46 protein-coding genes and 1 pseudogene (2 of these 47 cut by a window edge) are annotated in these 57671 nt (G+C 71.8%); 14 read left to right on the top strand and 33 right to left on the bottom strand.

Annotated elements, in window-relative coordinates; genetic code table 11:
- From WMF27_RS15795 to WMF27_RS15710, 18 genes and pseudogenes are all read right to left on the bottom strand, one after another.
- Nucleotides 1-1513: the 5' portion of a type VI secretion system Vgr family protein gene (locus WMF27_RS15795; RefSeq protein ID WP_437944239.1), read on the bottom strand. It extends 761 nt beyond the left edge of the window; 1513 of the gene's 2274 nt are visible here — the first part of the coding sequence; it begins with the start codon at nt 1511-1513; the stop codon falls past the left edge of the window.
- 40 nt (nt 1514-1553) lie between these two features.
- Nucleotides 1554-3779, bottom strand: a complete 2226-nt coding sequence (locus WMF27_RS15790; protein WP_437944238.1) for a type VI secretion system Vgr family protein — start codon at nt 3777-3779, stop codon at nt 1554-1556.
- 327 nt (nt 3780-4106) lie between these two features.
- The gene (locus WMF27_RS15785; protein ID WP_437768056.1) at nt 4107-5321 is read right to left on the bottom strand and encodes a cytochrome P450; all 1215 of its coding nucleotides are present in this window, start codon (nt 5319-5321) and stop codon (nt 4107-4109) included.
- Nucleotides 5322-5479: 158 nt separating this feature from the next.
- A complete protein-coding gene (locus WMF27_RS15780; protein ID WP_437944237.1) occupies nt 5480-5602 on the bottom strand; it encodes a hypothetical protein in 123 nt (40 codons plus the stop codon).
- A 144-nt stretch (nt 5603-5746) separates the two neighbouring features.
- Nucleotides 5747-10654, bottom strand: coding sequence for an alpha-2-macroglobulin family protein (locus WMF27_RS15775; protein ID WP_437769844.1), 4908 nt, complete (start codon nt 10652-10654; stop codon nt 5747-5749).
- A gap of 33 nt (nt 10655-10687) precedes the next feature.
- Nucleotides 10688-11545, bottom strand: a complete 858-nt coding sequence (locus WMF27_RS15770) for a VOC family protein (protein WP_437768058.1) — start codon at nt 11543-11545, stop codon at nt 10688-10690.
- Nucleotides 11546-11550: 5 nt separating this feature from the next.
- A complete protein-coding gene (arsB, locus tag WMF27_RS15765; protein WP_437768059.1) occupies nt 11551-12666 on the bottom strand; it encodes an ACR3 family arsenite efflux transporter in 1116 nt (371 codons plus the stop codon).
- Between the two features lie 161 nt (nt 12667-12827).
- Complete coding sequence (arsA, locus tag WMF27_RS15760; RefSeq protein WP_437768060.1) at nt 12828-14603, bottom strand: arsenical pump-driving ATPase; 1776 nt, start codon at nt 14601-14603, stop codon at nt 12828-12830.
- 11 nt (nt 14604-14614) lie between these two features.
- Nucleotides 14615-15004, bottom strand: a complete 390-nt coding sequence (arsD, locus tag WMF27_RS15755) for an arsenite efflux transporter metallochaperone ArsD (protein WP_437768061.1) — start codon at nt 15002-15004, stop codon at nt 14615-14617.
- 55 nt (nt 15005-15059) lie between these two features.
- The gene (locus tag WMF27_RS15750) at nt 15060-15407 is read right to left on the bottom strand and encodes an ArsR/SmtB family transcription factor (RefSeq protein ID WP_437768062.1); all 348 of its coding nucleotides are present in this window, start codon (nt 15405-15407) and stop codon (nt 15060-15062) included.
- A 118-nt stretch (nt 15408-15525) separates the two neighbouring features.
- A complete protein-coding gene (locus WMF27_RS15745) occupies nt 15526-16071 on the bottom strand; it encodes a hypothetical protein (RefSeq protein WP_437768063.1) in 546 nt (181 codons plus the stop codon).
- A gap of 190 nt (nt 16072-16261) precedes the next feature.
- Entirely contained in the window at nt 16262-16837 is a 576-nt protein-coding gene (locus WMF27_RS15740; RefSeq protein ID WP_437768064.1) for a sigma-70 family RNA polymerase sigma factor, read from the bottom strand.
- The gene (locus WMF27_RS15735) at nt 16834-17631 is read right to left on the bottom strand and encodes an arsenite methyltransferase (protein ID WP_437768065.1); all 798 of its coding nucleotides are present in this window, start codon (nt 17629-17631) and stop codon (nt 16834-16836) included. The genes WMF27_RS15740 and WMF27_RS15735 overlap by 4 nt, the downstream gene beginning before the upstream one ends.
- Nucleotides 17632-17877: 246 nt before the next feature.
- Nucleotides 17878-18739, bottom strand: a pseudogene (locus WMF27_RS15730) (TRC40/GET3/ArsA family transport-energizing ATPase); the annotation flags it as partial.
- Nucleotides 18740-19057: 318 nt separating this feature from the next.
- A complete protein-coding gene (locus WMF27_RS15725; RefSeq protein ID WP_437768066.1) occupies nt 19058-20119 on the bottom strand; it encodes a beta-ketoacyl synthase N-terminal-like domain-containing protein in 1062 nt (353 codons plus the stop codon).
- Nucleotides 20116-21147 (bottom strand): DUF2169 family type VI secretion system accessory protein, encoded by a 1032-nt coding sequence (locus WMF27_RS15720; protein ID WP_437768067.1) that lies wholly within the window; start codon nt 21145-21147, stop codon nt 20116-20118. Before WMF27_RS15720 ends, WMF27_RS15725 begins: the two co-directional genes overlap by 4 nt.
- 71 nt (nt 21148-21218) lie before the next feature.
- On the bottom strand, nt 21219-22685 hold the full coding sequence (locus tag WMF27_RS15715; protein WP_437768068.1) for a YkgJ family cysteine cluster protein: 1467 nt from the start codon (nt 22683-22685) through the stop codon (nt 21219-21221).
- A 109-nt stretch (nt 22686-22794) separates the two neighbouring features.
- Entirely contained in the window at nt 22795-24081 is a 1287-nt protein-coding gene (locus tag WMF27_RS15710; protein ID WP_437768069.1) for a DUF1566 domain-containing protein, read from the bottom strand.
- A 344-nt stretch (nt 24082-24425) separates the two neighbouring features.
- On the opposite strand from WMF27_RS15710, the gene WMF27_RS15705 reads away from it, so the two are divergent.
- The 3 genes from WMF27_RS15705 to WMF27_RS15695 are packed head-to-tail and all read left to right on the top strand — an operon-like array spanning nt 24426 to nt 28092.
- Entirely contained in the window at nt 24426-25445 is a 1020-nt protein-coding gene (locus WMF27_RS15705; RefSeq protein ID WP_437944236.1) for a sugar-binding protein, read from the top strand.
- 32 nt (nt 25446-25477) lie between these two features.
- Nucleotides 25478-26980, top strand: a complete 1503-nt coding sequence (locus tag WMF27_RS15700; RefSeq protein ID WP_437944533.1) for a sugar ABC transporter ATP-binding protein — start codon at nt 25478-25480, stop codon at nt 26978-26980.
- Entirely contained in the window at nt 26977-28092 is a 1116-nt protein-coding gene (locus WMF27_RS15695; RefSeq protein ID WP_437768071.1) for an ABC transporter permease, read from the top strand. Before WMF27_RS15700 ends, WMF27_RS15695 begins: the two co-directional genes overlap by 4 nt.
- A 282-nt stretch (nt 28093-28374) precedes the next feature.
- Here the strand turns inward: WMF27_RS15695 and WMF27_RS15690 are convergent, their stop codons facing one another.
- Nucleotides 28375-29385, bottom strand: coding sequence for a hypothetical protein (locus WMF27_RS15690; protein WP_437768072.1), 1011 nt, complete (start codon nt 29383-29385; stop codon nt 28375-28377).
- Between the two features lie 114 nt (nt 29386-29499).
- On the opposite strand from WMF27_RS15690, the gene WMF27_RS15685 reads away from it, so the two are divergent.
- On the top strand, nt 29500-30576 hold the full coding sequence (locus WMF27_RS15685) for a glycosyltransferase family protein (protein WP_437768073.1): 1077 nt from the start codon (nt 29500-29502) through the stop codon (nt 30574-30576).
- A gap of 61 nt (nt 30577-30637) precedes the next feature.
- Here WMF27_RS15685 and WMF27_RS15680 read toward each other — a convergent pair whose 3' ends face one another.
- Complete coding sequence (locus WMF27_RS15680; protein WP_437768074.1) at nt 30638-31429, bottom strand: Stp1/IreP family PP2C-type Ser/Thr phosphatase; 792 nt, start codon at nt 31427-31429, stop codon at nt 30638-30640.
- Nucleotides 31430-31486: 57 nt separating this feature from the next.
- On the opposite strand from WMF27_RS15680, the gene WMF27_RS15675 reads away from it, so the two are divergent.
- Both WMF27_RS15675 and WMF27_RS15670 read left to right on the top strand, forming a co-directional pair.
- Nucleotides 31487-32872 (top strand): aldehyde dehydrogenase family protein, encoded by a 1386-nt coding sequence (locus tag WMF27_RS15675; RefSeq protein ID WP_437768075.1) that lies wholly within the window; start codon nt 31487-31489, stop codon nt 32870-32872.
- 104 nt (nt 32873-32976) lie between these two features.
- On the top strand, nt 32977-33405 hold the full coding sequence (locus WMF27_RS15670) for a VOC family protein (protein WP_437768076.1): 429 nt from the start codon (nt 32977-32979) through the stop codon (nt 33403-33405).
- Between the two features lie 279 nt (nt 33406-33684).
- Here the strand turns inward: WMF27_RS15670 and WMF27_RS15665 are convergent, their stop codons facing one another.
- The 3 genes from WMF27_RS15665 to WMF27_RS15655 form a co-directional block, all read right to left on the bottom strand.
- Nucleotides 33685-36369, bottom strand: a complete 2685-nt coding sequence (locus WMF27_RS15665; protein WP_437768077.1) for a hypothetical protein — start codon at nt 36367-36369, stop codon at nt 33685-33687.
- 302 nt (nt 36370-36671) lie between these two features.
- Nucleotides 36672-37283, bottom strand: a complete 612-nt coding sequence (gene rpsD / locus WMF27_RS15660) for a 30S ribosomal protein S4 (protein WP_437718045.1) — start codon at nt 37281-37283, stop codon at nt 36672-36674.
- Nucleotides 37284-37450: 167 nt separating this feature from the next.
- Nucleotides 37451-38233 carry a class I SAM-dependent methyltransferase gene (locus tag WMF27_RS15655; RefSeq protein ID WP_437768078.1) on the bottom strand — a complete coding sequence of 261 codons (783 nt, stop codon included), beginning with the start codon at nt 38231-38233 and terminating at the stop codon, nt 37451-37453.
- A gap of 250 nt (nt 38234-38483) precedes the next feature.
- Between WMF27_RS15655 and WMF27_RS15650 the strand changes: the two genes are divergently transcribed.
- The gene (locus tag WMF27_RS15650; RefSeq protein WP_437768079.1) at nt 38484-39026 is read left to right on the top strand and encodes a PadR family transcriptional regulator; all 543 of its coding nucleotides are present in this window, start codon (nt 38484-38486) and stop codon (nt 39024-39026) included.
- A gap of 17 nt (nt 39027-39043) precedes the next feature.
- Here WMF27_RS15650 and WMF27_RS15645 read toward each other — a convergent pair whose 3' ends face one another.
- The 4 genes from WMF27_RS15645 to WMF27_RS15630 all read right to left on the bottom strand — a co-directional run bounded on the left by WMF27_RS15645 (nt 39044) and on the right by WMF27_RS15630 (nt 43649).
- A complete protein-coding gene (locus WMF27_RS15645; RefSeq protein ID WP_437768080.1) occupies nt 39044-39574 on the bottom strand; it encodes a GNAT family N-acetyltransferase in 531 nt (176 codons plus the stop codon).
- Between the two features lie 141 nt (nt 39575-39715).
- Nucleotides 39716-40849, bottom strand: a complete 1134-nt coding sequence (locus WMF27_RS15640; protein WP_437768081.1) for a UTP--glucose-1-phosphate uridylyltransferase — start codon at nt 40847-40849, stop codon at nt 39716-39718.
- 256 nt (nt 40850-41105) lie between these two features.
- A complete protein-coding gene (locus tag WMF27_RS15635; protein ID WP_437768082.1) occupies nt 41106-42035 on the bottom strand; it encodes a Uma2 family endonuclease in 930 nt (309 codons plus the stop codon).
- A gap of 99 nt (nt 42036-42134) precedes the next feature.
- Nucleotides 42135-43649 carry an O-antigen ligase family protein gene (locus tag WMF27_RS15630; RefSeq protein WP_437768083.1) on the bottom strand — a complete coding sequence of 505 codons (1515 nt, stop codon included), beginning with the start codon at nt 43647-43649 and terminating at the stop codon, nt 42135-42137.
- Between the two features lie 260 nt (nt 43650-43909).
- Here WMF27_RS15630 and WMF27_RS15625 point away from each other — a divergent pair, with 260 nt between their 5' ends.
- The 3 genes from WMF27_RS15625 to WMF27_RS15615 all read left to right on the top strand — a co-directional run bounded on the left by WMF27_RS15625 (nt 43910) and on the right by WMF27_RS15615 (nt 47080).
- Nucleotides 43910-44521 (top strand): polysaccharide biosynthesis/export family protein, encoded by a 612-nt coding sequence (locus tag WMF27_RS15625; protein ID WP_437768084.1) that lies wholly within the window; start codon nt 43910-43912, stop codon nt 44519-44521.
- A gap of 142 nt (nt 44522-44663) precedes the next feature.
- Nucleotides 44664-45881 (top strand): hypothetical protein, encoded by a 1218-nt coding sequence (locus WMF27_RS15620; RefSeq protein WP_437768085.1) that lies wholly within the window; start codon nt 44664-44666, stop codon nt 45879-45881.
- Between the two features lie 179 nt (nt 45882-46060).
- Nucleotides 46061-47080, top strand: coding sequence for an AraC family transcriptional regulator (locus WMF27_RS15615; RefSeq protein ID WP_437768086.1), 1020 nt, complete (start codon nt 46061-46063; stop codon nt 47078-47080).
- A gap of 123 nt (nt 47081-47203) precedes the next feature.
- Here WMF27_RS15615 and WMF27_RS15610 read toward each other — a convergent pair whose 3' ends face one another.
- From WMF27_RS15610 to WMF27_RS15585, 6 genes are all read right to left on the bottom strand, one after another.
- Complete coding sequence (locus WMF27_RS15610; protein WP_437768087.1) at nt 47204-47467, bottom strand: hypothetical protein; 264 nt, start codon at nt 47465-47467, stop codon at nt 47204-47206.
- A gap of 283 nt (nt 47468-47750) precedes the next feature.
- Nucleotides 47751-48926: a WD40/YVTN/BNR-like repeat-containing protein gene (locus WMF27_RS15605; protein WP_437768088.1), complete on the bottom strand. Its 1176-nt coding sequence runs from the start codon at nt 48924-48926 to the stop codon at nt 47751-47753.
- A complete protein-coding gene (locus WMF27_RS15600; RefSeq protein WP_437768089.1) occupies nt 48927-49205 on the bottom strand; it encodes a MoaD/ThiS family protein in 279 nt (92 codons plus the stop codon). It lies immediately after the preceding gene.
- 396 nt (nt 49206-49601) lie between these two features.
- The gene (locus WMF27_RS15595; RefSeq protein WP_437768090.1) at nt 49602-50090 is read right to left on the bottom strand and encodes a hypothetical protein; all 489 of its coding nucleotides are present in this window, start codon (nt 50088-50090) and stop codon (nt 49602-49604) included.
- Nucleotides 50091-50101: 11 nt separating this feature from the next.
- The gene (locus tag WMF27_RS15590) at nt 50102-51757 is read right to left on the bottom strand and encodes a DUF2330 domain-containing protein (RefSeq protein ID WP_437944532.1); all 1656 of its coding nucleotides are present in this window, start codon (nt 51755-51757) and stop codon (nt 50102-50104) included.
- An 806-nt stretch (nt 51758-52563) separates the two neighbouring features.
- Nucleotides 52564-53013: a hypothetical protein gene (locus WMF27_RS15585; RefSeq protein WP_437768092.1), complete on the bottom strand. Its 450-nt coding sequence runs from the start codon at nt 53011-53013 to the stop codon at nt 52564-52566.
- Nucleotides 53014-53694: 681 nt separating this feature from the next.
- Between WMF27_RS15585 and WMF27_RS15580 the strand changes: the two genes are divergently transcribed.
- The 4 genes from WMF27_RS15580 to WMF27_RS15565 all read left to right on the top strand — a co-directional run.
- Nucleotides 53695-55059, top strand: a complete 1365-nt coding sequence (locus WMF27_RS15580; protein ID WP_437768093.1) for a hypothetical protein — start codon at nt 53695-53697, stop codon at nt 55057-55059.
- A gap of 48 nt (nt 55060-55107) precedes the next feature.
- Complete coding sequence (locus WMF27_RS15575; protein ID WP_437768094.1) at nt 55108-56805, top strand: amidohydrolase; 1698 nt, start codon at nt 55108-55110, stop codon at nt 56803-56805.
- Nucleotides 56806-56903: 98 nt separating this feature from the next.
- Nucleotides 56904-57323 (top strand): hypothetical protein, encoded by a 420-nt coding sequence (locus tag WMF27_RS15570; protein ID WP_437768095.1) that lies wholly within the window; start codon nt 56904-56906, stop codon nt 57321-57323.
- A 255-nt stretch (nt 57324-57578) separates the two neighbouring features.
- Nucleotides 57579-57671 carry the start of a cytochrome P450 gene (locus WMF27_RS15565; protein WP_437768096.1) on the top strand. 1242 nt of this gene lie beyond the right edge of the window, so only the first 93 of its 1335 coding nucleotides appear in the window; it begins with the start codon at nt 57579-57581; the stop codon falls past the right edge of the window.

The raw sequence follows: 57671 nt of genomic DNA, 5'->3' as shown, positions 1-57671 counted from the left end.
TGAACATCTCCTCGCCGCCCTTCGCGTCCGACATCCGGAGCTCGTTGGTGCTGCCCCCGCCCGGCGTCGTCGCGGTCTGGAGGGAGCTCTTCCCCGCCTCCTTCGGGAGCGCGTAGGGCGGCGGCGTGAGCGCGTTGTACATGCGGCCCATCACGAACGGCCGGTCCGCGTCGCCCTCGACGTGGCGCACGGTGACCTCCCATCCGACGCGCGGCAGCAGCATCGAGCCGCCCGTCGGCACCTGGCTCGTGCGGATCCAGCGGCTCGAGGTGTCGTCCTTCTTTCCGGAGCGATCCCAGTGGAAGGAGACCTTCACCTGCCCGCCCGCGTCGGTGTGGATCTCCTGCCCCGAGGGCCCGGTGGTCATCGCGGTCTGCGCGCCCGGTATCACCTGCTCGCGGGCGCGCCGCGGGGGCCGGTAGCGCGTGGTCCCGGTCGGCACGCCCCAGAACTCGCAGCTCGACCGGAGGTCGCGCGCGCCGTCCTCCGCGCCCGCGCGGCCGGAGAGCTCGAAGCTCCGCGGCCGGCTGCCGGCGATGCGCGCGCGTACGACGAGGTACTCCTGGTTGAGCGGGTCGTAGGGGTGGCCGTCGACCGAGAAGCGCCGGCCCGGGAGCAGCGCGAGCGAGCCGGTCTCGCCGTGCACGACGTCGCGCTCCGCCTGCACCGAGTCGAGCAGCACCTTGGCGAGCCGCTCCGCGACGCTCGCGTCGGCGGTGCGCGCCGGGTGCTCGTAGATCTCGAGCACGTGCTCCCCGGGATCGATCCCCTCGGCCGACGCCTCCGGCTTCGTCGAGGGCTTCTCCGGGTCGTAGTCGCGGACGAACACCTTGTCGCTCCGCACGGAGACCTCCCGCGAGAGGCGGACGACGCGATCCGCGAAGCCCTCGACGCCGAAGTCCTGGAAGAACGGCAGCGAGGTCGCGCCCTCGATGTCCTCGAGGCCGGTCGGCGAGTCGCCGAAGACGACGACGTCCTCGTCGTCCTTCATGTGGATCGCGAAGTAGATCCCCTCCTCGGCGAGGAGGCGGTGCACGAAATCGAGGTCCCGCTCGCGGTACTGGACCGTGTAGACCCGCGTCGGGTGGGGCTCGGTCACGCGCCAGTCCTGCTGGCCCCCGGGCACGCCCGCGCCCTCGAGGACCTCCTTCACGATGTCGACCGCGCTCTTGTCCTGGAAGATCCGGCAGTCGGAGCGCTGCCCGAGGTTCCAGAGCGCCGGCGCGACCTCGATCCGCAGCGTGGGCACGTCGTCGGGGTCGGGCACGAGCTCGGCGAGGACGATGGTCCCGGCGAAAGAGCGCGTCTGCGTGTCGTCGCTGCGCGACAGCGTGAACACCGCGCGCTTGCCGAGGACCTCCTTCGGCCTCGGCAGCGCCGCCTCGTCGTCGAGCAGCTCGCACTCGAGGCGGGTGAGCTCCGAGAGCTGCTCCGTGAGCTCGAAGCGCAGCACCCGGTAGATCTTGCCCTCCACGCTGAGCGAGGGGATCGCGAGGACATGATGTTCAGCCACTCTTCACCTCTCTCTTCACGTCGCTAGCGCTCATGGGCCCTCACGATCCGAGCTTCATCGACGCGCCCATCTTGACCACCAGCGCGCCCTTGACCGCGATCTTCTTCCCCTTGATCACGACGGGCCCGCCACCGAGCTTGAGCTCGCTGCCGCCGCCCTTGAAGGCGCCGACGGCGCCGAGGAGGGTGATGAGCGGCGCCTGCACCACGAGATCGCCGTCCAGCTTCTGGTAATGGAGGCCGCCGACCATGTTGGTGACGCCGAGCGCCACGTGGGAGAGCGAGCCCTTCGTGAGGTGGAGCTCCGCCGCCAGCGAGGTCTGGTCCTTGTTGGCCGTGATCTGCTCTCCGTGGCTGCCATTGATGATCTGCGCCTTCACGGCGCCCACCGTCTCCGTCATCCCGCCGAGGACGTTGTCGTTGATCGAGCCCAGGCTGCCGGAGAGCTGCAGCGCGCCGACCTTGCGGCTCATGTCCCCGGTGATGGAGTGCCTGACGCCGTTCGAGATCGTGATCTGGTTGCCGCTCACCGTGTAGGAGCGGTTGCCGGTGACCTTCTCGACGTAGTTGCTGATCGCGTTGGTCGTGTCGTTGCCGCCGATCGAGATGCTCTGGTTGCCGGTGATCTTGTGCGAGAGCACCGCGCCGACGTCGAGCGATTGATTGCCGGCGACGGAGGTCGAGTCGTCGACCTTCACCGAGCGGGAGCCGTTCACGCTGATGTGCTGCTCCTCGTTGACCGTCACCTCCTCGACCTTGTCGTTCTTGATGGTGACGTTGAGGTCCTTCTGGGCGTGGATGCCGAACCCCTGGCTCCCCGCGGTGTCGGACATGCCGATCTGGTTGTGGCCGCCAGCGCCGGGCGACGACATGCTCTTGAGCGTGCCGGACGCCTTGGCGGCGGGGAGCGCGTCGGGCGGCGTCTTCTCCGCGTTGTACGTGCGCCCGAGCACGAGCGGCCGGTCCGGGTCGCCGTCGAGGAACGCGACCGAGACCTCCCAGCCGACGCGGGGGAGGATCATCGAGCCGCCCATCGCGATCTGCGAGACGCGCAGCCAGCAGCTGGAGGTGTGGTCCTGCTGGCCCTGCCGGTCCCAGAAGAAGCGGACCTTGATGCGGCCGTACTTGTCGACGTGGATCGCCTGCTCCTGGGTGCTCGACCCGGTGACGACCGCCGTCTGGATGCCGCGGATGCGCGGCCGCCGCGCGCGGCGCTCGGCCGCGAAGGGCGCGCCCTTGGGGACGCCGCGGAAGTGGTTCTCGACGTCGTAGTTCGCCACGCCGCCGGTGAGCGTCTGGTTGCCGCGCGAGACGAGGCGGGTGACCACGAACTCGCCGTTCAGGCACGGCTCCGCGGCGCCCTCGACGGCGAACGGCTCGCCCACCTTGAGCCCGGCCGCGCGGCTCTCGCCCTCGCACACGTCGGCGTCGGCGGAGAGCTCGCGCATGCGGGCCTCGGCGCGGCGGGCGCCCACGCTCCCCTTCGTGAAGCCGGCGGGGTACTCGAAATAGGGCAGCGCGATGGCCTCCTTGCGGGGCAGCGCGGACTCCGGCTTCACGTCGGGCTTCTCGAAATCGTGGTCCCGGAGGTGGACGAGGCTCGTGCGCAGCGCGCGCGTCCTCGTGAACTTGGCGAGCGGCAGGCTCCCGGGCAGGCCGCCCTGTGCCATGCGGAAGCTCACCGGCAGCCCCTCCTCCACCTCGAAGGCGGCGGGGTCGTCGGTGATGATCATCGTGTGCCCGGCGGCCTCGTGCCGGAAGTAGTAAAAGAGGCCGTTGTCCTCGAGGAGCCGCGAGACGAAGTTGAGGTGCGACTCGCGGTACTGGACGATGAACTCGCGCGGCTCGTACTCCTTCGCGATCCGCCACTCGACCTTGTCGCCGAAGCCGGCGTCCTCGAAGACCGACTGCGCGACCTGGACGATCGTCTTCTCCTGGAAGATGCGGCACCCCTCGCGGTGCGCGAGCGCGGCCAGCGCGGGCCGCAGGCGGACGTCGAACTGGCGGCTCTCGCCCACGATGTGCGCGAAGCCGGCGCGGTCCACGATGCCGTCGTACAGCCGCTCCTGGCCCGACGTGTCGACGACGCGCAGGCAGAGGCGGCTGCGCAGGCAGTCCTCGACCCGGAACGAGGCGTCCAGCGTCGCGAAGCGCACCTCGACCGTGTAGGGCGTGGAGATCGCCTCGACGGCCTCGAAGCGGGTCACGGCGACGTCCGCGGGGAGCTTGTCGCCCTCCAGGGAGAAGGTGGCGAAGGTAGCGGCCATTGGCGGCATGGTAGGCGATCGGCGGACGGCGCCAAGCCCTGGCGCTGGAATGCGACGCGGCGCCGACGCGGGAAGAGGGGCGTGGGGGGCGGATCGTGCGGATCCGAGACCCTCGCGTGCCCACCGCGCGATCCGAGCTCGCCGCGCGCCCTGCGCCGCGCGCGTTCGCGGAGCGCCCGAGGCCCGGGACCAGCGCGAGCGCGCCTACCGCCGTCGCGCCGAGCCGTGCGCGCCGCCCGATCGAACGCGGCGCCCGCTCCGCGGCGAGATCTGGGCTCTAGAATTCAGGCGAGCTCCAACCTGTTCGGCACGCCAGGCGGTTCTTGATCAGGGCAAGACGCCGCGGACCGGCAGCCGCGATGGGGTTCGCACGAAGACCATCGTGCTCCACTCGATGGTCGGGTTGACCAAATCGATTCGCTTGAATCGAGCGAGCAAGGATTCGAGCGCCACCCTCGCCTCCAGGCGCGCGAGGAGGTGGGCGACGCAGAAATGGACACCGTGCCCGAACGCGACCGACGCCCCCGTCCCGGTCTTTGGCACATCGCGGTCCATATTGAACTCGTCGGGATCGGGAAACACGGCCTCGTCGCGGTTGGCGGACGCGAGGATGACCGTCACTGGAGCGCCGGCGGGCACCTTGACGCCGCCCACCTCCGCTCCGGGCATCGCCTTGCGGAAGATGTTATGGGTAGGCGGGTCCCACCGGAGCATTTCTTCGATAAAGCGAGGGATGAGCGCCGGGTTTTCGCGCAGCCGCTCCGTGTCCGCGGGGCGCCTGGCGAGGGCAATGATTGATTTGCTTATCAATGTGGATGTGGTATCGAACCCCGCTGGGACCAGGACGAAGATGAAGGACATGAGCTCTTCCGGGGTGAGCTTATGGCCGTCGATTTCGGCCTGGAGGAGCGCGCTCACAAGATCATCGCCGGGCGCGCGCCGCCGCGCCTCGAGGACGTCGCCGAGGTAGCGCTCCATCTCGGCGATGGACGCGCGGACGCGCTCGGCGTGCTCGGGGCTCTGCGGGACGGGCGTGACGCTGAGGATATCGTCCGTCCACCGTTTAAAATTGGCGTGGAGAGAAGGATCCAGGGTGAGGAGCTCGCCGATGACGCCCGCTGTCATCGGGACGGCGTAGTCGGCGACGAAATCCGACTCACCCCTGGATTGCAGGGTGTCGGAGAGGCGCTCGGCGATGGCGCGGACCCTAGGCTCAATGCTCGTGATGATCCCGGGACCCAGGGCGCGGCTGACGAGGTTCCGGAGCTTCGTGTGCTCGGGCGGGTCCATTGCGAGCAGGGAGTGCGCCCCCGGCTGCCTCGGGAGCCAAGGCGGGTGAAAGGCGTCGACGTTGCCAGCGGACGAGAATTTTTGAGGGTTCTTGAGGACGGCGATGACATCGGCGTACCGGCTCACCGCCCAGGCGCCCAGCGGCTCGAGCACGCACACCGGCCCGGAGCGGCGCATCTCGGCGTAGGTGGGGAACGGGTCCGCCTGGAAATCGGGGGCGAACAAATCAAACTTCCGCAGCTCTTGGGTCATGGGAATAGCTCTCCTGCGACAAACGGGTTGAAACCACAAGAAAGAGCCAGAATTTCACAGGGAGGCGGGGAGGCGGGGAGCGAAAGACGGCAAGAGGGAGAAATTCATTTTCTTCTGCCTCCCCGCCTCCTTGCCTCCCTGTGAAAATTCTCCGGGTTTCAACGTGATCGGAGGTCTTCGAGAACGCGGCCGTCCGAGGTCAGGTAGGTCATCGGTCCCATGCCGGGGTCGAGCAAGAACGCGTCGTACTTGTCTTCAACCTCGTCCTGCCAAGAGCTCATGGCCGCGACGTACCGCCCGGCCACCTGATCGACAGAAGAAGTTCCAAAGAAGAGGTGTCCCACGAAATCGGTGAAGTTGCCGCCCGCCTGCTCGCGCGGCGCGCCGGCGGCGCTGCGGGTTGCCCGCAGCTGACGTTGCGGCGCTCACTCGATCACGATCGGCCGCGCCGGGACCACCGCGCGCGGCAGCTCCTCCTGCGCCACCCGGGCCTGCGCCTCGGGCGCCGTCACCTTCCCGGCAAGCGCGAAGCGCACCGGGATCTCCACCAGCGTCGAGAGCCGGCTCGCCTCCAGGGAAGCGCGCAGCGCGAGGACGCCGTTCACCTGCCGCACGCCCCCGAGCGGCGCGGCCAGCGACACCCCTGGCGGAAGCGGGACGCGCACGTCGACCTCGACCGGGCGGCCCAGCGTGTGGCGCAGCGAGACCGCGAGCTTCCCCGTCGTCCCCGCGCGCGGGCGCTTCGGCCAGGAGATCTCCACCTGCACGGGGCTCGCCGCCGGGGCCGGCGGCCGGCTCCAGCGCCGCAGCGCCGGGCGCTCCAGGCGCGCCACGACCGCGGGCCCCGCTGCCTCGACCGTCACCTCGGTCGCGCCCGCGTCGAGCGGCACCACGAGGCGCCCTGACGGCCCGACCTCCACGTCGCGGCGCGCGCCGCCCGACGTGACCGTGACTCGCGCCACCCCTCGGCCCTCGCCCCCGTGGGCCAGGAGCGCGCGCACCACCGCGCGCGTGCTGGCCGGCGCGCCGTAGCCGCCGCGCACGTCGCGCTGCACGCCCACCCAGCCGAGGAGCCTCGCGGGCGGCGCCGCGCTCCGGCCGAGCCCGGCGGCGCGGAGGAGCGCCGCGTAGACCATAGCGCGCGCGCTCCGATCCTCGGCCTGACCCGGCGGCAAGGTGACGCCGCCGGTCGGGAGCAGCGCCACCCAGGCGCGCAGCCGGTCCGCCACGTTCGCGGCCAGCGCCGCCCGGTGCGGCCGCTCCGCGAGCGCGAGCAGGACCCGGGCGAGCGCCACGCGATCGCCGCTCCGGATCACCTCGTCCAGCGTCCTCGTGACGAGCGCGTCCCAGCACGCGTTCACCGCGCCCCCGGCCGGCGAGGGCTCGATGTCGAGCGCGTCGAGCGCCGCCGCGGGCTGCAGGGGCTCGGGCGGGCAGCGCACGTCGATCTTCGGCAGCTCCTCCGCCACGGACGCGGGCGCGAAGGTGCGCGCCCGGAGCGCCGGAGGCCAGGAGACCAGGTCCTTCTTGCTGCCCTTGTACGCGAGCAGCCGGCCCACGGCGCGGCGGCCGATGTCCTCCGCGCGCGCGGCGAGCGGCGCGCCGTCGCCCCCCCGCGCGGCGGCCCAGCGGCGCACGAGCGCCGCGACCTCCACCGCGTCCGCCATCGCCCCGGCAGACGAGAGCCGGTCGGGATCCATCGCCTCGAGCGCCGCGGCGAGCGCGCCCGCGAGGCCGCGCTCGACGACGAGCCGCGGGCGGCCGGTGGGCTGGTAGCGCTCCGCGTCCGCCGCAATGCGCAGCGTGGCCGCGGCGCCGCCCTCGACGACCCGGGCGATGTTCAGGTCGGTGGGCTCGCCCGCCGGGCGGACGTCCCACGCGTGCACGAGCGCGTCGCCCGGGGTCCCCTGCGCCTTCAGGGCGACCGCGAGCTCCGCCCGCCCCGCGCGCAGCGCCCGCACCCGCGCGCGCACCGGGGCCGCGCCCCCCGCGGGCACGTCGACCGCCACCGCCCGGCGCCGCGGGTCCACGAGCGCGGCCACGCCGCGCGCCGTGAGCTCCACGCTCGCGCGGAGCGGCCTCGGCGAGCGGTTCCGGACCGAGATCTCGACGTCGACCTCGTCGCCCTCGACCCACGCGGCGCCGGCCTCCACGCGCGCCGAGAGCGGCTGCGCGGTGGGCACGTCGAGCGTGGCCGTGGCCGGCGTGGCGCCGTCCGGCACGCCCACGAAGACGAGCCGGAAGGTCGTCTCGACGTCGCCGAGCGGGACGCGCATCCGCAGCCGGCCATCCTTGTCGGTGCGCTGGGGCGGCGACCAGAAGAACACGCCCCGCGGCGCGCCGGACGAGGTGCGGTGGGATCCGCCCAGCTTGCCGTGGCCTTGACCGAACCCGGCGCCGCCCGCGCCCACGCCGGAGAGGCCGAGGCCGCCCTGGCCGATCCCCTCGCCCAGGGACGTGCCCGTGAGCTCCTCCAGGAGGCTCTCCCATGCCGACACCGTGGCGTCGCCGACCTCCATGTCGAACTTCGCGTCGACAAGGCGATCCTCGCCGACCGCCCTGGCGTACGGCGTGCCCGAGCGCAGCACGCGCTCGAACGGATCGCGCACGTCGTCGCCCGTGCCGATCCGGCCGTCGGGCCCGGGCGCGTGCAGGGCGAAGCCGCGCCGCACCGTGAGGAACGGCGCGGGCGGCGCGGTCGTCGGGGTGAACTGGATCGTTCCGCCCCAGGGATCGAGCAGGAGCGACTCCTCGAGCTGCGCGTCGCGCACCAGGCGGCGGAGCAGCGCGTTCGGATCGCGGAGCGCCGGCTCGTCCGGGTCGAGCAGGCGCTCGCGCCGGAACGCGCGCGCCGCGGCGAGGATGCGGAAGAGCTTGAGGCGGGTGACGCGGCGAGCGACGTGATCGAACGTGACCTGCGGGTCCACCGCCAGGAGGTCCGCGAGCGAGAGCGGCTCGCCGCCGGGCGTCTCGGGGGGCGCATCCATGGCGGCCGTGACCAGGGTCATCAGCTCGGGGTTCCACGCATGGGCGCCGCCCGGCCCGCGGCGGCGCACGTCGCGCAGCCGCTCCGGGTCGCTGGTGGCCTCGAAGACCGCCCCCTCGAGCGAGCGAAGCACCTGGCCGAACGCCTCGTCGAGCGCCGCCCGCGCGGAGCCGGCCGGATCGTTCGCCGGCGCGATCGCCTCGCGCGCCCGCGCGCCGAGCTCCGCGCGCCGGAGCGGATCGAGCGCGGGATCGCCCTGGAGGAAGGCGCCGCAGCGCTCGGGCTCGACCATGCCCTGGCAGAGCCGCGCGCGCGTGTCGAGCGCCGCGAGGCCGCCGACGCTGCCCCCGCCGTGCAGATCCACGACGACGGCCGCGACGGTCCCGGGCAGGCCGCGGTTGCCCCCGTCGGTGAGCGCGAGGTCCACGTCCATGGCGCCGCGCGGGGCCGCGCGACCCCCGGTCATGCGGGCCTCGAGCCGAGGGAGCACGCGCGGCGTGACGAGCACCGCGCCGCCCGCCTGCCGCGCGGCGGCGCGCGGCCGGGGAGCGGCGGCGCTGAGCGTCCAGACGCCGGCCGCGCCCTCGGGCAGGCCGAGCGCGCCGCCCTCCGGGCCGCCGGCGATCCAGGCGCTCGCCGCGCGGGCCGAGTTGCCGGCCTGGACGATCACGCTCCAGCCGGCGCCGTCCGCTGCGCTGCCGCCCTCCGGCCGCCGGCCCGCGCGCGGGCCCGCGCCGCCGGCGTCGATCACGCGGAGCGCGAGCGCGTCGCCGGCGCGGGCGAGGAGCCGCTCGGGCCGGAGCAGCGCCGTGGCGTCGCGATCGACGGAGACGCACAGCGCGAACGGCTCGCGCCGCGACGCGAGCGCCGGGAGCTCGCCCGCGGGCCGCACGCGCACCGCCGCCGCGACGCCGCCAGCGCACGGCCCGACGCTGCGGAAGGCGCCGAGCTCGACGGGCGCGTCCCAGGTCACCTCGGCCTCGCCGTACGCGTCGGTGGTCACGGCGGCCTGGAGCCCGTCGCCCTCGACGGTGAAGGTGCCCTGCACCGGCTTCCGCCGCGCATCGCGGACGCGCAGGAGCATGCGCTGAGCGACGCCCGGAACGATGGCGCCCGCCTCCGGGAGCAGCGTCGCCTCCGAGGTGGGGCTCTCCACGGAGACGGTGGCCTCGCGCTCGAGCTCGTGCCCCTCGAACGTCGCGCGCGCGACGACGCGCAGCGTGGTCCCCGCGCCCTGCACCACGGTGGTGGGCGCCACGGCCGCGCCGCGGACCTCGCCGGCCGCGTCGGTGCGCGCGGGCGTCGTGAGCTTCTCCCATGCGGCCCAGTCCTCGGGCGGGCTCGTGCCCTTCGGCCCGGTCCAGATCCGCACCGGCAGCCCGGCCACGGGCTGCCCGGCGCCATCGCGGATCCGGATCACGTAGCTTGCGCGATCCCCGGCGCGCAGGTCCTGCTCGGACCACTCGGCCAGCATCTGCGGGGCGCCGGGCGTCTCTTCGCGCGGCGAGAGGGAGATCTCCGCGGCGTTCGACGAGGCCCCCGCCGCGCTCCGCGCGCGGGCGCGGAGGATCCAGCGCCAGCCGGGCTCGTCGATCCAGGGGACGGGCACGCGCGTCATGGCGACGCCGGCCACATCGGTCGTGACCACGGCCGTGTGCCGGGCGACGCCGCCCTCGAGCAGGCTGACCTCCACGGGGACCCGAGGGGCCGGCTGCCCCGAGGCCTGGCTCTGCACCGTGATCCACGCCGACATCGCGCTGCCCGGCACCACGCGCGTGTCAGGGACGTGCAGGTCGACCTGGAGCGGCGCGAGTCGGTGCACGGTGAGCGTCCGCGTCCGCTGCCGGTCTCCGGCGCGCACGCCGAGCAGCAGCCGGAGCTCGCGCTCGGGCCCCTCCGGGATCGGGACGTCGAGGTGAGCGCGCCCCTTCGCGTCGGTGGTGACCCGCACGGGCGGCGGGACGGCGCTGACCTTGCCGAGGTGCTCGGGATCCCACGTCGCCTCCACGGTGGCCGCCTCGAGCGGCCGGAGCGTGATCGCGGTGGGGAAGCCGAGCGCGAGGACCTGGACCGGCAGGGTGGCGCCGGGCGCGCCGCGGTCGGGCGCGTGAAGGAAGAGGTCGAGGCCGCGGGCGACCGCATCGCGGCCATCCGTGGCCGCGTCGGAGGTCGCGGCGGCGCCGAGGGCGGCGACGAGGAGGAGGCCGGCGAGCGGAAGGGAAGGCCTGGGCATGGTGCCTTTCGACACCGCCAAGGGGAGCAGGTTCCTGCGCTGCACGGCCGCCCGGACCGCGCCCGACCCGAACATGACGGCGACGAGGAGCGCGCTGCCCAGCAGCTCTCCCATCACCGGTCAGAGCCAGGCGGGGCCGCGCATGCGCTACGCCAACGCCGTGGGTTCGAGGTTCTCCGGCTTCTCGGCGAGCTCGTCCGGCGTGAGCCGGGCGTAGATCTCGACGAGGTTGCCGTCAGGGTCCTCGAGCCACAGCTCGTGGAGCGGCGTGCCACGCCAAGTCGTGCGCGGCGGCTTGCTCACCGTCAACCCGGCGGCCGTCGCGAGCTCGTAGGACCGAACGACCGCCGCCTTGCCAGCGACGGCAATACCGAGGTGGTAGAGCGTGTCTCGGTGCAGCTCCTTGCCGTCGGAGACGACGAGCACGAAGTTCGTGTGCAGCTCCGGCCGAACGAAGGTCGAGTAGCGATGCGTCCACTCCTTCGGCTCGGTGCCGAGGAGCCAAGCGTAGAAACGCGTGCTCTTCGCGAGATCCTTCACGCGCACGCTGGCGTGGAACTCCTGCGCCTGTGGCCCCTCGGGGAGATCGAGCAGCGCGTCGAGCACCTCGAGCCTCGCCAGGATCTGGTCCCGCGCGGTCCGGAACCGCGTCAGCATCTCCTCGCGTGGGATCGACGGATCCTTGCTCGCCGGATCCTGAATGGGCCAGTGCAGCCGGCGCGCCTTGCCGAGGAAGACCGGGCAGACCTCCTCGGCGCAGAGCGTGATGACCGTGCCCACGGTGGCGGCGTCGATCGTCTGCACAGACTTCGAGTGGTGCGTCGTCAGGTCGACCCCGACCTCGCGCATCACCTCGATCGCGTACGGGTTCACCTTCGACGGCTCGCTCCCCGCGCTCTGCACGGCGATGCGCGCGCCGAAGAGCTTGCGAGCAAGGCCCTCGGCCATCTGGCTGCGCGCCGAGTTGGCGACGCAAAGAAAAAGGATCGTCTTGCCGGTGTTCATCGTGGTCAGGCCTTGCTCTCGGGAGTGCTCGGGCCGGCGCATGCGGGCGGCGCGACATCGAGCGGGGTGTTGGGGAAGAAGCGCCTCTGCGCCCACAGGGCGACGTTCACGAGGCCGATGAGGACGGGCACCTCGACGAGAGGACCGATGACCGCCGCGAACGCCGCACCACTGTGAATGCCGAAGCTCGCGATCGCGACAGCGATGGCCAGCTCGAAGTTGTTCGACGCAGCCGTGAACGAGAGCGTCGCCGACTGCTTGTAGTCCGCGCCGACGCGCTTGCTCATGAAGAACGACACCGCGAACATCAGCACGAAGTAGATGAGCAGCGGCACCGCGATGCGAAGAACGTCGAGCGGCAGCTGCACGATGGTCTCGCCCTTCAGCGAGAACATCACCACGATGGTGAACAGCAGGGAGACGAGCGTGATGGGGCCGATGCGAGGCACGAACGCCTTCTCGTACCAGTCACGCCCCTTCGTGCGCACGAGCACCCGTCGCGTGAGGAACCCGGCGGCGAAGGGCACACCGAGGTAGATGGCCACGCTCGTCGCGATCTCGCCGATGGTGATGTTCACGACGGCTCCCTCGAGTCCGAGCCAGGTCGGCAGGAGCGTGGCGAAGAAGTACGCGTAGACCGAGAAGAACAGGACCTGGAAGATCGAGTTGAAGGCCACGAGCCCGGCGCAGTACTCGGTGTCGCCCTTCGCGAGATCGTTCCAGACGATGACCATCGCGATGCAGCGCGCGAGCCCGATGAGGATGAGGCCGAGCATGTACTCTGGCTTGTCGCGCAGGAACACCACCGCGAGCCCGAACATCAGCAGCGGACCCACGATCCAGTTCTGGACCAGCGACAGAGTGAGCACCCGCTTGTTGCGGAAGACCTTGCCGAGCTCCTCGTAGCGGACCTTGGCGAGCGGCGGGTACATCATCAGGATCAGCCCGGCCGCGATAGGGATCGACGTCGTGCCGACGCTCATGTCGTTGAGCGCAGTCGTGAACCCGGGCGCGAGGAAGCCGAGGGCGACGCCCAGGCCCATCGCGAGGAAGATCCAGAGCGTCAGGTAGCGGTCGAGGAAGGAGAGCTTGCCGAGCAGGCCGGCCTTTGCGTTGGTCATTCGAGTTCAGTTCCTTGTGGTCGTGCGAGGCGTCGTGTCCGTGCCTGGAAGCGACGCGTGCCACGACGCGATGCGAGCCCGGAGGCTCTCGCGCGCTTCCTCGCCTCCGACACGCGTGCTCGCCGACGCGGCGTATGCCGTCGTCGTACCCGACTGCGCTGTCATGGCGCTACCTCCGCTCTCACCTGACCGGGCGCGGCGAAGAGATCGAGCCGGGCATGCGCGGACTTCGGCGCAGCCCACGGCACCACAGCCACACGCGAAGCGAGGTCACGAACCTCAGCATGGAAGCGACCCTCGTTCGCGCGTCGACGAACGAGCACCGGATCGGTGACGCTGAGAGGCACGAGGCTCTGGTTGATGACCCACGCGAAGGGGCGGATCTGCGCGCGCTCCAGGTCGCGCTGCAGGGCTGCCGCTTCGTGTACGGGCGTGGCCTCGGGGAGCGTGACGAGGAGGATCTTCGTGAACTCCGCGTCCCGCAGGCGTGGTAACAGGCGGCGCACCTCCTCGGGTGCCGACCCGGACGTGCGCAGCACCTCTCGGTGGTACGACTCGGCGGCGTCGAGCAGGAGCAGGGTGTGGCCGGTGGGCGCGGTGTCGATGACGACGAAGCCGTGTTCGCCTTCATCGACGATGCGTGCAAAGGCTCGGAAGACTGCGATCTCCTCGGTGCACGGGCTCCGGAGATCCTCCTCGAGCAGCGCGCGCCCCGCGGCGTCCAGGCTGGCTCCCGCCGTGCGCATGACTTCGTCGGCGTACGCGCGCGTCTCGAGGACCGGGTCGATGCGGCTCACCCGGATCCCGTCTACGGCTGCCCCGAGCGCCTCCGCGACGTGCGCGGCGGGGTCCGTCGTCGTCAGGTGAACCTTGTGTCCACGGCGGGCGAGCTCGACGGCGATATTCACCGCCACGGTCGTCTTGCCGACGCCGCCCTTGCCCATCGTCATGATGACGCCGCGCCCACCTGCTTCGAGCGACGGCACGAGCTGGGCGAGTGGAGGAATCGACACCGCAGGCGCGGGAGCCAGAGCCGGGTCGACTGCGCTCGGCGTTCGCTCACCGAACAACCTCCGCAACGCGGCCATGCCGACGAGCCCGAACGGGAGCAGCGGCAGCGCGGTGCGCGGCAGCTCCCGGAGGCCCTCAGGCATCTCGGCGAGCGCCTCCTCGCCTCGACGCTGCATGCCCACCGCGACGGCGTCGCGGGCGTCCTGCGCACGGAAGATGCCGTTGATGACCAGCTCCTGTCGTTCGATGCCGAGGGCCGCGAGCTCGCGGCGCGTGCGCTCGGCCTCGCTGAGCGAAGGCCGCTCGGCGCGTGAGACGAGCACGAGCGCGGTGCGCGTCCCATCGACGAGGGCCCTGCGCGACCCGTCGTAGAGCGCCTGCTGCGCCTTCAGACCCGCGAGCGGTCCGAGGCAGGACGTGCCGCCCACGTTCGACTCGAGGAACCCGGTCCACGCCGCCGGCAGCTCGAGGAGCCGCAACGTGTGCCCGGTGGGAGCGGTGTCGAACACGACGTGGTCGAAGTCGGCGGTCGCGCGCTCGTCGCCGAGCAGCCTCGAGAACTCGTCGAACGCAGCGATCTCGACGGTGCACGCGCCCGAGAGCTGCTCCTCGATGCTGCGAACGGCGGCGTCGGGGAGCACCCCGCGGTAGGGCCCGACCATGCGCTCGCGGTACGCGTGCGCCGCCGCCTCCGGATCGATGTTGAGCGCGAACAGCCCCGGCGCGCCGGCGATGGGACGAGGCTCGGCGCCGAGCTTCGTCTCGAGCACCTCGTCGAGGTTCGAGGCCGGATCCGTGCTGACGAGCAGCACCCGTCGCCCGCGCGCCGCGAGCTCCACCGCGGTCGCGCAGGCGACGCTCGTCTTGCCGACGCCGCCCTTGCCCGTGAAGAAGAGGTTTCGCGGAGCGCGCTCGAGGAGGTGCATCGCGGTCTCCATCAGCAGCAGGAGGTCTTCGACTTGGCGGAGGTGGCCGGCCCGCAGCAGCCGCTCGACGCGGCGGGCGCCGTCTCCAGCTTCTTCACGACGACGCCGGCGAGCGCGGCAAGCGTCTCCCGCGACGGGTACGCCCCCTCGACGGCGATGCGGTCACCGACCAGCACGAGCGGGAGCACCTCGGTCCCGCGCGCGAGCGCCTCCTTCACGGCAGGCGTCCCGGCGAACGCGGACGGCTGCTGAGACAGGTTGTATCGCTCGACGGTGACACCCTGCTTCTGCAGCCAGTCGACATCGGCGGCGAAGCGGGCCAGCTCGGGATCGACGCTCGGTCCGCAAACGCCGGTGGAACAGCACATGGCGGGGTCGAACACGCGGATGGTCATGGACATGGGAACTTCCTCTCGTTAATCGTCGATGGACGATAGATTAGACGTGCGACGGCGCTCAGAGCCCCCCGACGAGGGCCTTCAGACGCCGGAGCGCCCGGGGCTCGATGCAGTAACAGACGCGAGGGCCGTCGACGTCGCCGCGGATGAGGCCGGCCTCCTTGAGCACCTTCAGGTGCTGCGAGACGGTCGACTGGGCGAGCGGCAGCTCGTCCACGATGTCGCCGCAGACGCAGGCGTTCTTTCGGATCAGGATGCGCACGATCTTCACGCGCGCCGGGTGTCCGAGCGCCTTCGACAGGCTGGCCAGCTCCTCGTCGGCATCGTCGCCCTCGATCGGCCGGAGGTCTACCTGCTCGTTCGGAGGCGGGCAGCAGCGGTCGGTCACCTCCGGCTTCGCTTTCATCGCAAATTAACGATAGGCGACGATGCTCCCTCTGTCAATCGGCGGATTTCACGCCTGGTGTCGCCGTGAGGCGCTCGGGCGTCGCGTCGAGGAGGGGACAGCCCTGAGCGGGGTGGCCTCAGGCGAGGCCAGGCCGCGCGAAGCGGAGCGCGACGGGGCGCAGCCCGAGCACGACGTGCACGAGCGCCGTGAGCGCCGCGCCCGGGAGCAGGTTGAGCGCGATGGCGTGCGTGAGCGCCGGGAGCGCGGTGTCGAGGAGGACGGGCGCATCGAGCGACCAAGCCGAGGCGGGGCGGGCGGCGAGGAGGAGCGCGACCGAGGCGGAGTAGAGCGCGATCAGACCCGCGTGGAGCGCGTATTCACGCGGCGTGAGCCCACCGAGGTCCTCGCGGGAGCGCCGCTCCTCGAGCACGTCGAGGATGGCGACGACGAAGGAGGCAGCGAGGGCGCCCACGCCAGCCCAGAGGAGGAGACCGGCGCTCGGAGCGAGGTAGAGCGCGCCAACGACGATGGCGAAGAGCGCCGCGTGGATCGTGTGAAGGTGGTGCTCGCGGCGCGAGGCCTCATGGGCGAAGAGACGGTATTTCCAGAGATGATAATAGATCCCGTCGATCGCGCCGACGGCGGCGTAAACGGCGAGCAGGATGGATGCGATCTCGTTCATGTCGATTACCTCCGCCGAGAAGGACGGGAATCGAGCGACGAGGACGCAGAGAATCGAAGGAGACGCAGGGAGACGAAGGAGATGAAGAGGAGCGAGGGGATCGATCGCGGAGGGGGCGGCGAGGCGACGAGCGCTCTGCCAGCCAGGCAGCGGGGCTTAGGGTGGATCGGCCAGGAGGGCGGGTCGCGCGTCAACCGCAGGAGCAGCGGGGCCCGTTGCTCGGAGCGCGCGGCACGCAGTCGATGACGTGCCCGCGCGCGTCGAGGGCCACCTCGCAGCACTGCTCCACGAGCGAGCGCAGCTTCTCCCGCCCGCGCTGGACGCGGGACTTCATCGCCGTGAGCGAGATGCCGAGCATGTCGGCCGCGGCCTTCTGGGAGAGGCCTTCGAGCTCGGTGAGGGTGAGGGCCTCACGGTAAGGCGACGGGAGCATGGCGACGAGCGGACCGATCGCCACGGCGAGGAGATCGGCGGCCCCGTCCTCACCGCTCGGGGGTTCTGCCTCCATCTCGGGGACGTCACCCTCGACGAGGAGATGCCGCGCGCGGGCCCGGTGGTGCTCGGCGATGGCGCTGCGGGCGACCTGGTAGACCCAGGGGCCGAAGCGCTCGTCGTCGCGCAGCCCACCGACGCCCCGCTGCATGCGCAGGAACACGTCCTGCACGACGTCATCGACGTCGGCCGCCGTGGAGACGCGGCGCACGACGAAGGGGCGGAGGCGCGCCTCGAGCTGATGCCAGGCGCCGCGCGCGTCCGCGTCGATCATGCTCGAGCCTCCGGCCGAGCGGGTTTGAGCGCCTCGATCGTCGCGGACGTGATGTACTGCTCGGCGCCCGACCCGGGCACCCAGTCACGGATGAACTCGCGGCTTTGGGGCTTCACCCCGATGCGTATGTCCGTGAATCCGGCCTGATGCAAGAGCTCCTGGAGCTCGTCGGCCCTCACCGCCCCCGCGACGCACCCGGTGAGCGCGGCCACCTGCTCGCGCAGCGCGGCGGGCAGCTCCGCGGTCGCGATGACATCGGAGATCGCAAGCCGGCCGCCGGGCCGGAGGACGCGATAGGCCTCGCGGAACACGGCGGGCTTGTCCGGGGAGAGATTGATGACGCAATTGGAGAGGATGACGTCGGCGGCCGCGTCGGCGACGGGCAGGTGCTCGATCTCGCCCAGGCGGAACTCCACGTTGGCCGCGTTGATCTTTCGCGCATTCTCCCGCGCCTTGGCGATCATTCCCGGGGTCATGTCCACGCCGATCACCCGCCCGCCCGGGCCGACCTGGCTGGCGGCGAGGAAGCAGTCGAACCCGCCGCCGCTGCCGAGGTCGAGCACGGTCTCGCCCGGCCGGAGGGCGGCGATCGCCTGGGGGTTGCCGCAGCCGAGGCCCATGTCCGCGCCCTCCGGGACGGCGGCGAGGTCTTCGCGTGTATAGCCGAGCTTGAGCGACGCCGCCTGCGCCGGCGCGCAGCAGCTCGGGGCGCAGCAGCCCGTCCCGGCCACGGCTACTTTTCCATAATGATCTCGGACAGCTTCACGGGTCTGGTCGATGGTTCGGTCGGTCATCTCGGGCCTCCTGCCTGGAGGACGGGGATCCGAGCGGATGGACGCAGGAAATCGACTTGGCGCTCGTCGAGCGGGGCGCGAGGCCGGCGCGGGCGCGGCGCCATCGGGGGGCAGTGTGGCTCATGGGTTCCGTGAGAGCGCGGACCGTCACCCCCCGGCACCGTCCTCCCGCGGCAGAGACCACCACCGCAACCGACCCATTCCTAAGGAACGCGCCGCTGCGGTTCGTCGTCACGCGCCAGCGCCAGCAGGCGGGCCGACCATGTTGAACGCGCGCAGAGGAATGCGCGACCTGGGCAGTCCCTGCAATCGAGGAGGCAGCGCGCGGAGCGCCGCTCGCCCGCGCTCCGTGAGCGCAGCAGCGACGGGATCGGCCTGATCGGCAGCCTCGAACACCGCGTTGATGGCGAGCCGTTGGTTCTTGATGCCGATGGCCATCAGCTCACCCGACGTCCGCTCGGCCTCGCGTAGAGCAGCTCGGTCAGGCCGCGTCACCAGGACGATCGTTGTGCGAGCGCTGTCGGCCAGCGCGCCCATCGCCGCGGCGAATCGCGCCTCCTGCATCCTCAGCCCCGTGTGCGGACCGAGACACGAGGCTCCCTGCGCGGTCGACTGGAGGAAGCTGGTCCAGGCGCGTGGCAGGCTGAGGAGCCGCAACGTGTGTCCGGTGGGCGCGGTGTCGAACAGCACGTGGTCAAACGCCGCGGACGCCTGGTCGCCGGCGAGCAGCTCGGCAAACTCATCGAATGCGGCGATCTCGACGGTGCACGCGCCGGCGAGCTGCTCGCGCAGCTCGGCGAGCTGTCCCTCCGTCCAGAGTTCGCGATACGGCGAGATGACGCGCTCGCGGTAGGCGCTGGCTGCCCGCTCGGGATCGATGTTGAGGGCCCAGAGTCGGTCGACACCGGGGACCTTGGTCGGTCGGTTCGAGAGCGCGACGCCGAGCATCTCGTCGAGGTTCGAGGCCGGGTCGGTGCTGACCAGGAGGATTCGCTTCCCTGCATCCGCCAGGCGGATCGCTGTCGCACACGCGAGAGCCGTCTTGCCGACGCCCCCCCTTTCCGGTGAAGAAGAGGAAGCGACCCGGCTGGTCCAGGAAGATCGTCATCGATGTGGCCTCCGTCAGATTTGTGCCGGGCACGGCTTGGCACCGATACCCGACAGCCGAGCCTGAGCGAGCTCCTCCACGGGCGGCTGGTCGTACCTCGTCAGGCAGGTCGTCTCCTGTTCATGCGCGCCGCGAGTGGCGAAGAGTGGCGAAGGTAGCACGCCGCACCGCCATGCCTCGCGGTTCGGATGCCGGTCGCCTACCCGGCGCCTGCGCCTCGGATGTAGTCGTCTCGGCCGCGAGGAGGCGCTGCGCGCGTCGACCGGCTCCTCGGCGCGACGTCGAGCGGACGCGCGCACGCGGGCGGCGCGCTCGCCGTCACCCCGGCGCCACGACCACCATCGCGGCGCGCTCCCCGCCGTCGCTCCCGGCCAGAGAGACCGCGCACGGGTGCGGCGCGAAGCCCCGCGCGAACGCCTCCGACGCGATCGCGAGGTGCAGCGGCATGGCCGCGGCGCCGAGCGCGCCGATCCGCTGGGCGGGGCACTCCAGCTGCTGCGGATCGCAGAAGAGCTGCTGCGTGCGCACCGACGCGGCCTGGAGCTCGAAATGGCGGAAGGTCTCGAAGCTGATATCGGTGAGCACCCAGCCGGCGCGCAGCCCGCGCTCGGCGAGCGGCGCGAGCGCGGCGCGCAGCGCTGCGGTGAGGCCCGTGGCCTGGAACGCGGACTCGTCGTTGTCCGGGCGGGCCCGCTCGTGCGCGGTGGAGAGGCCGACGATCTGCCCGAGCTCTCGGAGGAGCGCGCGCCGCGCGACGTCGGGGCGCACGAGGACCACGAAGGCCGCGCACTCGCCGGGGACGAGGGCGTCGAGGTTGTCCGGCCGGAAGAGCCGGCCCGCGGCGTCGAGCGCGGCGATGCGCGCCGGGTCGTAGTCGGTGTGCACCCCGCCGAGCAGCGCCGCGTCGATCGCGCCTCGCGCGAGCGCGTCGCACAGCTCCGGCAGCAAGTACCCCGGCGCGGCGGGGCCGCGCGTCGAGACCTTGACCGCGATCTCCGGCGCGCCCCCGTACGATTGCGCCCGCGCGGCGAGCTCGGCGGCGACCCGCTGCGCCGGGGCCTCGCCGCCCGGCGGCCGCTGCCCGAGGTGCTCGTCGAGGCACAGGCCCATCTGCATGCGCAGCCCCCGCGCCGCGGGGCCGAGCTTCTCCAGCGCCTCGCGGAGCGCGCGCTCCGCGAGCAGGACGGCGCGCGCCGCGCCCGTGACCCGCGGATCGAGCGTGGGCAGGAAGCACATCGTGACGGGCTCGCCCTGCCCGTCCACGAGCGGCGACTCGCGCATCGCCGCGGCCGAGGCGCGGTGCGAGAACGCGGTGTCGATCGAGCGCAGCCCGACGGGCGTGATCGCGCCCGCGGCCACCAGGACGGCGAGCGGCCTCACGCTCGCCCCCGCTCGCGCACGATCACGCGCGCGTCCTTCATCCGCCGGGGCGCCTTGACGTGCGCGCGCCAGACCATCTCGACGGCCACCGGCTTCTGCGGGCCGGTGGCGTAGAGGTCGACGAGCACGGTGTCGAGGTGCGGCGCGAAGGCGACCGGCGCGCGATCCTTCACGTGGAACTCGATCTCGACCTGCACCTTCGGGAGCTCGAAGCTGAGCGCCCCCTCGGGCGTGAGGTTGAGCGCCCGCACCGGCTCGCCGCCCGCGAGCGGCGGCTCCGCGATGAGGCCCGGCGAGGCGCACAGGTTGAAGCGGTGGTCGAAGTCCTCGGGCAGGAGCGGCGCGCGGTTCTCCCGCCACGCGGCGTCGTACGTCCCGGCATACCCACGGCGCGGCTCCCAGTGCCGGCCGACGACCCCGATCCCCGCGGGCGGCGGCGCGGTCCTCGCCGTCCGGATCGGGTACGAGGGATCCTCGATCGCCGGCGCCGGCTGGTGGGTGAGCGAGGCCGGCGCGCGCGTGACGCCCGTGCCGATCGGGTTGCGCGGCTCCTCTAGTGGTTCCGCGGGATCGTCGTCGTCCCGCCCGCCCCAGGCGTGGTCGTAGCGCATGTCGATCTGCGCGATGGGCGCCGGCGCGGTGAGGGCGGCGCCCTTGTCCACCCAGAGCCGCTTGCCGAACACGACGAGCGATTTCCTGAGCGGGCCCACCTCGACGCGCACGTCGAAGGACGGCACCGCCTTGCCGTTCGGCGCGTACGCCGTGGCCACGAAGATCACGTCGGTCGCCGGCTTGAACAGGCAGACGTCGGCGGGGTACGCGACGCTCTCGGGCTTCTTCTCCTCCCAGGGCAGGTCAGCGAGGCGGACCCCGCGCGTGCGCTCGGGGGGCGCGAGCTCGAGGCTGCCGTCGTCCTGGAGCTCGAAGCTCGCCTTGACGATCGTGACCAGCTGCTCGCCGTCCCGGTCGACGAGCAGCTGTGGGTGCGCGGCGAAGTCCGTCTTGTTGTCGAGCGGGGGCTGGCTCATCGCGGGCGCATTATCGACAGGATCGGAGGCGATGTCTCTCCGAGTTCGACGGAGGCGCGCGGCGCGCGCGATCACCCGGCCGCGGCCACCTCGGCGACGTACGCGTCGAGGCCGTGGCCGCGGAGCGCCGCCTCGACGAGGGCGATCGGCTCGGCGCAGGCCGGGTCGTCCTCACCCGCGCCGGCGACGACCACCGGCAACGCCCGGGCCACGACGAGCCGCACGGCGCGATCGCGGAGCGCGTGCGACAGCGGCAGCGCCCCGAGCAGGCGGTGGCCGTGCAAGGCCGCGCGGAGGTAAAACCGCTCCCGGTCGGGCGCGCGCACGGGCGCGAGGAGCAGCGCGCCGAGCAGGTCGGGCTCGCCGAGCGCCCGGGTCGCGGCTGCGATCCACTGCATAACCCTCCGGGCGAGGTCCCGCTCGCTGCGCCAGGCGGCGTCCTCGCGCGCCCGCCGCGCCGCGCGGCCGTGGAGCGCGGCGAGCCAGGGCGCGAGCGCCGCCGCATCCAGCGGTTCGGGCCGCTCGAAGCGCGCGATCGCCGCGTCGGTGAGGCCCTCGGCCTCGAGCGCGGCGGCGAGCGAGAAGAGGCCCGCGGCGACGTCGGGCGGGGGCGCAGCCGCGGCGAGGCGCCGCGACCAGGCGACGACCTCCGCGCGGGAGGCGGTCGCGCCGGGCGCCACCTGCGCGCGGCCCGGCAGCCGGGCGATATCGATGCGCTCGTCCAGATCCCCCCGCGTGACGAGCCGCGGATCGAGCAGCGGCGCGCCGCCGGGGCGGCCCACGCTGGCGAGCACACAGGCGCACTCCACGGCGACCGAGACGCGCACCGACTCGCCGTCATCGACGAAGCTGGTCGGGAAGGTGCGGCACCCGAGCGGCTTGGCCTCGGGCCCGCCCCTCGCGTGGAGCGAGCAGCGCCCCTCGCCCTCGAGGTAGGCGCACCGCCCGTCCCGCATCGCCACGACGGAGGCCGCGCACGGCCACGTGCCGCGCTCCGGCGTGAAGGCCCGCTCGTGGCGCGCGCCCCCGCTCAGCACGTCGGGCCGCAATGCCCGCGCCCGCGCGGCCTCCTCCGGATCGAAGAGAATCGAGGCGTAGATCCGGCAGCAGCTCCCGCGGCCGTCGCAGTGCAGGCTGAAGTCGGGCAGCACCTCCAGCGGGCGCTCGCGGGGATCGCGCTCCCCTGAATCAGGCGTGGATGCCGCGGGCGCCGCGGGCGCCGCGGCGCTCCAGGGCCCCGCGTCCTCGCCGGCGTCATCCGCTCCCAGCAGCCCCGCGGCTTGGAGCTCCGCGAAGAACGCCTGCGCCGCGGGCACACGCGCGTGCGCGCCCTCGCGGGCCGCCGCGATGACGATGCCCTCGACGTCGCGCGTCCCGTCGGCCGCGGAGAGCAGGACCCACTCCCGTGGGCCGAGCTGGAGCAGCTGCCCGGTGCGGACATCGTGGAGGATGACGCGCTCTTCCTCGCCGACCAGGTGGCGCCGCGCGAGCACGTGGGCGGCGAGGCGAGGGCGCGCCGGCGGCGTGCTCGGGCTCACCCGAGCCACGCTATCCGACGCCGGCGGCGGCGCGCCATCGAAACGAGGCGGCGCCGGCCGCCGCCGCCGCGCTCTCCCCGGGCGGAGCGCGGCGGCCGCGACGGCGCCCTCAGCGCACGCACTTCACCCACGCGGCCGTGAAATGGTTCCACTTGCCGCTCTCTCCGGCGTTGAACCCGGTGAAGCCGTCGTCGAAGTTGAGCGCCCAGGCCGCCGAGGCGTTCCCCACGGCCGCGTGGGAGCTCCAGTACCAGTCGTTGCTGCGGGCGCCGTACTGCGTGTCGGGGAACATCGCGCGGTTGATCGACGGCGCCACCTGCGCCTCGTCGACGAGCGTCGCGAGCTCCCGGATGCTGGGCAAGCGCCACGTGTGGCCGTTGAGATCGAGCGTCGCGCAGTAGCTCTCCGCCTCGGTCCAGGCGAGCGCGGCCGGCGAATACCCCTGCTGCCAGACGAGGCCTGTGTACCTGTCCATCACCTCGCCGGGCGACACGACGGCGTACTGGTCGGGCGGGGCCACGGCCGGGCTGCTCGGCGCCTCCCCCTCGCCGTTGCCTCGCACGCAGCGCAGGCTCGCCGCGGTCGCCTTGGAGTAGGCGTTGCTGACGATCCCGTCGCTCAGGTTGAAGGCCCAGGCATCGTCGCGCCCCGCGCCGGCGCCGGCCTGCCGGATGGTGAGGATCCAGTCGGACGACGTCTTGTGGAAGCCCCCGCGCGCCCCCGGGAACGCGCCCCTGTCGATGGCCGGGCTCCGGGTGAAGTCGACGATCGACGTCATCTCGATGCGCGTCGGAAGGCGCCAGTCGGAGACCCCGCCGAGCGTCAGATCGTCGCAATAGCCGATCGCCTGCTCCCACGTGTACGCCTCGGAAGGAGGGGTCTCTTGCCACTCGAGGCACGTGACGTTGTCGCGCACCACACCGCCCCCCACATCGGTATAACTCGCGGGGTTGGGCAGGCCGCTGCCCGCCGGGTTGGGCATGGGCCAGCACGCCCACTTGTGCGTCCCGCAGGCAGCGGCCCTGCTGCATCGTTCGGGCGCTCCGCCCGCGCCGCCGCTGCCCGGGCCACCGCCCTCCCCGGCCGCTCCGCCGTCTCCCGGCACGCCGCCGCTCGCGGCGCTCTCCGCTCCGCCGTCCCCCGGCGCGCCGCCGCTCGCGGCGCTCTCCGCGCCGCCGACCCCGGCGCCCGTCTCCGAGGCTCCGCCTGTCGCGAGCGCGCCGCCCGTCCCCCACCCGCCGCTCCCCGCGATCGCATCGCGGTCGCCGCCCTCCTGACCGCACGCCGCGGCCGCGAGCACCACGCCGAGCGCGACCCCCGTCCGGGCACGCGCCGCTGGGGCGGACATCACCCGGGTCGCGTCGACGACCCACCGCTCGCCTCGATTCACAGGCACCTCCGCGCGCTCAAGCCAATGTCGCAAGACAAATACGTTGGAACCGCACCAACCTATCACACGCTGCGCACAGCACCCGCCGATCGTAGTTGACACCGAAAATGTGAACGTTCACAGTGCATTCCTGCGGGCGTCCTTTGTCCTCCACATCCATTCCGATGGTGGACACCAAGGAGTGGTTCGGCCTCCAGGACGCGGAGGGTAGACCCCAGCCACCGGGGCGCACTTGCGGGAAGAACGCGCCGCCAGCTTTCCGGCAGATCACGGGGACAACGGCCGGGTAAGGGCGACGCCACGCGTGATGTCAATACGTTCTTGAAAGTCAATCAGCAAGGAGACCAGCCGTGAAAGAGACGATGTCCTGGGGCAAGGGTTGGGCGGCCGTGGCGCCCTTCCTGTTGGCGCTGCTCGCGATGACGGGGTGCAACGAGAAGAGCGAGGGGACGGGGGCCGCGCCCGCCGAAGGCGGCGGCGCGAAGCCGAAGATCGTCAAGCTCGCCTTCGTCACCAACAACGCGTCCGAGTTCTGGAAGATCGCTCAGGCGGGCGTCCGGAAATATGAGCAAGAGAGCAAGGTCCAGGTCGACGTGAAGATGCCGTCGAACGGCACCACGGAGGAGCAGAACCAGATCCTCGAGAACCTTTCGAGTCAGGGCTACGACGCCATCGCCGTGAGCGCCATCGCGCCGGCCGACCAGGTCCCGGTGCTCAACAAGGTGGCCGAGAAGAGCAAGCTCATCACCTTCGACTCGGACGCCCCGGCATCGAGCCGCCTGCTCTACATCGGCACCAACAACCACGAGGCCGGCAAGGCGCTCGGCGCCCATATCGTGAAGCTCCTCCCGGAGGGCGGCAAGATGGCCGTGTTCGTCGGCACGCTCTCCGCGGACAACGCGAAGCAGCGCCTGCAGGGCATTCAGGACGCGATCGCCGGCAAGAACATCGAGATCGTCGACAAGCGGGAGGACAACACCGACCGCGCGAAGGCGCGCTCCAACGTGGAGGACATCATCAACGCGCACCCGGACCTGAAGCTCGTCGCGGGCCTGTGGTCCTACAACGGCCCCGCCATCGCCGCGGCCATCGAGGCGCTCGGGAAGAAGGGCAAGGTCCTCGCGGCGGTGTTCGACGAGGAAGAGGAGACGCTCACGGCCATCGAGAACGGCACGATCTCGGCCACGGTCGTCCAGAAGCCGTTTCAGTTCGGTTACCTGGCGAGCAAGTGGGCGCATGAGCTCTCGGTCAAGCCCGACACGGCGAAGGCGCAGATCCCGGCCAACAAGAGCATCGACACCGGCATCGACGTGATCGAGAAGACCAACGTGGCGACCTTCAAGCAGCAGCTCGCCGAAATGAAGAAGTGAGCGTGACGGCGTCCTCTCCGGATCTGCTCGCGATGCGCGCGATCACCAAGCGGTTTGCCGGCGTGGTCGCGCTCCAGGGCGTCTCTCTCTCGCTGAAGCCGGGAGAGGTGCTCGCCCTCATGGGCGAGAACGGCGCCGGCAAGAGCACGCTCATGAAGATCCTCGGGGGCGCCCTGCAACCCGACGAAGGCGAGATCCGCATCGAGGGGAAGAGCGTCGCGCTCGAGAGCGTGCGCGCCGCCAAGCGCCTCGGCATCGCGCTCATCCATCAGGAGCTCATGCTGGCGCCGAACCTGGACATCGCGGCCAACATCTTCCTCGGCAACGAAGGCGGCGCGACGGGGCTGCTCCTCCGCCCGCTGCCGAAGGGCGACATGGCCGCCCGCGCCAGGGAGCTGCTTCTGCGCGTGGGCTTGCGGCTCCCGCCCTCGACCCCGGTGTCCGCGTTGACCGCCGGTCAGATGCAGATGGTCGAGATCGCCAAGGCGCTCGCCCTGAGCGCGCGCATCCTCATCATGGACGAGCCGACTTCGTCGCTCACGAGCGGTGAGTCCGAGCACCTCTTCGGGATCATCCGCAAGCTCCGGGCGGACGGCATCGGCGTCGTCTACATCTCGCACCGCATGGACGAGGTCATGATGCTGGCGGACCGGGTGACGGTCCTGCGCGACGGCCGCCACGTCGGGGACCTCACGCGCGCGGGAGCGACGCGCGAACGGATCGTCTCCATGATGGTGGGCCGCGAGCTCAGCGCGCACTACTTCCCGGAGAAACGGCCCCGCAAATCCACCGAGCCCGTGCTGGTGGTCGAAGGGCTCGTCGTGCCCGGCGCGCCCGCGCAGATCTCGTTTTCGGCCGGACGCGGGGAGATCCTCGGCTTCGCCGGCCTGGTCGGCTCGGGCCGCACGGAGCTCATGCAGACAATCTTTGGGGTGACGAAGGCGCTCGGGGGGCGCATGACGCTCGAAGGCAAGGAGTTTGCTCCCCGAAAGCCCAGGGACGCCATCGACCGCGGCGTCTACCTGGCGCCGGAGGATCGCAAGCGCCACGGCCTCGTGCTGCCGCTCAGCGTCGCAGAGAACACCTCCCTGCCCGACATCGGCAACTACAGCCGCTGGGGCTTCCTGAACAGGGAGACGGAGCGCCGGGTCGCCGAGTCGGAGGTGGAGCGCTTGAGGACGAAGACGCCCGGCATCCGTCAGCCCGTCGTGAACCTCTCCGGCGGAAACCAGCAGAAGGTGGTGCTCGGGAAATGGCTGGCCATGAACCCGCGCGTGCTCATCCTGGACGAGCCGACGCGGGGCGTCGACGTCGGCGCCAAGGCCGAGATCTACCGCCACATGGCCGCCCTCGCGGATGAGGGCATCACGATCTTGATGGTCAGCTCGGACATGGAAGAGATCATCGGAATGAGCGATCGCGTCGCCGTCATGCACGAGCGGCGCATCAAGGGCATATTGCCGCGGGAACGGCTCAGCCAGGAGCGGATCGCGACCTTGATGACGGGCCACGCCGACAAGGAGGATCTGTCGTGAGGCGCGAGCTTGGGATGACCATCGCGCTCGTCGTGATGTGTCTGGGCCTCTACATCTCGAACCCGGATTTTCTCGGGCAGTCGAACTCGATCAACACCCTGCGGCAGATCTCGATGCTCGGGATCTTCGCCATCGGCATCGGGTTCGTCATCATCGCCGGCGGCATCGATCTGTCGATCGGGTCCGTGATCGGCCTGACGGGCGTCCTCATCGCCAAGCTCTCGTCGACCCAGCTCGGCGGCCTGGGTTACCCGTTGTGGATCGGCATCCCGGTGGCGCTCGGCGTGGCGCTGCTGTTCGGTCTCGGCCAGGGCTTGTTGATCACGCGGCTCAAGCTGCAGCCGTTCATCGTCACGCTCGGCGGCATGCTGTTCTTGCGCGGCGTCTCGCAGACCATCGCCGGGGGGGGCACGCTGAGCCTCGGTGGCTCGCCGCTGCTCACCCTCGCGAACGGCGGGCTGCTCAAGAGCGGGAGCGACGCGCTCGTCCCGTATCCGCTGCTGATGTTCCTCGCCGTGAGCGGCGTGGCGGCCTACGCGCTGCACTTCACCGTGTTCGGCCGTTACGTTTACGCGATTGGCGGCAACCGCGACGCGGCCGAGTACTCCGGCATCAACGTGAAGCGGGTGGAGACGTCTACCTATGTGATCTCGGCGGGCCTCGGCGGCGTGGCCGGCGTCTGTTACGCGTCGTACATCGGACAGATGTCGCAGCAGGTCGGCATCGCGTACGAGATGTACGCGATCGCCGCGGCCGTGCTCGGCGGCTGCTCGCTCCGCGGGGGTGAAGGCACGGTGCTCGGCATCATCATCGGCTCCGCGGTGATGCGCGTCATCGACAACGGCATCAACATGTTTCAGCTGCCGTACCAGGACGCTGACCGCATTCAACGCATCTGGCGCCTGGACCCGAACTGGACCTTCATCATCATCGGCGGCGTGATCCTCGTCGCCGTGATCCTCGACCAGATCGTGCACATGGTGCAGGCGAAACGGCGCATCCGGCATGCCTCCGCGGGCGCCGCCGAGGCGGCGCCGATCCTGCAGGCGGCCGCGGCGGTCAGCACAGCGGAGCCGCCCGCCGCGAGAGCGCCCGATCGCGAAGGCGCCTGAGCTTCCCGGCGATGGGGACGGACCGGCGAGCCGCCAGGAGCGCCCCGCTCTGACCAACAGAGAGGTTGTCGTCTCCTCAGCCCGGCGGTCCGGCCCGAGCGGCGCCGGCGTTCGCGACCCCTGTCGCCCGCCCCGTCCCGGCGCCATGACGGGTTCATGTCAACGCACATGAAGAAGACGTCTATCGGTCTGTCCGGCAACAGCAGGCCGAAGAACAAGAACAAGCGACATCACTGGAAGCGCTACCGCGGCCAGGGCAAGTCCCACCACGGGTGATCGCCGTCACGGCGAGGTGAGCCGGCGAGCGCAGCCGGCCGCCCGGCCCACGAGCGCGGCGGCCGCGATCACGCCGCGCGCCCGCAGCGTATCCGGGGGTGAGCGCGCCTCCGGCGGCGCGACAAACGCCTCGAGCCAGGCCTCGGCCGGCGGCCGCGCCAGCACCCCGCCGAGGTCGAACAGCGAGAGATCCGAGACCCCGGCCGCCACCGCGGCGGCCACGTCCTCGCGGAGCTCGGCGACCGAGCGGTAGACCGGCTCGTCGCCGAGCGCGCCTTTGCCCACGGCGCCCAGCGAGGCGGCCGCCCTCGGACCGAACCGCCGGGCGGCGGCGTGGCACCCCCAGGCGAGCAGCGCGAGCGCGTCCTCCCGGCCGAGCGCGCCGCGCGAATACCCCTCGAACAGCGACGTGTACAGCATCGCGCCGACGCGCCCCCACGGCGGCGCGGACACGGGCGTCCCGAGCTGCCGCTCCCAGCCGCGTTCCGGCCCGTCGCGCCCGTCGGCCAAGACGAGCGGCACGATCGCGGCCGAGGTCGCCGCCCCGCGCGCGTGCACCGCGCCCGCCAGCTCCGCGTACGCGCGCTGCGTATCGCTCCACCGCGGGATCCCCCGGGCTCCCTGTGGCCCACCGCCGAGCAGCTCGAGCGCGCCGCGCCCCCCCGCGAGCGCCCGCCGCACCGCCTCGATCGGCGGCTCGAGATCGAACACGACCTCCGCCGCGGGCAGGCGCCGCGCGTCGAGCGCGTCCAGCAGCCGCGCGACGACCGCGCCGAACGCCGCCGCATTGCCGGCGCTCGCCCAGCGCCCGTCCTCGTCCGCGATCATCGGCCACACCGCGACCGCCACCCCCGCGTCCGCGCACGCCGCCGCGAGATCCGGCAGCCCCGCTGCGGTCTCCGGCCGCACCGCGATCGAGAGCTCCAGCGCATACCGCCGCAGCAGCGCGAGCGTCCCGGGCGCCCGCACCACCTCGAGCGGCAGCAGCTCGCTCCAGATCCGGCGGCGGGGCGTCATGCCCGCCGCCCGCGCCGCGGCGCCGCCTGCGCTCGGCCGCCGCCCTCGCCGCCCGCGCGGCGGCGCCGCCGTTTCCTTTCGAACGCCCCAGAGCCCCCGCTACACTCGCGCGTCATGAAGATCCTCTATGGCGTCGTCGGCGAAGGGATGGGGCACGCCATGCGCTCGCGCGTCGTGATCGAACACCTGCTCGCGCAGGGACACGAGCTCGAGATCATGGCGTCGGGCAGGGCGACCGACTTCCTGTCCAAGCGCTTCGCGGGGGTGAACCGCATCCACGGGCTCCACATGATCTACGAGGAGAACCGGGTGCGGCGCGGCAAGACGCTCTGGTCCAACGTGCTCTCCGGCGCGACGGGCACGCCGAAGAACATCGCCGCGTACTTCGAGCTCATCAAGGACTTTCGCCCCGAGCTCACCGTCAGCGACTTCGAGTCGTGGACGTACCTCTACGCCAAGCTCCACCGGCTGCCGATCCTCTCGGTCGACAACATGCAGATCATCAACCGGTGCACCCACGACGCGGAGATCCTCGCCGGCCACGAGGCGGGTTTCCAGCTCACGCGCGCGTTCGTGAAGAGCAAGCTGCCGTTCTGCAACCATTACGTCATCGCCACGTTCTTCCGCCCGCCGGTCCGCAAGCAGGAGACGACGCTGGTGCCGCCGATCCTCCGCCCCGAGATCATCGCCGCGAACCGCCGCCCCGGCGAGCACCTGCTCGTGTACCAGACCGCCGAGGGGAACGACGCGCTGTCGGCGACGCTCGCGAAGACCGGGCTCGAGTGCCGCATCTACGGGATGCGCCGGAACATCACGGAGGAGCAGGTCGAGGGCAACCTCCGCTACCGCCCCTTCAGCGAGGAGGGCTTCATCGACGACCTCGCCTCGTGCCGCGCCGTCATCGCCGGCGGCGGGTTCACGCTGATGGGGGAGGCGGTCTACCTGCGCAAGCCGATGCTCGCCGTCCCCCTCGGCCGCCAGTTCGAGCAGGTGCTCAACGCCCGCTACCTCGAGCGCGAGGGGTTCGGCCGCGGCGCCGATTCGCTCGACGACCCGGCCGTCGTCGCGGATTTCGTGAAGGCCATCCCTGCCTGTGAAGAGAAGCTCGCGGGCTACTCCCAGGACGGCAACCGGCGGCTGCTCGAGGTGATGGACGGCCTGCTCGATCGCGCGCACGCCGGCGTGCTCTGAGCGCGGCGGCCGGCGCGCCGCGCTCCGCCGGGATCCCTCCCCTGCTTCGGCCTGAAGCCCGCTACCGCGCGCTGCGGCTCCTGACGCCCTGGCGCTGGCTCCACGACGCCGACGCCGTCTCCTCGATCCGGATGAGCACGGCGGTGATGTTGTCGCGGCCACCGTTCTCGTTGGCGCAATCGATGAGCTTGCCGCACGCGTCGGCGAGCACGGCGTTGTCCTCGACGATGCGCGCGATCTCGCGATCGTCCACGAGCCCGTGGAGGCCGTCGGAGCAGAGGAGGAACACGTCGCCCGCCTCGACGCGCTCCGCGCGCAGGTCGATGTCGACGCTGGGGCCGATGCCGAGCGCGCGTGTGATCACGTTGCGGGGCAGGTAGGCGAGATCGCGCTCGGTGAGGTCGGGCCGCTCGAGGAGCGCGTCCGCGATGAGCGAGTGGTCGCGGGTCAGCTGCGAGATATCGCCGTTGCGGAGGAGGTAGCAGCGGCTGTCGCCGGCGTGGGCGACGTAGAACTTCCGCTCCCGCGGCGAGAACGCCGCGGCGACGACCGTGGTCCCCATCCCGCGGTAGAACCGCGAGTCGTCGGCGTGCGCGAAGATGCGCGCGTTCGCGTACGTCACGGCGGCGCGCAGCCTGTCGCCGGTCGACGCCTTGCGCCGCTTGCCGTTCGCCTCGCGGAAGTAGCCGGCGATGGCGCTCGCGGCGATCCGGCTCGCGACCTCGCCGGCCTCGTGCCCGCCCATGCCATCCGCGACGACGTAGACGTTGAACTCGGGGAGGAGGATGTATCGGTCCTCGTTGTGGACCCGCTCCCTGCCGACGTCGGACAGACCTGCCGCGGTGGCGCGCATTCGCCCCGAGTCTAGACGACGCTTGGCCCCCCAGGGAACTGGGTTAATCTCCCCGCCATGTCCGACCTCGTGATCGACAACCCGTATACCCTCGAGGAAGCGGTCCGCCGGCCTCTTGCAGACGAGGCGGCAGCCGACCGGCTCCTCGACACCGCGACCGCCGCCGCGCGCCGCTTCTCGCGCACATCCGTCGCCGAGCGCGCCGCCCTGTGCCAGCGCGCGGTCGAGCACATCGAGGCCAACACCCCGTCGATCGCCGCCGACATCACCCGCATGATGGGCAAGCCCCTGCGCCAATCCCGCAATGAAGTCGCGGGGATGGCCAAGCGAGCCCGGCACATGATCTCGATCGCCGAGGGCGCGCTCGCCGAGGTGATCCTGCCGGAGCTCCCCGGGCTCGAGCGGCGGATCGTGCGCGCTCCGCTCGGTGTGGTCTTCAATCTCCCCGCCTGGAATTATCCGCTCCTCACCGCCGTGAACGTGGTCATCCCCGCGGTGCTCTCGGGCAATGTGGTGCTGCTCAAGCACTCGCCGCGCTCGCCGCTCTGCGGAGAGCACTTCGCGACGGCGTTCGCGGAGGCCGGCGCGCCGCCCGGCCTCGTCCAGGCCTTCCACTGCGACCACGCCACGTCGGAGCGCATCGCGTCGGACCCGCGGGTCAACTTCGTCGGTTTCACCGGTTCCGTCGAAGGCGGACGCCGGATCTATGCGGCCACATCGAAGAAGGTGGCCGTCGACGCTGGCCTCGAGCTCGGCGGGAAGGACGGCGCCTACGTCGCGGCCGACGCGGACCTGGAGAAGGCCGTGGACGGGATCGTCGACGGCGCCTGTTACAACGCCGGACAGAGCTGCTGCGCTGTCGAGCGCGCGTATGTGCACCGCGACATCTATCCGAAGTTCGTGGAGGCCGCGCTGGAGCTGATGAAGCGTTACGTCCTCGGCGATCCGACCGACGAGCGGACGAACCTGGGTCCGATGGCGCAGCCTCACGCGCCGGCGTTCCTGGAGGCGCAGGTGAAGCAGGCGCTCTCCCGGGGGGCGAAGGCGCTCTGCGGCGGTCGCGCGACCCAGGTCGACGGCCGCGGGCGCTTCTTCGAGCCGACGCTCCTCGTGGACACGGCGCCCGATCTCGACGTGATGCGCATCGAGTCGTTCGGGCCGGTGCTGCCCATCGTGCCGGTCTCGTCCGACGAGGAGGCGCTCGCGCTGATGAACGACAGCGATCTCGGGCTCACCGCGTCGGTCTGGACGCGCGACCGCGAGCGCGCCGCGCGGCTCGCGCGCGAGCTCGACGTCGGCACGGTCTACATGAACCAGTGTGACACCCTGGATCCGGCGCTCCCGTGGACGGGCGCGAAGAACAGCGGCAAGGGCGCGACGCTCTCGACGCTCGGGTTCCTGCACCTGACGCGGCCGAAATCGATCAACTTCAAGATCGGCTGAAGGCCCAGGCGCGCGGCGCTAGCACCGTGCCGCGCGCAGCCCGCGAGCAGATGAGCTCGAATGAGTCTGCTTGCGCCACAGGCGAAGTGCGGTATCCCGAGGTGATGGAAACTCAAGAGATCTATCGCGGGCGCCTCATCGATCATGTTCAGCTCGTCGTGGCTGACCTCGCGGCGAGCAAGAAGTTCTATCGGGCCGTCTTCGAGACGATCGGGATCCCGATCGCAGGCGAGGCCGACGATTACTTCTGGGCCGACGAGCTCTTCATCTCGAGCGTGGACTCGCCGTCCGCGGCCGGCGTGACCACCGGCCGGACGCACCTCGCGTTCCAGGCGAGCGACCGCGCGACGGTCGATCGGTCCCACGCCGCCGCGGTCGCCGCGGGCGGCAAGGACAACGGCGCTCCGGGCGAGCGCCCGTACCACCCCGGCTACTACGCGGCGTTCGTGCTCGACCCGGATGGGAACAACATCGAGGTCGTCCACCACGGCACGGCGAACAGGTCATCGGACGCGGTAAAGATCACGTTCTGACCGCGAGGATGCGGCGAGAGCATTGAAGAGCCGACAGAGAGTGGATTGAAATCGGCACGGGCGCCAGCGCACCACCGCTGCTCCTCCGGCGCTTCTTTCCCTGTTCCCCCTCTCGGCGCCTGCTCGCTTCTCCCACCTCTGCACCATGCAGAGCAGAGCGGCGGTCTCCCGCACAGGAGACGGGCCCAGATCGGCGTTTTCGGCGCGGAAGCGCACTCCGGTGCGCTGAGCACCGAAAACGTCGAGGTGGGCCCGTATCCGAAGCGGGTGACCGTCGCTCTAGACCGACTGCCCCGCTGGCGCACCGTCGATACAGACCCGCTTCCTTGCGACGGGCCTCGGCGCCACGTCGTTGAGGACCACCCCGAGGATGCGGCGATCGCCGAGCTGCTCGGCGGCCGTCGTCAGCGACGACGCCCGGGTCAGCGAGGCGCGCGCGACGAGGACGATGCCGTCGGAGGCGTCCTCGATGACGTTGGCGTCGCCCGAGCCAAGGACCGGAGGGCCGTCGATGACGACGTAATCGTGGTAGCGCCGCAGCGTGCGCATCGCGGCCTCGAAGTGGACCGAGTGGAGCGCCGCGGGGTAGCTCGCCTCGAGCGATGGCTCCGCGAGCACCGAGAGCGACTGGCTGACGGCGATGACGCCGAGCGGGCGGATCTCGCCGGCCATCCGCCGCCGGAGCTGCTCCGAGAAGCTCGCGTGCGCGGGCAGCCGCAGGCCGAGCGTCGCCGCGACGCGGGGGCACGCGAGGTGGCCGTCGACGAGCAGCACCCGGGCGCGCTCGGCCTCGGCGAGCGTCATCGCGAGGCGGATCGCGAGCGCGGTCTTGCCCTCGGCCCGGCCGGGGCTCACCACCGCGACCACGAGCGGCTCGCCCGCCCGCCGCTGATCGAGCCGGTGCCGGAGGACCCGGAGCGCCGCGAGCGCGGGCGCGGGCGCGCCCCGGAGCAGCTCGAACACGCCGTGCCCCTCGGGATCGAGGTCCGCGCCGATGATCACCACCTCGGGCCCGTCGAGCGCGGGGCTGCCGGCGCGCGCGAACGAACGAACGCCCACGCGGGCGAGCGGCGCCTCGGGCGCGCTCCAGGATGATCGGTCGACCACCTCGCAGTCACCGAGGTCGAGGCCGTCCCGGAGCGTGTCCTCCGGGGCGGCGCCGTCCGGAGCGGCCTCTTCCGGCGCGCCGGGCGGCTCTGCGCCATGCCCTAGGCCGCCGGACGGCTCCGTGCCGGGCCCAGCCGCGGCGGATGGCGCCGCGCCGTACCCGGGCCCGCCGGGCGGCTCCGCGCCGTACCCCGGCTCGCCGGGCGGCTCTGCGTAGTACGCGGGCACGATCGTGCGCTCGCGGAGCGGCGGGCGCGCCGGGAGCTCCGGCATCGCGGCCAGCAGGGCCGGGCCGCCGAGCGCGTGGATGTCGCCGCCGTCGTACAGCGTGTCGTTGAGCAGCACCCGGGCCCCGGCGACGCCGAGCGCGAAGAAGAACGTCACCGCGGCGCCCGCGAAGAAGACGCGGCCCCGCCCCCGGTCAGGGCGGCTCGGCAGGTACGCCTGGTCGAGGACGTCGAGCTCGGTCTCGCTCTTGTTCTCGGCGGCGTCCGCGGACAGGTCGGCGGCCCGCTCGTTGGCCTGAACGGCCTTCAGGTACTCGCGCGCCCGCTCCAGATCGAGGCGGAGCCGGTGCCACTCGGTCTCGAGCTCGATCACGCGCTCCTCGGCGCCCCCGTCGGCCGTCCACGGCGGCGCGCGCGGCGCCTCGCCCCTGGCCGCGCTCTCCGCCGGCGCGCGCGGCGCCTCGCTCGCCGGCGCCCTGCCGCCTCCGGCGCGCGCGCGCAGGCCCGCGATCTGCCGGAGGAGCGCGGTCCGCTCCGCCGCGAGCGCCGCGCGCCGCGACGGCGTGAGCGCGCGCGCCTCGCGCGCCTCGCCGATCGACGCCTCGGTGACGCCCGCGCGCACGAGCCCGAGCGCGCTCTCGGCCGCGGTGAGCTGGCCCTTCGCCGCCTCGACGCGGCGCTTCGCGGCGACGGCGTCCGGGTGGATCGGGGTCACGGTCGTGAGCTTCTCGGCGAGCGCCGCCTCGGCTGCCGCGACCGCGGCGACGGCGGCGGTGCGGGCCCGCTGCGCCTCGACGACGCTCTGGGGCAGCGGCTGCCCCGGCGCCGCCGCCCGCGAGCGCCCGGCCCCGAGCAGCGCCTCGACCCGCGCGAGCTGCCGCTCGAGCGCCGCGAGCTGCGGGTCGACCGGGCGGGCAGGCTGCGCTGACGACAGAGCGCGCGCTCCAGCCGCGGGCACGCCGGGCGGGCCGAGCGGCTGGGGCGCCGGCGCATACGGAGAGTCGTTGAGCCCCCACTGGAACTGCGGGTTCCTGGCGAGGAACGTCGCCAGCGCGCGGCTCGCCGCGTCGACCTTGGAGCTGGCCTCGGCGAGCTCTTTCCGCAGGAAATCGCGGGTCATCGTCGCCGTGCCGAGGCTGTCACGGCGGTAGTCGTCGAGCAGGATCTGCGTGAGGCGGGCGGCGACCTGCTGCGCCACGTGCGGATCGTCGTGGGTGAACGAGACGACGTACGTATCGCTGCTCTGAGCGCGGAAGCCGACGTGGGTCTTCATCTCCTCGACGGCCTCGACCATCGAGCGGGCGGTCTTCTCCGGGTAGAGCCCGAACGCCTCGACGACGCCGGCGAGCGTCCCGCGCGCGGTGAGCGCGTCCTTGAGCTTCGACCCGAGGCGCGCCGCGCGCGCGGTGCTGCTCTGGGGATCGCGGCCGGTCTGGATGGTGTCGCGGTAGAGGATCGTGGCCTCGCTCCGCCACACCCGCTTCGTGGCGAGCGCCAGGGCGAGGGAGATCGCGAGTCCGACGGCCATCATCGCGGCCGCTCCGCGCCAGTACATCCGGACCCGGCCGAGGACGCTGATCGCGCGATCCAGGCGCTCCCGGGGTGTGCTCTCCGTGCTCAGGCTGGCCATGGTGTTCCTCGCCCCGCGGGCAGCGCGTCCGGCTCCGCGTGGCGCGGCGGGCGCGCGCGGGGGCGCTCCGCTCCCGCACGGCAAGGCGCGTGCTCGCGGGCGCGTCACCCCGGGACGCAGCCGGCTCGGCGCCACCACGCGCTGACCGCGTGGGAGAGGGCCGACGCCGGCGAACGCCACGGACATTCCGCGTCCGGCGAGCGCGGCTCGCCTCGCGGACGCTCCCAGGAAGGTGGGCGCTCGTCGCGACCGCCCCGCGTCGAGGGAGGCGGGCTCGCCGGCGCGGCGAGCCCTGGTCCTCGTCACAGGCGCTGCGAGTAGTACTCGATGATGAGCTGAACCGCGATGGGGAACGGGATGCTCGTCTCGTCCGGCAGCGCGGCCACGCGCGCCTGCCGGGCGTCCTTGTCGACCGCGAGCCACGTGGGGGCTTCCATGTCCGTCCTCGCGAGGCCCTCCACGACGGTCCGGTGGTCACGGCGCTTCTCGCTCACGCTCACCGTCTCTCCGGTGGTGACGCGGTAGGACGGGATATCGACGCGCTTTCCGTTGATGAGCACGTGCCCGTGCGCCACCAGCTGCCGCGCGGCCGGGATGGTGCGCGCGAAGCCCGCGCGGAAGATGACGTTGTCGAGCCGCCGCTCGAGCAGCTCGATGAGCTTCGTCCCGGCGGCGAGGTCGCTCCTGCGCGCCTCGAGCATGAGCGTCTTCAGCTGCGTATCGGTGAGGCCGTAGTTGAGCCTGACCTTCTGCTTCTCGCGGAGCCGCAGGGCGAACTCGCTGAGCTTCTTGCGGGCCTGTCCGTGCTGCCCGGGAGGGTAAGGCCTCCGCTCCGTCTTCCTGGCCGACAGCCCGGGGAGCTCGACCCCGAGCGCGCGCATGACCTTGACGCGAGGTCCGGTGTAACGGCTCATGCCCGGGCCCTCCCCAGGGACGCGCGCGCGTCGCGATGGTGGAGCGCGGCGCCGCAGGGCGCCGGTGCGTCAACGTAGTCCTGGATATTCATCGAGCGTCTCTGTCCTTGTTCATGGGTCTTGCTGTTCCTTGTGATGGAGGTGTACCCGACGGTGCCATCGGGGGCTCACACGCGCCGGAGGTGGCGGAGGATCGGGAACTGCGCTTTGCGGAAGAAGCGCGCGAGTCCATTCGTGGTCCGGATGCGGGCGCCGAGCGGCTCGGGATAGTCGCTATCGCCCAGGACGCGCAGCCATGGAAACGTCTCGACGACGCCTCCCTCTCGGTGGAGCTCCACGTGACGCGCGCCCCTCGCCGCGGTGGGACGGAGCTGGAGGCACGGGCTCGCGTCGAGCAGGAGCTCCACGTCCTTGGCGAGGCGCAGGGAGACCTGGGTCAAGAAGGCGCCGATCCGCTCGGGGCCGAGGTGGGAGAAGAGGCCGAGGCCGAGGATCAACGTGGGCCAGTCCTGCGCGTCGGCGAGCTGATCGATCCAGCGATCGCAGCCGGGGGACGCCGTGGCCAGCGCGTACCGCGGCGTCTGCGGGGCGCGCCGGGACTTCCACGCGACCACGCGGGGAACGTCGATGTCGATCCAGTGGAGCTGCCCGTTGTCGACGCGCGAGAACCGGGTGCACGGCCCGGAGAAGAGCCCGATGGCGAGCCCGTCCGGGTGACGGCGGAAGAAGTCGTCCACGACGTCGTCGACCAGCCGCGTGCGGGTCGCGAGGGGGCGGAGCTCGTGTTCCGTGAAGCCAGCGCGCTCGACCTCGAGCACGCGGGCGAGCTGGCGCGCTTCCTCGTCGTGGAGCCCGAGGTCGGGAAACGCGTCGGAGGCGTACGCGCACGCGGCGACTCCCGCGAGCTCGCGTCGAGCAAACGAAGGGGCAGCGTCGATATTGAAAATCATTTTCATTTTCGTTACAGGGACGTGCGCCCTGTGTCAAGCCGCGAACAGCCGCGAACCGCCGCGACCCCACCCAGGTTGAGCTGCGGCGACCCCACCCAGGTTGAGCCGGCGCGACCCCACCCAGGTTGAGCCGGCGCGACCCCACCCAGGTTGAGCCGCGACCCCACCCAGGTTGAGCTGGCGAACACCCTCACTGCGCAGGCCCGCGAGGGCCGAGGGGGGGGGTCCGTTCGGCAGGGGTCGGCCCGGCATGGGTGGCGGCCCGCCGGGCTGGTGGGGCGACTGGTTCGGAGGGCCGCCGCTTCGCGCCGATCGCAGCGGCGTGCGCTACCTCGTGCTCGACGTGCTCGCCGAGCGAGCTCGCCATGGCTACGAGGTCATCCAGGCGATCGAGCAGCGCAGCGGCGACACCTACCGGCCGAGCCCCGGCGTCATCTATCCGACGCTGCAGATGCTCGAGGAGCTCGGCCACGCGCGCGTCATCGAGGCCGAGGGGCGCAAGATCTACGAGATCACCGACGCGGGGCGCGAGGACCTCAAGGCGAACCGCGAGTACGTCGACGAGTTCTACGAGCGCTTCGTCGAGACCTCGTGGGAGCGCTTCGCCGAGGATTTCGGCGACGTCACGAAGCGCATCGGCTCGCTCATGAAGATGCTGCGCCACGCGATGCGCCGGGGGCGCATCACGCCGGCCGTGCTCGCGCGCACCGTGAAGGTGCTCGACAAGGCGGCGGCCGAGATCGAGGAGCTGCTCGCCGAAGATCCGGAGGGGCGCGCCGGCCGGCGCCCGTGACCCTCGCCGCCGTGGGATCAGGGCGCGACGCGCTCAGGCACGCTCTCGAAGCAGAACACCCGCCAGGCGTGTGGCTGGCCAGGACGCACGAGCTCCGTCACGGCGCCGCTCGTGAACCCCGCGACGACGCCGCGCCAGAACGCGAGAGCGCCCCGGTTCCCCTCGGCGACGCGCACGGTCCACTTCCCGGGAACCGCGTTCCATAGGAGGCACGCCGCCTGGCGGCCCACGCCAGCGCGGCGATAGCGGCGAAGGACGAAGAACTCGGCCACATCGAGGGTGTCCGGGTCCTCCACCGCCGGCGAGCCGCGCGCCGCCAGGACAAACCCAGCGACGCGCCCGCCGCATCGAATGAGGAACGCGAACCGCCGCTCCCGCTCCGACCAGTAGAGAGGGAGCTTGGGGTAGCCGAAGCGCCCGTCCTGCCCCAGCTCGACGGCGGGGAACACCTCGCTGAGATCGTGAATGTACAGCTCGAGAAGGTTGGACAGGATCTCGGCATCCGCCTGCGTCGCCGCGTCCAGAGAGACCGTCTGCGCATCTGTCATATCCAGTCCTCCCGTCCGCCAGCGCGCGCTCGGGCGCTCCTCGGCGGCGCGCAGCGCCTCGTCACACGCATCGATTCACGACGACAGACACGTTCGTTCGCCAGCCGCGCGCCCCGCGACGCGGCGGCCTGTGCCCTCGGCTCAGCCGAGGAAGCCGCGCGCGCGCGCGATCGCCTCGATCGCCGGCCTCCGCCGCTCCAGCTCCTCGACGTCCTTGACGGGAAGGAACCGGGCCGCGAGGCCCTCGCGCGGGACGCGAACGAACCGGGCCGGCAGGCCGAACGTGACCTCGTTCAGGATGCGCTCGAACTGGATCGCCTTGCGGTCGTCCACCTTCTTCTCGACCTCCACATAGATCCAGTCCAGCGCGAGCGCGTCGAGCGCCTCGGCGCTCGCCAGGAAGGTGTTGGTGTTGAAGACGGGCACGACCTTCGGATCGAACCCGACCGGCAGCCGGAAGTCCTCTGCCATCACCGGTCGGCCGTTCCACCGCAGCGGCCCGCCGCCCTTGTCGCCGCCCTTGTCGACCACCTCGACGGAGAGGGGCCCGCCGTGGCCGAGGTGCCAGCCCAGGAGGACCGGATCGACGGTCGCGCCGAGGTTGTCGAGGTTGGCGATCCAGACGATCTTCCCGCCGCGGGCGATGAAGCGGCCGAGGAGGCCGCTCTCGCGGAGGGCGTCCGGGAGGTCGCCGTGGCCGGTGGCGTAGACGCTCGGCGCGCCCGCATCGTCCAGGAACAGCCCGCCTTCCGGGGTCAGGCGCAGCGAGACATGCTGCTCGAACGTGGCGCACAGATCGCCCGGCTCATCGAGCCGCGGGCCGAGCGCCTCGCGGATCGGTCCGTTCGTCGCCTCGCTCGTCATCAGCCACAGCGGGACCGGGACCCCTGTCGTGCGCCGGAGGTGATCGCTCTCGGCGAGGCGCAGATCGAGGAAGGTCCGACCGGGCAGCACCTCGACGAGCGCCTTGACCACGCCGCCCATCCGGGTGGCCATCCCGCCGGCGAGGACGCAGAGGGCGACCTCGCCCCGGCGCAGCGCGGCCAGGCCCGCCTCGCGGCAACGGGCGTGCTCGGGCGTGCCCTCGGCGGGCAGGTCGGCGATGTCGCCGGGCGCGGGCGGCTCGACCGTGCCCTGGAGGCGGTTGCGGGCGTCCCGGTCCTTGCCGATGGACGCGGCCCACCGGGCGACGCGATCGGGGTCGAACCCGCGAGCCCGGAGGCGAGCGAGGAGCGGGCCAGGAAGCGCGGCGATCTGCTGGGTGAGGGAAGACACGGTATCCTCAAAAGACCACGAGGTGCTGCGCGTGGCAACGGCATCGTGCAGCCGGTCACGCCGTTCGGAATGGGCGCGCCGCCTGCTTGAGAGGCATCTCGCGCCTGCGCACACACCCGAGCTCCGGATGGCGCTGAATGCGTCGTACGTGGCTCCCTGATGCCGCGTCGCTCGCCTGAAGATCGCCAGTTCCACGCCGAGAATGGACCATCGTCAGGAAATCACGCTGAGCCGGGAGCCCCCGGTCCGGCTTCCGTCAGCGGCCGGTCGACCCCAGGAACAGCTCCTCCACCGCCGCCGCGGTCGCCGCGCGCTGGAGCCAGCGTCCCAGGACGTCGACGTCCGTCTCGCCGAGGATCCGGCCCCGCGCCTCCTCGCTCGCCGGGACGCCGCGCGCGTTCAGCAGCATCAGGATCGCCGCCGACAGCTGCCCTACCGCCTGCTCCGCCCGCGCCTGCTCCTGCTCGATGCGGGCCTCGGCGGCCTCGATCATCCCTTCCAGCTTGCCCACCAGCTCGCTGGCGGTGACCAGCTCGGCGGTATCTGCGTAAAAGCGGAGACGCCCCGCCTCCACGGCGAGATCCAGATCGAGGACCTCCGATCGGTACCGCCCGGCGCGCGAGGGGATGCTCTCGTAACGCCGCTCGCCGGTGGGCGGTAACCGGTGACCTTTGAGGTGCCCGCGCGGGATGTCGTAGATGAAGTACTCACGGATCCCGAGGGTCGCGTAGCGCGCGACGTTGTCGACGAAGTCCTTGCGCCAGTTGCCGGCGTAGTGCACCTCGATCGCGAGGTCGATCCCCTTGCCCTCGGCGCTGACCATCCAGCAGACGCGCGGGCCGGGATCGACGTCGGTCACCGCGATCACGTCGGGCGTGAAGCCCTTCTCGCCCGGATAGTGGACCTTCATCTCGGCACCGATGTAGATGCGCCGCCCGCGCCGGCCGAACCAGGCGCGGAGCGTGTCGCGCGCTTCCACCTTGGCGTCGAAATGCGGATCCCCTTCGGCCATGGCCAGGCGCTCGTCGATCTCCTCCTGGGACACGGAGTCGACGAGCGCCGCGATCGCCTGCTGGCGCTGAGCGGGTGACATCGCAGCCCACTGGGCCTCCGTCGGGGCGCGCGGCGCCTCAACCGGGATGGGCGCAGCGGCGGGGTCGACGGGCTTGCGAATGGGAGCCGACATCCCGCCCAGCATACCATCATTCCAGGGCGCTCCCGTCCTTGGACGACCTGCGAGGCCGCGCCGCCACCGTCCCGGAGCGCCCGGCGCTGGCGGGCGCGCTCACCCGAGGAACCGGAGCAGGACGTTGAGCAGCACGAGCACCAAGGACATCCCGCCGCACACGAGCGCGACCTCCCTCCCGGACACGCGCACCACGACGCGGCTGTCCTCGGCCCGCGCGGCGCCGTAGAGCGCGGCGGAGGCGCCGAACACCATGTAGAGGACGTCCTTGTAGGCCCACGAGAGGAAGAAGATGCCGATCAGCGCGCCGCACAGGCTCACGAAGATCGCCGGCGCGAACCGCCTCGTGGGGCCGACATCGACGTCGCCCAGCCAGATCGACAGCGGCACCTTGATCGACGCGTACAGGGCGAGCGCGAACAGGCACATCCCGAGCAGGCCCGTCTCGGCCGCGGCGAGGAGATAGGAGTTGTGGGCGGTCAAGCCGAGCGACGACTCGTCGCCGAACTGCCCTGCGCCGACGCCGATCCCCTTCGTCCGGCGGATCAGCTCGAACGCCTCCCGGAGCAGCTCGACGCGCTCGCCCGAGCTCTCGCTCGCCTCGTCGCCGCTCCGGCCCCCGAGCAGGAGCATGGGCGGCCCGACGAAGCAGGCGGCGATGACGCCGAGGGTCCCGCTCCGCCGGATGAAGCTGATGCCGAGGACCGCCAGGTACACGATGACGCCCGAGCGCGAGCGCGACAGGACGACCATCGCGCCGATCGCCGCGATGATGGCCGTCACGGGGAGCGCGCGGAGCGCCCCGGCCACGCGCGAGATCAGCCGATCCGTGAGCAGGACGGGCAGCGCCAGCGCGCGGCGCGCCCCGCCGGCCCGCGCCGGCCCTGGCGCAGCGCCGCCGGCCGACGGGGGCGGGCCTCCGCGGACGGACCTGCGCGGCCGGCGCGGGCCGGCGCGCCGCTCGGCGAGCGCGATCGCGAGCGGGATCGATATTCCGGCCATCAGCGAGAGCTCGTTGGGATCGGCGAGCGAGCCGCGGTAGCGGACGCGGCCATCGATGGTCGACGTGCCGAGCGGCCCGGGGCGCTCGCACCGGTAGTTGCCATCGGGCACGGGCGCCTCGATGCGGCAGTCGAGGTTGGTCTCGCAGGGGCGCCCATCCGGCTCGAGCTCGCCCTTGCCTTCCCAGTCGTCGGGCGCGGCGATCATGCACCCGTGGGGCTGGAACGCCTGCACGATCGCGACCACGGTCGTGAGGACGGCGCAGCCGACGAGCGTGATCGCGAGCGCCCGCAGCCCTCGCGGCGAGGCGGCGGCGACGGCGACGGCGACGAAGATGCCCGCGACGGTCGCGAGCTGCATGCCGCGCTCCTCGAGCGCGGCCGGGCGCTTCAGCGCGGTGGTCAGCGCCGCCCAGGCGAGGAACGCGAGCGCATAGACGACCTGAGGCGCGAGCGCCGGCTTGAGCCGCCGCCACACGACGTCGAGGGCGACGCAGAGAAGGGTGATCCCGAACGCCGCGTGCACGAGCGGAATCCCCGAGAGCGCGGGGATGAACTCCTGCGGCTTGATGATGACGAGCGCGCACAGCGCGCACACGACCCACGCTGCCATGGTGTGGCGCGCCGTTCGCGTGGCGCGCGCCGCGCACGGGCGGCCCGCGCCGCGCCCTCGTGACGGCCGCGCAGAGGCGCCCTGCGCGGGCGCGATGAGGCGCGGCGCGCATTCCCCCCTTCCGCGCGACGGATCTAGCACCGCGGCTCCGAGCGGCACGCGGGAAGAGCGGCAGTGCGCGCGCGCGGAGCAGGCGCGGAGCGCGGCCGCGGGATCGGCGCTTGCTGAAGCGCCATCCCATCAAGGAGGCTGGAAACCGCATGTGCTCCCGCTGTGTCCGGATTGCCCTGCTCTGCTCCGCGCTCACGGTCCTCATGGCGCTCCCGGGCTGCGGCGCGCGCGCGCGCGCACCACGCGTCGATTTCGATGCGGAGCGCCGCGCGACGAGCGCCTATGCCGTCGGCCCCGGCGACGTGCTGGAGGTGCGCGCCTGGAAGAACGAGGCGCTGAGCCAGCGCGTCACGGTGCGGCCCGACGGGTTCATCACGATCCCGCTCGTCGGCGACGTCCTGGCGTCGGGGCGCACCGTCATGGGCATCGCCGAGGACATCGCGACGCAGGCCGCCAAATTCTACCATGAAAAGCCGGTCGTCAGCGTCGAGGTGGCAGAGCTCCACAGCTACCGGGTCTACGTGATGGGCGAGGTGTCGCGCCCCGGCGAGTTCACGCCGAGGGGGCAGATCACCGTGCTCCAGGCGCTCGCCCTCGCGGGCGGATTCACGCGCTTCGCCGATCCCGACGAGGTGGTGATCGTCCGGCGCGACGCGATCGGCGAGCGCAGGATTCCGTTCGTGTTCGATGAGGTCGTCGGGAAAGGCGATCTCCGCGGGGACCTGCCGCTGCAAACGAACGATACCGTGGTGGTGCCGTAGAAGGCCCGCATCGGGGACACGTCTTCCGGGAGCAGGCTTGTCCGCGTGCGGCTGCGGCGCGCGCGGGTGGGCAGCGCTCACGTCGCAGAGAGCCCGTTGCGCTTCGATGGGCGTCCTCCCCTGCCCCGACGGACATCGCTGGATGATCGCCGCACCGAGTTCTGGCATCCTGGGCAGGATGCGCCCCGAGGCCACGCCGCTCGTCGCCGTCGTGACCCTCGCGTTGCCGGTGCTCGTCGCGGCGTGTGCCCCCGCGAGCCCCGGCCCTCCGGGCCCCGCCGGCAAGGCCGCGGCGCCGCCAGGCACGCCAGCCCTCGCGGTGACCAGCGTGCCCTCTGGCCCGGGAGGCCCCGGGCCAGCCGGCGCCGCCGCGTCCTCGGGGGCGGCGCGGGCCGATGGCGCGCAGGGCGCCGCGCCCTCCCCCGCTTCAACCGAGCCGGCCCCCGCCATCTCGGCCGACGAGGCCGAGGCGATCCTGTTCCCGGGCGACGCCCCCGCCCACCGGGACGCCATCGACGCCTGCCGGCGCGGGAACGCCGGGACGGCGGCCACGCCCAGCCCGGGCACCGAGCGCATCCGCTGCCTGCTCGCGCTCCGCTACCAGGGCGACCCGCAGGCCGCGGCGAGCGCGACCGCGCTCTTCGACCAGAACGGCAGCGTCGCCGGGCTGGAGCGGGAGCACATGATGGATGGCGGTTACCGCGGCATGCTCCACCTCGTCCCGGAGCTGCCGGTGCGCGCCGAGCGCCGCCACCTCGAGTGGACGGTCGCGGCCATCGCCGACTTCGACGCCTTCGTCGCGGATCTCGCGGCCGGGGCCAGCTCGCCCGTGCGCTATCGACACCGCGCACTCGCGCTCAAGTACTTCCGGTCCGTGCGGGCGCGGACGCCCTCCGCGTACGCCTCGGGCTGGACGGTCGCGTACAACCTCTCCGGCTCGCTCCACCGCTCCGCGGACGACGTGCGGGAGACGCTCTTCCACGAGCTCTTCCACCTGAACGACGGCGCCCACGGCGGGTGGTCCCAGGCGGCGCTCTCGCCGATCTACGACGGGATCGTCGCGCGCTGCGGGACGAGGATCACCTGCCTCACGCCGTACTCGCCGAACGAGACCCTCGTGAAGGGCGGCACGTACTACTCGTTCCAGCCTGGAAACGGCGTGGTGGAGTACGCCGCCGAGCTGGCGATCCGCTACTACCGCGAGCAGCGCGCGGCGCTCCGCGGCAAGCGGCTCGCGAAGGCGCCGTTCAAGTGCGGCCCGCCGGAGAACGCGCGGGCGTGGTCGCTGCTCGCGGGAGAGTTCTTCGGCGGCGCAGACCGGGTGGCGCCCTGCCGGGAAGGTCCTCCGGCAGCGCCCTGAGCCACACCGCAGCACGCGCTCTCGTCGTCCCACGCAACGCGCCTTGCCTAGACGCTCGAGTGGACGCTCGAGCGGCCCTGGACAGCGAGGCGGCGGGGGCCTCGGAGGGCCCGCGGCGATCGAGCGCGACGGGTTCGGCGCCGGGCCCCCGGGCGGCTGCGCTATCCTCGGCGCACGCCATGTCCGACGGCGATCTCGTGTTCGCATCCATGCCCGCCGGGCTCATCGCCTTCGCCTCGTCGTGCGGAATTCCGCAGGAGGATCTCCTCCGGGCCGCCGGCGTCGCGCCCGAGGTCCTCGCCGCGCCCGACGAGCTCGTGCCGTATGCATCGCTCTTCTCGCTGTGGGAGCTCCTTCTCCAGCGCCTCCCCGGCGAGCCGCTCGGGCTGCGTTATGCGCGCTGCATCCCGGTGTCGGTCGTCGGCATCGTGGGGCACGTCCTTCGCCACAGCGAGACCCTGCGGCACGGCGTCGCCGTCTATGGCCGCTTCTGCCGGCTGATGGACCCGCACCTCCGCGTCACCCTCGAGGAGCACGGCGGGGTCGCCCGCCTCGCGCTCGAGCACGAGCCGCGCGTCGTCGCCATGGCCGAGCCGATCGAGATGATGATCGCGACGCTCGCGCGCTTCATCGCGCTCTACCTCGGCGGCTCGGCGTGGCCGATCGAGGCGCTGTTCCGCCATCCTCGACGGCACCCGCCGTCGCTCTACGAGGAGACGATCGGGGCCCCTGCCCGCTTCGAGGCGGGCGCGACGGGCCTCGTCTACGAGGCGCGTTTGCTCGACGCGCCCCTGGTCGGCGCGGACCCGTCGGTCCGCGACTACCTCGTTCGCCACGCCGAGCAGCTCCTCGCCGCGCGCGCCGCGCCTGCCGGCGCCGCGACGCTCGACGCGCGCGTGCGCGCCCGCATCGACGAGCGGCTCGACCGCGGCGACGTGGACCAGGAGGGGATCGCGCGCGCTCTGGGCATGAGCACACGGTCGCTCCAGCGCGCGCTCAAGGACATCGGCACCTCGTTCACGGCGCAGCTCGACGAGGCCCGGCGGGTGAAGGCGCTCGATCTCGTCCGCCGGCCTGACCTCGCGCTCCAGGAGATCGCGTTCCTGCTCGGCTATGGCGAGCCCCGCCACTTCTACCGCAGCTTCCGTCGCTGGACAGGCACGACACCGGGAGAGTACCGGCGCGCCCGCGCCCGGTAGCTCCGGTATCAGGAATCCCGCCGCAAACACCGGTCGATGACGAGCGGCGTCCGCCGGCAGCCCCGCTCCGGCTGCGGACGCCGTGATGGCAGCAGACCATCCCGTCGTGCGGGTTCACGCTCTTCAATGACCGACGACGGAGAGAGCCATGACCACGCAAGCGAGAATGAGCGCCGAGCAGATGGGCAACACGATCCAGAAACCGAGGTACGGCGTGGAAGGGCGACGGACGCGAACGACACGGATGACAAGGACGTAGAGCGCAGAAGTCAGCGTGAAGGCAAACGCCAGCGGTCTGAGCAGCTTCGTCCCCTCGATCGAAAAGACGTAGAGGGAGAACAGAGTTGGCAGCGCGAGCAAAAGGACGATGAGGATCTTGAGGAGCATGCCGGACGCTCGTCTTGTCGGTCAGGGTTTCAGGTCCACAGCAACAGCCGCTTGGCGCGGGTTCTGCGTCCGGTTTACCTGGGCATGTGACGAGGGCAGGCGCGCTGAACGAGGGCCCCGTCCTTGCCACCCTCGCAGGCGTCTTCGACGTAAAACCATCGTCGTTCGACGAGGCAGTACGCCGTGCGGCGGCGCATGAAGCGTACGAGTCCCCGGGCGGAGACGGCAGCGGTCGCGGAAGCGGGATCTATCTGTAGTCCGCCTTTCCTGACCAACCAACATGTCACGCCATGCGCACCGAATAGATCGGCGGCAGGTTATTGGCGACGGTCGCCCAACCCTCTCCGCCGTCATCGCTCACGTAGAGATTGCCCGTGGTGGTGCCGAATGCCACAGTGCCGTCCTTGTTGGCGAGCGCGTGGCGGTAGATGACGTCGTAGGCTTGCTCTTGGGGCAAACCCCGGCGGAGTTGCTCCCAGGTCTCACCGCCGTCCTTCGTGCGAGCCACGAAGAGCGCGCCGTCGACGGTGATTCGCTGCATGTCCGACTTCCCGGGGACGACCCACGCCGTGCGTCCGTCCCTCGCGTCCGCTGTAATGGGGAAGCCGAAATGCACGCCTTGCTCTGGGCGGCTCACCTTGCGCCAGCTCTTTGCGCCGTCGCTGCTGTAGTAGATCCCAACGTGGTTCTGTTGCCAGACATGGTCGGGATCGCCCTCGCATTGCTCGATGTAATGCGTATCGTGGCCCCACTCGGCGTCTGGTTCGGGCGTGTGATCGAGCCGCATGCCGCTGTTGCGCGGTTGCCATGTCTCTCCACCGTCCGTTGTTTCGATGACGCCCGCCGTGGACACGGCGACGAGCATTCGCTTCGGGTTACGCGGGTCCACCACGATGGAGTGAATGCCCGGGGCGAACTCGCCCCCCTCGGAGGCCGGTGTGCCAAACCATTTCGTCTCGCCTTTGCCCGCGCCTGTGAACAGGTCGCCGCCGCGTGACTCGTGGTTCCAGAGCGGCCGGTTGAGCTCGAAGGAGGCGCCGCCGTCGCGGCTGACGAACAAGCCACCCGGAATGGTGCCCACGTAGACCGCGCCACCCGGGCCGAAGCCGATGATCCAGAGCTTTTGCACCGTGGCCGGGCGCGTGACGATCTTCATGCCGACGCCGAGCTCGCTGCCGGCGTCTTCGTACATGTCCTGGCCGATGTAGCGAGCGCCCTCGGGATATTTGATCTGGGCGGGGTTGTCATTCCAGGTCTCGCCTTCATCCGTCGAGACGGACAGCTTGGCCCCCCAATGGCCGAAGCCGAGCAGCGCCCAGAGTTTGCCCGTGTAGGGATCGCGCGCGACATAGTTGACGCCGCCGCCGGCATGGCCCGCGAGGCGCGGCTTCCACGAGCCGTTCTGTTTTTCGACGACAAAGGTGCCTTTTCGCGTGCCTACCAGGATACGGCTTGCCATTTACCCTCCGCTCAACGCTTGCAGAATGTGGACCTCGTCGTCGGCAGCGACGGCGTCTGTGAGTCCCTTGCGGTCGCGGATCATCTGCTTGCCGACGAAAATGTTGACGTGCGTCCGCAAGCGGCCGCGCTCGTCGCAGATGTAGAAGCCGATGCCGGGCGCGAGCCGCTCCAGGGCCGCTACGACCTCACCCGCTGTCGACGCCTCGACGATCAGGTGTTGACCTTCGAGGTGCGGGAAGAAGGTGTAGAGGTGGCGCGTCAGGTGGACAGACGGCATGGTGGGCTTTCCGTACTCCCGAGGTTACCACGCGTCAATTGGTTTCACAAGGGCGAGCCGGGCCACGTGATGCCCACCTTCTGAGGCATCTCCTGTCCTCGTGTCCTATTGTCCTATCCGGGCGCCTCGTCAATGCGGCTTGCTACCGTCGGCGCGACCTCTCTCTCCCCTCCCGTGCTGGCACCAGGCCGAGCAGCCGGCCGATCGCCTCATGAACGATTCCGGCTGCGTGTTCCCGCAGCTGCTGCGGGGCGAGGGCGGCCCCTTCGATGGGCGGGTAATCTACTCGTATAGCGTCGCTCTTCCAGGACGGCGGCGAAGCGCCGGAGCGGCTGACCGGACGGCCGGCTCTGCCCCAGAGCTGCTGGCCCAGACTGGCGATGTGGATTTCGGGCCCTATGGCCGCCCAGCACAGGCCTCGTCGCCGTCCCATCGGGGGTGCACCAGCCGCTCGGCGGTCGCAACCGTGCCTCGCGCGTCGGTCACCACCCCCCTGATCCGGAGCGGTTGGCCGATGGCACAAGCTGGCTCGCGGAGCACGGCCGGCCATCCGATGAACTCGCACCGGCCGTCCTCGAGCTCCTCGAGCTCGATCCTCCCCCGGCTGGTCGTCGCCGAGGACGGATCGCCGATCACGGTCGTCGTGACCTCGAGCTCTGCGCCCTCGGGCTCCAGGCCGAGCGTCCGGACGCTGGTCCACACGTGCCAGCCGCCCTGCGCGCCGTGGGCGAGCTCGACCTCCTGGCCGTCGGCGAGCGGCTCGAACTGCCACTCGCCGGTGCCGAGCTCGGCGATACCCTGCGCCGGCAGCTCGTCCCCGCCGCCACAGCCAGGGGCGAGCGCGAGGAGCACGGCGAAACCGGCGGCGGAGGGCGAGCAGGCCACGGCACGGGCTCCTACGAGCGCCGGCGGCGGCGCGCGGCCACCAGCAGCCCGAGCAACGCGCCGCTGAGGCCGACGGCGCTGCCAGCATGGCCGCCGGCGTTGCAGCCTCCAGAGGCGGCCGCGACGGCGGGGGGCGGCACATCGACAGGTCGGCCACCCGGCAGCGAATCGGGCAGCTGCGGCACGCGCCGGTCGTAGAAGGACGCGGGGACGGGCTCGTCGGGAAGCACGCAGGTCGTCGCGCGGCTGCCGTCGGCGGCGATCGCGCCTACCGCCACATAGCCGGTCGAACAGCGGCAGGTCGGCGTCATGTTCATGGGCACGCACTCGCCGTTCGCGCCGCAATCGAACGTCGCGCAAGGATCCGCGAGCGGCGGCGCGTCAGGGAGCGCCCGGTCACCCGGGTTGAGGAACGACATGCGGAGGTCCTGGCAGGTCACCGTCGGACGACCCGACGGATCGAACGTGGTGCGCGCGGTCGTACCGGGCACGCACGCGCAGGCGGCGACGGGCTGGGTGCCGCCTACGCCCTCGACGACGCGGCACAGGCCGCCTGCGCCGCACGCCGCGAAGTCGCAAGGCGACGCGGCGCCGGCAGCCTCGGCGCCCGGCGCGACGCACAGGTCGCGGTCATCGACGTAGCGCGGGAGCAGGCGGGTGTTCGACACCACGGGACCGTCGGTGCGCCGGAAGATCGGATCGACAGTCATCTCCTCGGGCGACAGGCGGGTATAGAGCCGGGTGATGGTCGCGTTGCCCTCCAGGAGCGGCAGCAGCGCGTCGCGCGCAGCCACCTGCTGCTCGTCCGAGCTCATCGTGTTGCGGACCTGCTCGGCGATGCCGGCCGTCGGTCCGCTCATCTCCGTGACGAAGCCGCGACCGCCGGCCTCGTCGACGCCGCGCGCGACGAGCGCCGTCCAGTTCGTCTGCACCGGCCACTGGTTCGCGCTCCAGACGATCTGGTTGTCGTCGATCTCGACGTCCGGCCAGTTGGCCGGCCCATAGCGCCGGTCGCCGAGGATCATCACGGTGATGCCCATCTCCGGCTCGGCGGCGATCGCCGTCAGCCGGATCGGGATCGACGGCGACCCCGAGGGTAGCGTGAAGCGGAACGGCTGGATGTCGGTGACCGCCGCGTCCGGCTGGAGCCGGAGCGCGAGGAACTTCATCCCCTCGCTCGTATAGATGCCGATGTACGGCGCCATCGCGTCGTTGACGCGGAAGTTGTTGTCGCGAAGCCAGCCGATGAGCGCCGCCGGATCGGTCGACTCGACCACGGCCACGTCGTACGGCCCGACCTCTTCCCGGATGTGCACCGTGACGTCGCCGTCGTCGGTGCCGTCCGCGGTGGGCCCGCCTCCCGCCGCTTCGGGGAAGGCGGGGTAGCAGCTCGGGTCGTCGGGCCACTGGAACTGCGGGCCCGTCGCTGAATCGAGGGCGGTGAGCGCAAGCTGCGGGAACACAGCGAGGCTCTCCACCGCTGGCACCTCGGCCAGCGGAACCACCCAGGCGAAGTCCGGCGCCGCGCCCGCGTACTGGATCTGCGTCACCATCGTGACGGAGCCATCCTGGTTCGTCGCGAACAAGATCCGCTCCGCGGTCTGGTCCACCGGCTGTCGCCCGCAAAAGAATCCGCCGCACGCCTCAGCGGGTCGTGGCGCAGTCATCAGCGCCGCCGCCGCCATCACCGGAGCCACCCATAGCTTGCGCATGGTCCACGTCCTCCTCGCCCGACCGATCGGGCGGGCGCCCCCAGGCAAACACAGCGCCATGTACAAGAAAAGGCGATTCCTGGGTGCGACCACGCCGAGGGCGACCGATCCAGGGGGACGACCGACCGAGGAAGCGCGGATCGCCGCGCTCACCTCAGGTGACAGAAGGTCCCTTGCGCGAACCGCCTTCCTCCTGGGATACATAACGCTGTATTCACCAGCTGATTCGAGAGGAACGGCCTTGCGTGGACGAGCCGAGCTTGCCCTCGCGGAGCCCGCTTTCGAGAGCGCATCCGCTCGCCCTTCGGGGCCGCCTCCGGAGATAGCATCGGTTCATGGCAAGCGTACTCGCGATCATCAGCGCCGCCGCGCTCGCAGGCCTGGAGAAGCAACACGGGGCGTGCGAGCCAGGGAGCGTCCTGCCCCTCGATCGCTACCTGAGCCGACACCGCGCCCTCGAGCCCCTCGCCGGGGCGGCACGCTCTACCTGGCCACGGTGCGCCAGCCCGGAGAGCGCCTCTGGCTCGTGGCCGCGCTCCGCCTCCTCCGGCGATGAGGTGCGATGCGCTGAGAAACGGGAGCGAGGCGTCGCCCAGCGTGTCGTGAACGGGCTCCTTCGATGCGTGGATAAGTGCGGATCCAGCATCACCATTCCGGTCGCGAGCGGTTCGTTCGGGGGAGGCAGGGAGATGGGTGGGATTCTACTCCCCTTCTCCCCGCCTCCCTGTGAATTTCCCGGAAATGAACCAGCAGGGTCGGGCTCAGTCGAGGAGGGTCCAGGTGGCCTTGGCGGTGCAGCCGTAGGCGTCGAGCGCGCCGGGGTGCGTGAGGGGGACGAGCTTGGTCTGGCCCTTGGCGAGCGGCCCGGTGACCGAGCGCGTGTAGGGCCCAGGATCGCCGTAGTAGTGCGTGACCGTGAAGGTGATCTTCGCCGAGTCCGGAACGCCGAAGAACGACGTGTTCTTGATCGCCGCGTTCGGGTTGAAGATGCTGGGATAGGTGATCGAGCACGAGAGGTTCACGGACTTCGTGACCGGGCCGCCGCCGTCATCGCCGCCAGGACCGATGATCGCCTCGGCGCCCTCACCGACGACCTCGGCGGCGTCGCTCGCTCCCTCATCGGCGCTGTCGCCGTCGAGCGGCTCGGCGATGCAGCCGACGAGCGAGAAGGACGAGATGAGCGAGCAGAGGAGCAGGTTCTTGAGCTTCATGGTGGTGGTTCCTTGGGTCGGGGTTCACGCTCACGAGATCGCGTGTCAGCCGCCTCTGGCGATACCGAATCGCCCGGGTGGCCCTCGTCGCTGTCTCGCGGCGTCGCATCCCGATAGAGCAACCGGCAGGCCAGGTTGTCGGGGCGCTTCGGGCCGCCCCCGGCGCGCCCAGGATCCACGGGGATGACGGCTTCTTTCGTGGTTTTCGCGCTCCACCGCGCGGCGCCGGGGGGGCGCCCGCGCGGCGCGGTGGAGGTCTGAGCCCCCACGCCGACGGCGCGAGCCTCCACCACGTGTCTTCTCAGGTGCTCTCTGGCCCGGGAGGCCGCGGCCCGCGCAGGCTCTGTGCTCGTTCGACGGGTCGGCGCCGCCCGCGCCGCCTACGTCCCGCAGGCCGTGAAGGGAGCGCGGTGCCTTCGGTGCACGAGCCCGAGGAGTCGAGCGCCCGTCCGTCGCGATCCGGCGGCCTCCTTGACGGCGATCGGCGCCCCATGGGATCGTCGGACATGCAGACCGAAGCGCGTTTTTCCGAGGCGCGCAGCGTGCAGCGCGGTCCTCGACGTCCAGGTGGTCCTGCAGCGGGCGGGGCACCTCGGTGAAGCTCAGGGAGCGTTGATGCTGGCACCGGGCGATCATCCCCCCTCTTTCTTCTCGGACCCTCCGAGGGGTCACGCCGCGTGCGTGGGGGTCCTGGTTGGCCCCTGCGTCGCACTCGCCGTCCTCACGGGCAAGCACGTGTCCGTCCCCTGGTTCGTGGTGGAGGCGGGCTTGTTCGTCGCGCTCCTCTGCGTCACCGCCGCGGCCCGCAGCCCTGCGGTGCGCGTCTCTCTTCCCCTCTTCGTCCTTCCGCTCGCGTACCTTTTCTTCCGCGTGACCCGGGATGCGATGACGTGCCCCGACATCCCCCCTTCCTGGCACGTATGGCGAGAGTGGCTGCCGGCCATCGGGAGCGTGTTCGGGCTCACGTCCGCCCTCGTCGGCGCCCTCGGGGTGGTGTTCTTCGCTGCCATGGCGAGCACCATGGTCCACGTGCCGCCGCGCGCTCTCCACGCGGCGAGCGTCGCCGTCCTCGCGCTGACCACGAGCCTCATTGCCGTATCGACCGTTCACGCCGTACGAGAGCCCGATCCGGAGCATCACATCACGTCCCTTCCGAGCATCGGAGTCGTCCCGCCCGTCGAGGGGGAGCCCTCGATGATCGCCGAGGGCCCGTCGGACCCGTCCGGACCGCCCCTCGTGACGCGCATCCACGACGTGACCATCGGTCGACTGGGCGTGCGCCGGTTGTGCCCGAGCCTGTCCGAGAGGTGTTTTCTCGATGTGGAGGAGGCCGGGAGGCCTTTCGACGCTCACCTCGTGACGTGGCTGTCTCAGCGAGGCGTTTACACGATGGTCGACCCCGAGGCGTGCTGGCAGCAGCCGGGTTGGATCAATCCCCGCGATTCTCTCGTCATCCGCCAGGCGTCGCCGCTCGTTCGCGAAGCGTCTCTGTTCGCCAACCACCGCGAGCGGGGCGAGCTGCTCGTGCTCGACGGAGCGATCTACGATGCCCATCGCGGCGGCGAAGCAGGTCCGGTCGTCGTCACGGCGCCGCGGTTCTTCGCGACGCCCGCGCCCATGCGCCTCGTCGCAGACGTGCTCGGCGCCCACCGCCGCGCGATCGCCGTCGCGGCCTGCGGAGCGCTGCTCTCCGCGGCGCTGCTCCGCTACCGCTGGCGTGCCCGCCGCGCCCTCGCGCGCATCGCGGGGGCGAGGGTCGCGGTGCTCGAGGAAAACGGCTGGCTCGACTTCGCGGACGGCTCGCCTCCCGTGCGCGCCGCAGACCGCGGCTTGCCGCCCGGACCGGTCGTGGTCCTCGGACCGACGTCCGGGGGCACGTACCGCGGAGGGGATCTCTGCGGCGCCGAGATCGTCGCCGGAGAGCAGGCCGGGCTGCTCGAGCGAGGGCGCGCGCGGATTGCGCGCATCGACGTCCTCGTCTTCTTCATCGCGGTGCTCGCGCCGCTGCCGCTGCTGACCGTCGCGGTCACGCTGAGCCTCTGGTAGCCCCGTGCCCGCCGTTGCGCGCCCCATGCGGGTGCTAGGGTGGCGCTCATGTCGAACGCGCTCCGAGCGGCGCTCCTGAGCCTCTTCGGCAGCCTCGCCTCCGGCTGTGCCTCGCCGGGCCTGTCCGCCGCGACGTCAACGCCCGAAGCGCCCGCAGATCTCGTGATCACGGCCGGCGTCGTCCGGACCATGGACCCCGGGAACCCGCGCGCCGAGGCGGTCGCCGTGCGCGGCGAGCGGATCGTCTTCGTGGGCAGCGCGGCCGGCGCGAAGGCCTTCGTCGGGCCGGGGACGCGCGTCGAAGAGCTGCCGGGGCGCGCGGTCGTGCCCGGTCTCGTCGACGGGCATGCCCACCTCTACGGGCTCGGGGTCGCGCTGGAGACGCTGAGCGTGCGCAGCGCCAGGAGCGCGGAGGACGCGGCGGCGATCGTGGCCGAGGCGGCGAAGGCCCGCCCGAGGGCCGAGTGGATCACCGGGCGCGGCTGGGACCAGAACCTCTGGCCGGGCGCCGCGTTCCCCACGCACGCCCCGCTCGACGCGGCGGCGCCGGAGCACCCGGTGGCGTTGCGCCGCGTCGACGGGCACGCGCTCTGGGCGAACGCGGCGGCGATGCGCGCGGCCGGGGTCGGCCGAGGCACGCAGGATCCGCCGGGCGGGCGCATCCTGCGCGACGCCGCGGGCGAGCCGACGGGTGTCTTCATCGACAACGCGATGGGCCTCATCGAGGCCAAGGTCCCGGCCGACCCGCCCGCCGTGCGCGAGCGGCGCATCCTGCGCGCGGCCGACGAGGCGCTCTCGTCCGGGCTCACGGGCGTGCACGAGATGGGCATCGACGACGAGACCGTGGCCGTCTACCGCGCGCTCGCCGCCGCCGGGCGGCTGCCGATCCGCGTCACCGCGTACCTCGCGGGCGACGGGAACCTCGAGGGGCTGAAGGCGCGCGCGCCCGACGTGGACCCGACAGGCACCGCGATGTTCGTGCTGCGCGGGGTCAAGCTGTTCGCCGACGGCGCGCTCGGCTCGCGCGGCGCGGCGCTGCTCGCGCCGTACGCGGACGAGCCCTCGACGAGCGGTCTCCTGATGATGGATCGCGAGGCCCTCGCGCGCGCGGCCCGGCTCGTCGCGGACGCGGGCTTCCAGCTCGCGGTGCACGCGATCGGCGACCGCGCCAACCGCGCCGTGCTCGACGCGTTCGAGGCGCTCGGCCCGGGGCGGGCGGCGGCGCTGCGGTTCCGGGTGGAGCACGCGCAGATCCTCTCGCCCGACGATCTGCCGCGCTTCGCGGCGCTCGGGGTGATCGCCTCGATGCAGCCGACCCACGCGACGAGCGACATGCCGTGGGCGCCCGCGCGGCTCGGCGCCCATCGCCTGAAGGGCGCGTATGCCTGGCGGTCGCTCTTGTCGTCGGGCGCGCGCCTCGTGTTCGGCTCGGATTTCCCGGTGGAGGACGCATCACCGCTGCTCGGCCTCTACGCGGCCGTGACCCGGCAGGATCTCTCGGGCCAGCCCCCGGGCGGGTGGATGCCCGAGGAGCGGCTCGACCTCGACGAGGCGGTGCTGGCGTTCACCGCGACGCCCGCGTACGCGGCCTTCGCCGAGGGCCAGCGGGGCCGGATCGCGCCTGGCTACGTGGCCGATCTGACCGTCCTCGGCCGCGATCTCTCGCCCGATCGCTCGCTCGTCGACACGCCGATCGACATGGTGGTCGTGGGCGGCCGCGTGGCGCGCGCGCCGGCGCCGCGGTGAGCGGCGCCCTCGTGCTGCGCGCCGCGCCTCGTCCGGACCGCCATGAGACCTCACGGCCGATGTTTGCAAACGACGAACGACAGGAGGAATGAGCACCTATGCTTGCACGCTACCAGATCGTCCGCGGCCACCGTCGGGAGGACGATCCGCTGCCAGAAGGCAAGCGGTACGACACGCGCAAACACACGCACCACGTCCTGAGGCCCACCCCGGAGATCGTCGAAGAGTTCCTGTCGGACCCCTCGCAAGCTGGCTTCAAGAGGTTTCGCGCCACCTACCTTGCGGTGCTCGATGAGCGGTTTGCGGAGCAACGGGAGCGCTTCGACGCGCTGGCGGAGGAGGCCCGGCAGGGTGACGTCTTCCTGGGTTGCAACTGCCCCACGGCGCGCCAGCCCGACGTCCGGCACTGCCACACGTGGCTGGCGCTGGAGTACTTCGCCCGCAAGTACCCGGACCTGGACGTGATAGTAAGCGGATCCCGCCTGCAGGTGCTCGGCGGGCGTTCGTTTATGGCATGAAAATTGCATAAACACACCGACGGCGGCCCAGGCGGGCTCTTCGGGGGGCGAGTGCGCTAGCGCCGGCCGACCCAGACGGGGTGGTCACGGTGGCCTTGGTCGGGCGGACACCGCGCGGCGCCGCTCCGCCTGGCGCCGTCCGTCGCAACATTGGCGCCCGACGCCGCTGCCGCAGCGGCGCGCCGAGCCCATCCTTGCGCCGATCCCGGCGAGGCGCCGCGCGCCCTCGGGATCGAGCCCCCGCCGAGGTACGCCATGAGCCAGTTGCCCCGAGGCCCGCGCAGCCGACTTCTTACGACCTACAAGTTCCTCACCCGTCCGTTCGAGTTCCTCACGCATTGCGCCGCC

The organism is Sorangium sp. So ce281, assembly GCF_051527395.1.
Classification (GTDB): Bacteria; Myxococcota_A; Polyangia; order Polyangiales; family Polyangiaceae; genus Sorangium; species Sorangium cellulosum_B.
Note: the sequence above shows the minus strand (reverse complement) of the source record. Positions and strands in the feature narration are given on the sequence as shown.

What these genes read in the sequence shown, in the direction of transcription:
- WMF27_RS15630 (WP_437768083.1), bottom strand. Translation starts at nt 43,649, where the DNA reads ATGGCAGCGTGGGTCGTGTGCGCGCTGTGCGCGCTCGTCATCATCAAG.
- WMF27_RS15615 (WP_437768086.1), top strand. Translation starts at nt 46,061, where the DNA reads ATGTCCGACGGCGATCTCGTGTTCGCATCCATGCCCGCCGGGCTCATC.
- WMF27_RS15745 (WP_437768063.1), bottom strand. Translation starts at nt 16,071, where the DNA reads ATGAACGAGATCGCATCCATCCTGCTCGCCGTTTACGCCGCCGTCGGC.
- WMF27_RS15780 (WP_437944237.1), bottom strand. Translation starts at nt 5,602, where the DNA reads ATGAGCTCTTGGCAGGACGAGGTTGAAGACAAGTACGACGCGTTCTTG.
- WMF27_RS15740 (WP_437768064.1), bottom strand. Translation starts at nt 16,837, where the DNA reads ATGATCGACGCGGACGCGCGCGGCGCCTGGCATCAGCTCGAGGCGCGC.
- WMF27_RS15655 (WP_437768078.1), bottom strand. Translation starts at nt 38,233, where the DNA reads ATGATTTTCAATATCGACGCTGCCCCTTCGTTTGCTCGACGCGAGCTC.
- WMF27_RS15735 (WP_437768065.1), bottom strand. Translation starts at nt 17,631, where the DNA reads ATGACCGACCGAACCATCGACCAGACCCGTGAAGCTGTCCGAGATCAT.
- WMF27_RS15670 (WP_437768076.1), top strand. Translation starts at nt 32,977, where the DNA reads ATGGAAACTCAAGAGATCTATCGCGGGCGCCTCATCGATCATGTTCAG.
- WMF27_RS15590 (WP_437944532.1), bottom strand. Translation starts at nt 51,757, where the DNA reads ATGACTGCGCCACGACCCGCTGAGGCGTGCGGCGGATTCTTTTGCGGG.
- WMF27_RS15770 (WP_437768058.1), bottom strand. Translation starts at nt 11,545, where the DNA reads ATGAACACCGGCAAGACGATCCTTTTTCTTTGCGTCGCCAACTCGGCG.
- rpsD (WP_437718045.1), bottom strand. Translation starts at nt 37,283, where the DNA reads ATGAGCCGTTACACCGGACCTCGCGTCAAGGTCATGCGCGCGCTCGGG.
- WMF27_RS15790 (WP_437944238.1), bottom strand. Translation starts at nt 3,779, where the DNA reads ATGGCCGCTACCTTCGCCACCTTCTCCCTGGAGGGCGACAAGCTCCCC.
- WMF27_RS15785 (WP_437768056.1), bottom strand. Translation starts at nt 5,321, where the DNA reads ATGACCCAAGAGCTGCGGAAGTTTGATTTGTTCGCCCCCGATTTCCAG.
- WMF27_RS15620 (WP_437768085.1), top strand. Translation starts at nt 44,664, where the DNA reads ATGATCGCCGCACCGAGTTCTGGCATCCTGGGCAGGATGCGCCCCGAG.
- WMF27_RS15610 (WP_437768087.1), bottom strand. Translation starts at nt 47,467, where the DNA reads ATGCTCCTCAAGATCCTCATCGTCCTTTTGCTCGCGCTGCCAACTCTG.
- WMF27_RS15685 (WP_437768073.1), top strand. Translation starts at nt 29,500, where the DNA reads ATGAAGATCCTCTATGGCGTCGTCGGCGAAGGGATGGGGCACGCCATG.
- WMF27_RS15650 (WP_437768079.1), top strand. Translation starts at nt 38,484, where the DNA reads ATGGGTGGCGGCCCGCCGGGCTGGTGGGGCGACTGGTTCGGAGGGCCG.
- WMF27_RS15720 (WP_437768067.1), bottom strand. Translation starts at nt 21,147, where the DNA reads ATGAGCCAGCCCCCGCTCGACAACAAGACGGACTTCGCCGCGCACCCA.
- WMF27_RS15665 (WP_437768077.1), bottom strand. Translation starts at nt 36,369, where the DNA reads ATGGCCAGCCTGAGCACGGAGAGCACACCCCGGGAGCGCCTGGATCGC.
- WMF27_RS15605 (WP_437768088.1), bottom strand. Translation starts at nt 48,926, where the DNA reads ATGGCAAGCCGTATCCTGGTAGGCACGCGAAAAGGCACCTTTGTCGTC.
- arsB (WP_437768059.1), bottom strand. Translation starts at nt 12,666, where the DNA reads ATGACCAACGCAAAGGCCGGCCTGCTCGGCAAGCTCTCCTTCCTCGAC.
- WMF27_RS15635 (WP_437768082.1), bottom strand. Translation starts at nt 42,035, where the DNA reads ATGTCGGCTCCCATTCGCAAGCCCGTCGACCCCGCCGCTGCGCCCATC.
- arsD (WP_437768061.1), bottom strand. Translation starts at nt 15,004, where the DNA reads ATGTCCATGACCATCCGCGTGTTCGACCCCGCCATGTGCTGTTCCACC.
- WMF27_RS15570 (WP_437768095.1), top strand. Translation starts at nt 56,904, where the DNA reads ATGCTTGCACGCTACCAGATCGTCCGCGGCCACCGTCGGGAGGACGAT.
- WMF27_RS15645 (WP_437768080.1), bottom strand. Translation starts at nt 39,574, where the DNA reads ATGACAGATGCGCAGACGGTCTCTCTGGACGCGGCGACGCAGGCGGAT.
- WMF27_RS15775 (WP_437769844.1), bottom strand. Translation starts at nt 10,654, where the DNA reads ATGGGAGAGCTGCTGGGCAGCGCGCTCCTCGTCGCCGTCATGTTCGGG.
- WMF27_RS15585 (WP_437768092.1), bottom strand. Translation starts at nt 53,013, where the DNA reads ATGAAGCTCAAGAACCTGCTCCTCTGCTCGCTCATCTCGTCCTTCTCG.
- WMF27_RS15690 (WP_437768072.1), bottom strand. Translation starts at nt 29,385, where the DNA reads ATGACGCCCCGCCGCCGGATCTGGAGCGAGCTGCTGCCGCTCGAGGTG.
- WMF27_RS15625 (WP_437768084.1), top strand. Translation starts at nt 43,910, where the DNA reads ATGTGCTCCCGCTGTGTCCGGATTGCCCTGCTCTGCTCCGCGCTCACG.
- WMF27_RS15680 (WP_437768074.1), bottom strand. Translation starts at nt 31,429, where the DNA reads ATGCGCGCCACCGCGGCAGGTCTGTCCGACGTCGGCAGGGAGCGGGTC.
- WMF27_RS15675 (WP_437768075.1), top strand. Translation starts at nt 31,487, where the DNA reads ATGTCCGACCTCGTGATCGACAACCCGTATACCCTCGAGGAAGCGGTC.
- WMF27_RS15575 (WP_437768094.1), top strand. Translation starts at nt 55,108, where the DNA reads ATGTCGAACGCGCTCCGAGCGGCGCTCCTGAGCCTCTTCGGCAGCCTC.
- arsA (WP_437768060.1), bottom strand. Translation starts at nt 14,603, where the DNA reads ATGCACCTCCTCGAGCGCGCTCCGCGAAACCTCTTCTTCACGGGCAAG.
- WMF27_RS15700 (WP_437944533.1), top strand. Translation starts at nt 25,478, where the DNA reads ATGCGCGCGATCACCAAGCGGTTTGCCGGCGTGGTCGCGCTCCAGGGC.
- WMF27_RS15600 (WP_437768089.1), bottom strand. Translation starts at nt 49,205, where the DNA reads ATGCCGTCTGTCCACCTGACGCGCCACCTCTACACCTTCTTCCCGCAC.
- WMF27_RS15750 (WP_437768062.1), bottom strand. Translation starts at nt 15,407, where the DNA reads ATGAAAGCGAAGCCGGAGGTGACCGACCGCTGCTGCCCGCCTCCGAAC.